We start from the raw sequence: 57,671 nt of genomic DNA, 5'->3' as shown, positions 1-57,671 counted from the left end.
CACCTAAAAAGTATAATGAATTCTCACCTGACCACCATTCTGTATAACTAACCGAGTAACTTTCTCCCAAACCATAATTTAAGTTCTTAAAATAATTCTCTCTCGTAACAATCTGCGTGTTTGTCTCTGGATTTGAGGTAAACAAAACACCATAACCGTTTGTAACTGCATTCATGAAAATGCTCGTTCTGAAAACCTCTTTATAGGAATGTGCCAATTCGAAATTATCACTAAACGAAGGCTTCAAAAACGGATTCCCTTCTGAATAACTGTTACTGTTGATATAAATTCGGAATGGATTCAGGAGATCAAAACGGGGCCTGTTGATTCTTTTGCCATAATTGAAGCTAAAAGTATTGTTTTCATTCTTTTTGTACGAAGCATAAAATGTAGGAAATAGTTTCGTATAATTATTTACATTTTCCTGATTGATCGTTTCTGAGAAACCTGTCGTTTGTGTGTTTTCAAGACGCAAACCCATTTGAAGATTCCATTTGTCGTTTATCTTTTTATCTCCGTTAATATAAGCTGCCTGATTATTTTCAGTGTACTCAAATTGGTTAGATTGTTTTGGGTCTAATTGCGGGGTTCCAGTTATCATATCGTAATAAAGAACATCACTGATGCTATTTGTAAAACTCACTTTTGCGCCATAAGACAAATTAAACATCTTAAAGGGATGTTCCATATCGGCTTTAAAACTCCAGTTGTTAATATCCTGCTTCGAAATGTTTCTTCCTGCCTGATTTACATCTACAAATAGCATTTCCGGAGAATAATTGTTAGCCATAAAACTTCGGTCAAACTTTGAATCGTAATTAAAATAATCTACGTCAAAAGATAATTTCCGGTTTAAAGAATCCAATTTGGTAATCAAATGTGCATTGAAAGTCTGATTTTTTGAACCTTTATCGGTGGAACTCTTATTTAGGGTTACATTTTGTAATTCATTTTGAAGATTATACTTTTTAATACTAATATCTGAACCAAAATCAGGATTGTTTCTGTCATTCAAAAACTGAAAACCAATAGTCGTGCGGGCAGAAAGGTCATAGTCTAAAGCCAGTTTTCCGGAAAGATTTTCAGCTTTTACTTTTGTTGTGCTTTTCATATACGAAAGTCCATCAGGGAAATACATTTTTAAGTCATCTGTAGCATTTACATTACCTGTCTTTCCATTGATACTGGCCGAAAACCGAAACTTATTTTTGTTATAAAATAAAGTATTTCTTAAAGTATAAATTCCATATTTATTCTGATCGTAAGAAACTGTCGTGGTATTTTTCCATGAATCACGAGTTCCTTTTTTCATAATAATATTAATCAGCCCACCAAATCCGTCAGCATCATACTTTGCTGGTGGATTGCTGATGATTTCAATATTTTTAATGTCAGCTGCTGAAATTGATTTTAAAAAATTATTCAATTCTTCACCAGCCAACTCAATCATTCTGCCATCGATCATTACTCTTGAAGTTCCTTTTCCTAACATTGTGATCACATCGTTTTTCACTACAACCCCTGGTGCAGTATTAATGGCACTCAAAGCGTTACCTCCGGCTGTTGTGATATTATTTTCAAAATTGTAAACCAAACGATCTGTTTTCTGTTCGATTGTTTTCTTTTTTGACTGAATCACAACCTCTGCCAATTGTGCTGTATTTGCTATTAAAATAATGGTTCCTAAATCTGTATCATTTTCTACAACTATTTCTTTTTCCATTTCTTTATATCCTAAAACAGTCACTTCTATTTTATAAGTTCCTTTTTTAAGATTTATTTCAAAAGAACCATCAACTTTGGTAGAAGTTCCGTTCATAATTTTGCCTTCTGAATTTGATATTGAAATATCTGCCCATTCTAAAGGCATCTTTTCGTCGGCTATTTTTCCTTTTAATGTAATTGATTGTGCAAAACAAAATAAAGGCAATACTAATAAAATAAGGAAATGTAATTTTTTCATGGTTTCTAATTTTAACTTGTTTAGATTAATTTGATGCAAAGTTGCCTTAGAAATTTTCGTAATTCGACCGACAAAAAAAAGTCGAACCAATTTCTGTTCAGGAAATCGGTTCGACTTTATCTGGCGAAGCGTTCGACTTTTTACAAACTATTCATTATAAAGAATTTCTGTAAGCTGTAGGCGTTAAACTGGTGTATTTTTTAAAAGAAGTATTGAAAGACGATTTTGAATTAAAACCTACTTCGTATAAAATTTCCAGAACAGTAAGTTCACTTTTAGATTTATCTTTTAAAATCTGCATGGCTTTCTGAATGCGATATTCATTCACAAAATCAAAAAAATGCTGATTCATTTCATGATTTATCAAAACAGACAAATCCCGAACCGGAATATCAATTTGATTGGCGAGTTCCTGAATCGTTAGAGACGGATCAAGAAACGGCTCTTTTTCGGTCATGTATTGTCTTAAACCTGAAATCTGGCTATTGATTACATCGTTTTTTACATTTACAAATTGTGTTTTTTCTTCGATTTCGGGCAGGATATCTTTGGCTAACTTTAATTTCGAATTTACGCCCCTAAAAAGTTCCGGATGATTCAGGGCTTTCATTACTAACCAACAGGTAATAAACAAAGCAAGAGTACCGACAACTACGTTTAACCAAAGAAATATTTGTCTGTAATCGCTATAACGTAACACATTTTTTAATGCTACGAGGCAGTGTGTAACCAGAAAAACAGTAGTCATTTGAAAAAGATACTTGTAAGTTAAAGAACTCGGATTGGCATAATTTTCCAGATAAATCTCTTTGTATTGCTTTAAAACTAAAAATGCGCTGACGATATAAAACACGTATTGAAATTCAATTAAAATCTGAATAAAGTATATTTCAGGCATTTGATCGATGGAATCCCAAAATTCCTTATTCATACCATCGGCAAGATAAAGTCTTGGAAGAAAAACTAAATTAACTACAATTATGGGAAGTAAATGCAATAAATGCTTCCTTTTTAATCTAAAATCAGAATAACAAACTGCCAGTACATAAAGGTAAAACAAAGGCATTGCCAACAAACAGATCGTCCATCTAAAAATAACTAAATTCAGATATTCCTGAATGTATTCGAAAACAAAAAAACCACTAAGATCAATAGCAGACACAATAAAAAACCATGCAAATAAACGGTTAGCCAATTTATTTTCAGTTTTAACAGTATATAAAAAAAATGCCATCAGTAAAGACACAAAAACCGAGATCTTGGCAATCCCCTGCAGTAAGCTTAATCTATCCATTTATCTTTTAATATTTAACAAATATAATATTTAGTTCTTTCAAAAAGCTTCTGAAAATTGCAATAAAAAACAGTAATTTTGGGCAAGACCAATTATACGAAAAATGACGTTTACAAAAACTACAGAACAAGCATCAAAATACGAACATTTAGAAAAAATGTCGGTTCAGGAACTGCTGGCTAATATAAATAATGAAGACAAAACCGTACCCAATGCGGTCGAAAAGGCCTTACCACAAATCGAAAGATTAGTCGAACAAGTTGTCACTAAATTGAGATTAGGCGGAAGGATTTTCTATATTGGAGCCGGAACATCAGGTCGTTTAGGTGTTGTTGACGCCTCTGAGTGCCCTCCTACTTTTGGAGTACCATTTGATTTGGTAAACGGAATTATTGCCGGAGGCGATACCGCTATTCGCCGTGCTGTAGAAAACGCCGAAGACAATGCGACACAAGCCTGGATTGACTTACAGGAAAATAATATTGGAGAAAATGATGTGGTAATTGGAATTGCGGCCTCAGGAACTACTCCTTACGTAATTGGAGGCTTAGAAACCTGTAATCAAAATAATATTGTTACAGGCTGTATTACCTGTAACGCCGGAAGCCCTTTAGCGTTAACAGCTAAATTCCCAATTGAAGTTGTTGTAGGCCCTGAGTTTGTTACCGGAAGTTCGAGAATGAAAGCCGGAACTGCACAAAAGCTGGTTTTGAATATGATTTCGACAACTTCGATGATTCAGCTTGGAAAAGTGAAAGGTAATAAAATGGTTGATATGCAACTGAGCAATATCAAACTAGTTGACAGAGGTGTAAAAATGATTATGGGAGAAATTCAGATTTCGTATGAAGAAGCATCTGAACTGCTAAAAAAATACGGCAGCGTTAGAAATGCTGTTGACAATTATTTAAAGTAAAAGTTTAATGTGAAAGGTAAGATATGGTTTAACTTCATAATTTTTACCGCAAAGATCGCAAACTTGAAACCTGAAACTTTTTAAACCTGAAATGACATTTAAAAATGGCAACAAACAAACAATTACTCGGAAAAGGAATTAAATATCTATCAGGTTCTCTGCCTCTTTTATTTATAGGTCCTTCATTGATTTATAATGCTTTTATGAATCAGCACACCAAATGGCATTATCTGGTTTTAGGAATTGGAATCGTGGCTTGTCTCAGTGCTATGTTTTTAATTTTTTACGGATTGAAAATTATTATGAAAGGTTTGTTTAATGACTGATGCAAGGCTATACGAACAAATCAGCCCAAACTCCTTTAATTCTTATATTCAATTACGATGGAAAACCTAATACATATTCAGAAGACCTTTGATAAGGTTCTTTATATTGACAAAAAAATAAACAATAGGGAGTTTGAAGATTGTGTTTTTAAAAACTGTGATTTCTCTAATAGTAATTTTGCCTACAATACTTTTTTGGACTGTGAATTTATTGACTGTAATCTCTCCATGACCAGTTTGGCGGGTACCAGTTTAAAAAATGTAACTTTTAAAAACTGTAAGCTTTTGGGAATTGCTTTTAACGAATGTGACGATTTTTTATTCCAGGTTTATTTTGAAGAAAGTACACTGGATTACGCTATATTTTCAAACAAAAAAATGCCAAAAACCAAGTTTATTAATTGTTCTGTCAGAGAAGTTACTTTTATAGGAACCAATTTAACCAGTTCGGTTTTTGACAATTGTGATTTAGATGGCTCGATTTTTAATGAAACCCAACTGGCTGCAGTAGATTTTAGAACGGCTTATAATTACAAAATCGATCCTGAATTTAACCCAATGCGAAAAGCACAGTTCTCAAATCAGGGAATCGTGGGACTTTTAGACAAATACGACATTAAAATTGTTTAATTATGAAAACAAATGAATCTTATCTGGAAAGCGTTAAAAAGCAGTTTTTGTATTATAAAATGCTGGGCGAAAAAGCCATAGATCAGTTAGAACCGGAACAACTTTTTGTTGCGGTAAACGATGATACCAACAGCATAGCAACCATCATCAAACATATTTCCGGGAACATGCTTTCGAGATGGACAGACTTTTTAACTTCTGACGGGGAAAAAGAATGGCGCAACCGTGATGCCGAGTTTGAAAATGATTTACAATCAAAACAATCCGTTTTAGAAACCTGGGACAAAGGCTGGAAATGTTTTATGGATGCTTTAAACAGTTTAAACCCCGAACAGCTTTCGGATATAATTTATATCAGGAACGAAGGTCACACGGTTATTGAAGCCATTAATCGTCAATTGGCACATTATCCCTATCATATCGGGCAAATTGTGTTTTATGCCAAACAATTAAAAAATACAAACTGGGAAAGTTTATCGATTCCGAAAAATAAATCCGGAAATTACAATGCCGAAAAATTTGCCAAAGAAAAAGAAATCAAGAACTTTACAGATGACGAATTAAAAAGGCTCAAATAGTTTTTGTTTGTCTAAATAAAGAACAAACCTCTTAAAAATAAAAGCCCTTCGAGTCCCGTTCTGGTGATATGAAAAACGATTGCCCTAGCCCTGATTGCAACGAAAATCCTTTTTATTTTTTCTTTAAAAATAAAAAGATTGCAGTGGAAAGCAGGAAACAGCTCCTTAAAAAACATTTAAAATGAAAAAAATCATATTCTTACTTCCTGTATTTGCTTTAGTATCATGTTATAACGCAGAACACCATTGCAAAGACTTCAAAAACGGAAAATTTAAATTTGAGTTTGAAGTAAACGGCTTAAAAAAAACTACGGTTTTTGAGCGCAGAGACAGTCTTGAAATTGAAACTTTTGAAGGTAAAACAGATACTTCGACAGTACGCTGGGTAAGCGATTGCGAATATGTATTGCAGAAAAAACACCCGAAAAACATGGCCGAGGAAAAAGCCATCAGCATGAAAATTTTAACGACAACTAAAGATTCATATACTTTTGAATTTGGCATGGTGGGCTCTGAAGAAAAACAACGCGGAACAGTAACCAAAATCAATTAAAAAGCTAATAAATCAATATTTTAAAAGTTCCCTTGGGGAGCTTTTTTTGTTTAACAAATAATCCTCAAATTTCACAAAAATATAGTTTGAATAAAAATTTAAAAGTGTTTCTTTTACAATTGCAATTTTAGAACTTAAACCAAGCGTATGAAAAATACCATTTCCCATAGAGTAGCCGATTTTTTAAAGCACTTCCCTCCTTTTAATCTCCTGCATCAAAAAGACCTCGAAAAATTATCAGAACAAATCTCTATTATTTACAAAGAAAAGGACTCTGTGATTTTTTCTGAGAATGAAAAAACGCATGAATCTTTTTATGTGGTTCACAAAGGAGCTATTGCCCTTAAAAAGAATCAAAAAACCCTTGATATGTGCGATGAAGGAGATATTTTTGGATTAAGGCCGCTTCTGGCTCAGGAAAATTATGTTATGGAAGCCAGTGCTTATGAAGAGAGTATTTTATACGCCATACCGATTTCCGTTTTTAAACCTTATGCTTTAGAGAACAAGGCGATTGGAAATTTCCTTATTGAAAGTTATGCATCGAATACTAAAAACCCGTATTCTGAAGTGCATAAAAACAATTTATACGGCGAAGTTATTGCGCAGCATGATCAGAGTAACGACAAAGAAGTATTTGATTTACAGCCCGTAAAATTTTCGAAAAAGATGGTTACCTGCGGACCTTCGACCACAGCGAAAGAAATTGCAAAAATCCTGACTAAGAAAAAAGTTGGAGCTATTTTAATAGTCGATGAAATGCTCCCAATCGGAATTATTACTGACAAAGATCTGCGCAACAAAATTGTTACCGGTGACTATCCTATTACTACTGCTGCTGAAACTATCATGACATCGCCCGTTATTACGTATTCTAAAAAAATGACGGTTACTGAGGCTCAAATGGCAATGATAAAAAGCAACATTAGTTATATATGTCTTACAAAAGACGGAACTGTCAATACAAAAGCTGTTGGTATTTTATCCAAACACGACCTTATGGTATCGCTGGGAAACAATCCTGCAGTTTTGATTAAAGCTCTAAAAAGAACCACAAAAGTTAAGGAAATAAAACCTATCAGAGCCAGAATCATGCAGCTATTGCAGGGATATTTAGACCAGAATATCCCGATGACCCTGATTACAAAAATCATAACCGAATTGAACGATGCCTGTGTAAATCGTGTTATTGATATTTCGCTGGAAAAAATGAACACTCCCCCTCCTGTAAAATTTACCTGGCTCGCACTTGGAAGTCAAGGACGTGACGAACAAATGTTGCATACGGATCAGGATAATGCAATTGTATACGAAAATGTATCGGAAGTTTTTAAGGATGAAACCAAAGCATATTTCTTAAAATTAGCGACTTATATCAACAAAGGCCTTTTTACAATTGGCTACGAATATTGCCCTGCCGAAATGATGGCATCCAACCCAAAATGGTGTATGAGCCTGGACGAATGGAAAAATCAGGTGGCCTACTGGATCAAAAATCCGGGTAAAAATGAAGTTTTATTATCGTTTATCTTTTTTGACTACAGTGTAAAATATGGTGATCGCGAAATTGTAGATCAATTATCAGATTCGATATTTGAAAATGTAAAGGCTAACCCTATTTTCTATGTTCATTTGGTGAGTGGTGCTTTGCAGAGCCCCTCTCCAACCGGTTTCTTCAGACAGTTTTTAGTTGAACAGGACGGAGCCAACAAAGATCAGTTTGATATTAAACGAAGGGCCTTGATGCCGCTTACAGATGCTGCTAGGGTTTTAATTTTATCACACTCTGTAAAGTCAATCAGTAATACGGCGGAGCGTTTTGAGAAACTGGCCGAAATGGAACCTCAAAACAGTGAACTTTACTTATCCTGCTCTTATTCTTTTAAGGCCTTATTAAAATTCAGGACCAAACAAGGTCTTTTACATCATGATTCGGGACAATTTATTGCCCTGGAATCCCTTTCGAAAATGGAAAAAATAAAACTGAAAAGAACTTTTAAAACCATCAAAGAACTTCAGGAATTAATTTCGGTACGTTTTAATGTTTCTAATATTGTATAAAAATGAGTTTATTTAATTTTTGGAAAAAAGAAGAAGAAGAAAAGCTTTTCGATGAAAATATTACGATCGAAGAGACTCGTTTTATAGTATTGGATACAGAAACGACAGGTTTTGATTTCGAAAATGACCGTATATTGTGCATTGGAGCCCTGGTATTGCAAAATGCTACCATTTCAGTTCAGAATAGTTTCGAAGTGTATATAGAACAAGATCATTATGACGAGTCAACTGCGCAGATTCATGGAATTTTGAAAGATTTTGTTGTAAAACGCCCATCTGAAGCTGAAGCATTAGAACAGTTCGTTAACTATTTAGGTGATTCTGTTATTATAGCTCATCATGCTTATTTTGATATCACGATGATCAACAAAGCTTTGGAAAGAAATGGCTTACCTGAATTAAAAAACAAGTCGCTGGATACCGGAATTTTGTATAAAAAAACATTGATAAAATCACATCTTTTTGAACGAAAAGACCATTATTCACTTGATGATCTGGCTGATAAATTTGATATTTCTAAAAAGGATCGCCATACCGCATTGGGGGACGCCTATATAACAGCCATTGCTTTTTTAAAAATTGTAAAAAAACTGAGAGAAAAGAAAGAAGTTACCTTAAATAAGCTTTTTAAATAATAATGAGGTAAGTCAAGTAATTTAGTGCCGAAAAGTCACTATTTAAAGATATAAATTACCTCTTACTTTTGAGGCCTGAATATTAACCTTAAAAGTGATTTCGGAACTTCAAAGACCTCTTTTTGAATCGCTACTGAATATTCTTTGGATCAGCTTCTTAAGACCTTTATCAGGCATAGCAGGCAAACCCCAGATACAATTTATGGAACTCTGAATCTCTGCAAAAACACCGGAAACCCTATCAATAAAATTACTACTCCAAATATTGTGGCAAAACATTACTATCTGATAGCTGTACCTTTTTTTTGGCCTCCTGAATCTGTTTGGCAGCATCATTACCTGCCGATTCATTTATTTGCCCGTACAATTGCCCTGTTATGGCTTCTTCCCCAAAAAAGAATCCACAAATGGTTATAATAATCAATAAAGGGCAAAGAAAAAATGGTATAATAAGATAAAGCAGCGCTTAATTTTATGGCGTTATCATCATTAAACTCTAAAAATGTAGTCTTCAATAAATACAATGACTTTGAAAAGATATTTCGATTTTTCATTTGCTATTTTTGATATTCCTTCAAATTTAAACGATAATCAAAAATCCTGAATTCCTGATTTTTAATAGAATTTTACATTTTTATCATGTAAAATTATTTTGAAATCCTTTTATATTCCTGATCAAAACCCAATTTTTTAATTTTTAAAATCTTTTTGAATTCGCTTCTTGTTGGTTTTATTAAATACGACATTGAATCTATCTTTTCAGCTTTAACAACAGTTACAGAATCAAGTTTTTTTAAGTCATCTGGCAAATAGATTTCTTTTATTTTAAGTGTTTTATTTTTCAGGCTAAAAAATTGCGTTTTCCAAAAAATAGAGTCTTTTATACTTAGCACCAATTGACCATCTATACGTTTAAGCTTTTGATAGTATGACAATCTAAAAATAGTATCTATATAAGGTTCTGTAAATTCTATTGAATCTCCCTTAGTGTGAATATACATTTTTTTCTCAGAGTTTTTTTCTGTCACTAAATTACCTTCGATTTTAAAGTCTTGCTTTATTGAATCGAATTCAATTTTATCCATCTTATATTTTCCAAAATATTTAGCTATAATTCTGTCTTCTTCAATTCGAATAAAAGTCGAATCATTGTTCCTGTACAATCCTCTATACTTATGAGGAAAATGATCTAACTCTGAATCATCATCCGGCTGCGGATTTTCAAAATAAAAGAAAAAACAATCAGGACATGGTAGCGTCCTAACTTTTTTACAAGCTCCAAAACAAATTACTAAAATCAATATTAAAATTGACTTTTTCATAGGAAAATCATTTATAGTGGCAAAAAATCCCTTTATCATAAACCGTCCACAAACTTGCTTTTTGGTTTGCTGCTTTTAATGCGTTATTTGCCCAGGTATTACACGTATAAAAAAGGCTGTAACTTCCCTTTGCTTCATAAAAAGCATCTTTTTTTCCGTAGCTGTGGCCTTCAATCCATTGCGGGTGAGCGGAATCACTAAAACTTTCAGAAATATAAGTCACCAAATTTTGGTAATTCTCTTTTGAAATCAGGATTCGTTTGCAGTCTTCGCCTTCTTTCAATTGCTTAAAAAATGTAGTATGCATAGCAGATGAACTTATTCCAAATGCTGCTTTGAGGGCTGTACTGGCTTTGAGGTCTGCCCATTCCGGTGTATCGAGATAAAAACCTTTATCACCCCATCCAAAAGCGATAAAATTGACCAATGAATCTTTTGATTGTGTCTGACTGAAACGGATTTCGTTTCGCCAGTCTTTAATTTCATTTTTTACAGGAACTACAATATCGGTGTGAACGCCGTTAGAGAGAATGTAAACTGGAATAGCATTTTGTTCTTCAACCTGATCAATATCAGAGTTGACCGTGATTTTTGAAATTAGAAGAACGGATGAAATGTATAACGCAAGGAAAGCGAAAATTCCGAAAAGTGTCCAGCCCAGAAATTTAAAAGATTTTTTTAGCATTTTGATTGGTTTTAGATTTAGTTATTGGTTGATTTTTCTGTAACCAATTTTTAAGCCAAAAATTTTCAAATATGAAATTTCACTAGAATTTTTTCCCGCAGATTTTTCAGATTATCATGGACTTGATGTTAGGCACACTGTTTTGTGCCTCTACACACAATCTTTGCGATAAAAACTAAAAAAAACCGCTGAATTTCTCCAGCGGTCAAATCTATTTTCTTTATTCTTTTTTCTATTTTTAAAAAAGGACTAAACATTAAAACGAAAATGCATTACATCACCATCTTTTACTACATATTCTTTTCCTTCTACTTTGAATTTTCCGGCTTCTTTTGCTTTTGCTTCTGAACCGTACTGAACGTAATCTTCATATGAAATAACCTCTGCACGAATAAAACCTTTTTCGAAATCAGTGTGGATAACTCCGGCTGCCTGAGGTGCAGTTGCCCCAATGTTAATTGTCCACGCACGAACTTCTTTTACACCAGCAGTAAAATAAGTTTGTTGCTTTAATAATTTATAAGCAGCACGAATTAAAACAGATGCTCCTGGCTCAGTCAATCCCATATCTTCAAGAAAAACCTGACGTTCTTCATAGCTTTCCAATTCTGTAATATCAGCCTCTGCCCCTACTGAAAGAATAATAACTTCAGCATCTTCATCTTTTACTAATTCACGAACCTGATCTACATATTTATTTCCGTTTACAGCAGAATTTTCGTCAACATTACAAACATATAAAACCGGTTTTGCTGTAATTAACTGAAAACCCTCCATCAAAACTTCTTCGTCATTATTTTGAGGAATAATTGTTCTTGCAGATTTTGCCTGTAATAATGCTTCTCTAATTCTGTTTAATAAAGCTTCTTCTGTCTGAGCTTCTTTATTTCCGGTTTTTGCAGCACGTTTTACTTTTTCAAGGCGTTTATCGATTGTTTCCAAATCTTTTAACTGCAATTCGATATCAATCGTTTCTTTGTCACGAATTGGGTTTACATTTCCGTCAACGTGTACAATATTATCATTATCAAAACAACGCAAAACGTGAATGATTGCATTACACTCTCTAATATTCCCTAAAAACTGGTTTCCAAGACCTTCACCCTTACTCGCTCCTTTTACCAAACCGGCAATATCTACAATATCTACGGTTGCCATTTGTACACGCTCTGGTTTTACCAACTCTTCTAATTTGTTGATTCTTGGATCCGGAACGTTTACAACACCAATATTTGGCTCGATTGTACAAAACGGAAAGTTAGCACTCTGCGCTTTTGCATTAGATAAACAATTAAATAATGTTGATTTTCCAACATTTGGTAATCCTACAATTCCTGCTTTCATCTGTTGTTTCTAGTTTATTTTTTATTGACACTGAATTAACCAGGTCTTTTGGCTTTCTGCCAATATGCTATTTTTTGGCTTTAAAATTTTGCAAATATAAGATTTAATAGCTCGTAAGTGAAGTAAAAATGTGCATTAATATAATTTTAAAAGACTTGTTTGAAATTTTTAAACTTTTAACCGGTATTTTGTTAAAAAAAATGTAATTTTATACAAAACAACAATAAAAAACAAACCAATAAACCAAAAACCATGAAAAAGATTGCATTATTTTTATTTCTGCTGAACACAGCTTTTCTTTTTGCTCAAAAAGAAGTCACGGGTGTCGTCAAAGACAAAACAGGTAATCCCCTGCCAGGTGTAAATATTCTTGAAAAAGGGACCTCAAACGGCGTTTCTACCGATTTTGAAGGAAAATATATCATCCAAGTAAAAGAAGGTACCGTTTTAGTTTTTAGCTATGTCGGATTTTCAACTGTAGAAAAAGTAGTTTCAGGAAATAACCTAAATATTGTTTTAGATGAAAGTGATGGTCAGATACTAAATGATGTTGTAGTTGTAGGTTCCAGAAACACTAAAAGGACTGTTGTAAATTCTGCCGTTCCTATTGATGTAATTAATGTAAAGGATGTTACGACACAAAGCGGAAAAATAGAAATTAATGAATTATTGCAATATGTCGCTCCGTCATTTAACGCTAATAAACAATCCGGCTCTGATGGTGCTGACCACGTCGATCCTGCCTCTTTACGAGGGATGGGACCAGATCAGACTTTGGTTTTAATTAACGGCAAAAGAAGACATCAGTCATCGCTTATCAATCTATTTGGAACTCGTGGACGTGGAAATACCGGAACGGATTTGAATGCAATTCCGGCCGCTTCTATCAAAAGAATTGAAATTTTAAGAGACGGTGCTGCAGCACAATATGGTTCTGATGCTATTGCCGGGGTCATCAATATTGTTTTAAATGACAATGTTGACACATTTACAGGATCAGTTACTTATGGCGCATTCAATACCAACGCAAAGGGTGATTTCCCTGAAGGAACTGCCAATACTGATGGCTATCGTTTAGATAAAAATGGTAATGGAAATACATTCGGAAAAGATCAGGCTTTTGACGGCGGATCAGTAAAAGTGGCAGCTAATTATGGGGTTGCAATTGGCGAAAAAGGTGGTTATGCTAATTTTTCTACAGAATATTTAAATAAAAACAAAACACTCCGTCCGGGCTTTGATTTTAGAAAAGGATTTGGAGAAGCAGAAATTCAGAGTTTTAACTTATTTGGAAATTTATCAATTCCTATATCTGAAAAAACAGAATTTTATGCTTTTGGTGGAAGAAATTTCAGAGATACTGATGCCTATGCTTTTACCCGAAATAGCGGTCCACGTGTTGTAGAAGAAATTTATCCCGGAGGTTATACACCAAGAATCACTTCAAATATTATCGACAATTCATTTGCTGCAGGATTTAGGACTCAAACCTCAGGAGGATGGAAAATTGACCTGAGTAATACCTTTGGAAAAAATTTATTTCATTATTATGTAAAAGGAACAATCAACGCTTCATTACTGACAGCTTCTCCAACGGAATTTGATGCGGGCGGACACAGCCTGACTCAAAATACAACTAATTTTGATATTTCTAAAAATTATGATTCTGTAATGAGTGGTCTAAATCTTGCGTTTGGGGCAGAATTCAGAACAGAAAAATTCAATATTTTCGCAGGCGAAGAAGGTTCTTACACTACTTATGATACAAATGGAAAACCCATTACCGATCCATTAACACAAAGTCCTCCAATGACTGATAATCCAGATTACGATCCTAACGAACCTACTTCATCCACAAACCCTTTAATGGTACCACGCCCCGGAGGTTCACAGGGATTCCCGGGATACAGCCCAAAAAATGCTATTGACAAAAGCCGTACGAATCTTTCTTTATATGCAGATGCAGAATTAGATATTAGTGAAGCATTTATGTTGAGTACTGCTGTACGTTTTGAAAATTACAGCGATTTTGGCAGTACTGTAAACGGAAAATTAGCATCAAGACTTAAACTTACTGACAATATCAACTTAAGAGGTTCTGTCAGTACAGGTTTTCGTGCCCCATCATTAGCACAAATTTATTATAATTTACGTTTTACCAACTTTAGTTCCGCAGGTGCAACAGAAGTATTACTCTCTCCAAACAACAGCCCCGTAACAAAAGCTTTTGGTATTAATAACTTAAACGAAGAAAAAGCTGTTAATGGTTCTTTAGGTTTAACTGCCAATTTTGGCGATTTTACAGCAACCGTTGACGGCTATTTGATTCATGTAAAAGACAGAATTGTGTTGACAGGCTATTTTGATGCAACTCAATTTAACCTTGGTGTTGACAAGGCACAGTTTTTCGTAAATGGTGTAGATACTAAAACAACCGGACTAGATGTAGTTTTAGCATGGAAAAAAACAATTAACGAAAACAGATTTGGCGCAACCTTAGTTGGAAACATCAATGATATGAAGATTGACAAAGTAAAAAATGGCAATTTAGAAGAAAAAACATTCTTTGGAGAGCGGGATAAAGCCTTTTTACTTGCTTCTGCACCACCTAATAAATTTGGACTGAACCTAAATTACGGCAGAAAATGGTTTGATGCCGGATTGGCATTTACCAGATTTAGCGAAGTAAAATTATTAGATTATCAAATGGATGAAGATCCCGAAGATTACAGAACAGACGCTTCTGAAACTGATGAGCAGGTATTTGCAAATCAAAAGAAAGCCGCAACAGATACTTATGGAGCCAAAATTGTAACCGACCTGACTTTAGGATTCCAACTTTCAAAATCAACAAAAATTAGTATAGGAGCCAATAACTTATTAAACATTTATCCTGACCAACAAGATGACTGGGTTGAGGCTGGTGGCTACTGGGATGCTGTACAAATGGGTTTCAATGGAGCCTATTACTATGCGAGACTTGGATTTAATTTTTAATTGATGATACACAAAAAAATCCTGAGTTTTTGCTCAGGATTTTTTGTATATTTTCAAAATTAAAGCTTGAATTCGAGTGCATCTATAAGTGCTTTTTCTTCATCTGTAGCTGTAAATCCGGAAATATCCCAATATTTAGTCAGGATTTTATTCTTTTTATTAAAAAGTGATTTTTCCTTAAAAACATCACTTTCTTTATACGTAAAATTTTGTCTGTTGAAATTCGTCGTTATAAAACTATTACGCACCTGAATATTTTTTATCTCCTCTTTCAAAACCAAATCATACCCTATCTCTTCATTTGCAGTCAATAAATAATAGTCCAGACCATCTATCCTGTAACTAACCCTTACAGATGAGCCTGTAATATTCTTAGAACCAATTTGTTCATTCTCCTGAATTTGAGCAAGATTGGCCGGTACTATGATAACACTAAATTCTACAATCAGTTTTTTTTCAGGATCATAAATTATTTCATAAGTATCCAAAGCCGTTTTTGAATTATCTAAGGGCGATACAGACATTATATAATAACCACTATTATTAGGATGTCCCTTGGTTGTAAAGCTATATTCTTTTTTTGTTTTTGAATCCAAAAGAACATCGAAATACTTTAAATTGGAATAATTTTCCATGATATTATTCAGATTATAACCCATCAAATCTGCACTAATATCGGCTTCCAATAAGCCATAGGACCTGTTTTGTTCTACAAGTAATGTGGTAGTTGCTTTTTTTTGACTAACAGAAAACTGAAAATTTACTAGTCCGTCATTATAATAAGAGTATTTGTTGTTTAACAAAAAAAACTCTCGCACATATACTTTTAAACGGTACGAAGCGGCTAATTTTTGCCTTGAATTAGCAACAATTTTTTGAAGTGTTTTTTGAGGATTTTCATTTGACACCACAATCTCATCAAGTTTATTATGGCTGTTTTTTAGATAGACTACAAATTGATCTTCCTTTAGAGCTGCCCAACGAAGCGTCAATTTTTCATAGTTTGTTTCAGACACCTGAACATTTGAAGCGCCATTTAATTCAAAAGTCACTTTACCCTCTTTGTTCGTTATCAAAGTCTGCCTGGTTTTCATGATATAAACCGTCGCATTTTCTATAGGTAAAAGTGTTTCTATATCTTTTATAACAATAGAATATTCGGTGCTTTGTGCAAAAACACCAAAGCTAAATAACAGAATAAATAAAAGTATTAATCTTTTCATGAGCCATTATTAAAATACAAAAATTATTGCCAAATTTAACAAAAATAAAACATTACAAACCAGCACAATATGCAATAAATTAAATGTTTTAAGTACAAAAAAAAAATCCTAAGTTCAACACTCAGGATTTCCGATATTATAATTTCAAATATTATTCACCGTGTAGAAACGCTTGTCTGTTTAACAAAGTTTCTTCATCTTCTACGTGGTTATCATCTGGTACACAGCAATCAACAGGACATACAGCGGCACATTGAGGCTCGTCATGGAAACCTTTACACTCTGTACATTTTCCGGGTACAATATAATATACCTCATCTGAAATTGGTGTCTGGGCATCATCTGCGTCAACTTCTGTTCCGTCTGGTAAAATTACTTTTCCTGAAAGTTTTGTTCCGTCTTTATATCTCCAGTCATCAGCTCCTTCATAAATTGCTGTATTTGGGCACTCTGGTTCACAAGCTCCACAATTAATGCATTCGTCAGTTATAATTATTGCCATTTTATTCTTGGTTATGAGTTAAAAATTATAAGATTTTACAAAAAATGTCAAACATTTTCATCTGCTTTGCCTTATAACTTAATATAGCTTATTTTTGTGCAAAATTACAATCAAAACCTTTCATAAACAAATTAGTTATGTTACAAAACAAAAAAAAACAATCTTTTATAGCGCTTGGACGGTTTTTGAGTCAGTTTTCAGAAGAAAAAAACACTCGAAATGAGTCGGTTTCAGGTAATGACTTGTTTTTTGATGATTTTATAAATCTTATACAACTTTCGCAATCACATAATGGCTGGTATACTCCTGAGCAGGTTTACTTTTCAGTAAAATCATGGGCAGATGCGTTGACAGAAGAGAATATTGACAAATGGCTTTCTCGCTATTCTACTGATTTTGCCCAAAACAATACAAACGAGAAAACAGTAGCTTTAATCTTAGCAGGAAATATTCCATTGGTAGGATTTCACGATTTTATATGTGTTTTAATTACGGGAAATAAGGCTTTAATAAAAACATCATCAAATGACCAGCATTTATTGCCGTTTTTGGCCAAATACTTAATTTTTATTGATGAAACACTAAAAGACAAAATAACTTTTGCGGAAGGCAAATTAGAAAATTTTGATGCTGTAATTGCCACCGGAAGTAACAATACTGCCCGTTATTTTGAATATTATTTTAAAGACAAGCCTTCGATTATTCGTAAAAACAGAAATTCAGTTGCGGTTTTAAATGGTCAGGAAACGAAAGAAGATTTAGAAGCTTTAGGCGAGGATATTTTTCGGTACTTTGGTTTAGGATGCCGAAATGTTTCAAAACTTTTCGTTCCAGCAGATTACAAATTTGATGCTTTTTTTGAAGCCATTTTTAAATATCAGGATGTGATTCATTATGAAAAATATGCTAATAATTACGATTACAACAAAGCCGTTTTTTTAATGAGTAATTTTAAATTGCTGGACAATGGATTCTTAACAATCAAAGAAGATTCCAGTTATGCTTCTCCTATTTCGAGTGTGTTTTATGAATTTTACGAAAAGATAGAAGATTTGCAAAACCGTCTCGAAGCTGAAGCTGAGCAGATTCAATGCATTGTAAGCAATAATCTGATTAAAAACAGTATTTCTTTCGGCAAAACACAGACTCCACAATTATGGGATTACGCAGACAACATCGATACTATATCGTTTTTGTTAATAACATAGGTTAAAAAATTATAATTATTGCGAATAATTTAACGCTTTTTCGGCTTGTATTCCCGAAATTTGCGTTTTTAAAATTTGGACTTTTAACTATACCATGAAAAAACACAACTACAGCGCAGGACCAAGTATTTTACCTCAGGAAGTTTTTGAAAAAGCATCAAAAGCAGTTTTAGATTTTAATAATTCAGGATTATCAATTCTTGAAATTTCGCACCGAAGCAAAGATTTCGTTGCAGTTATGGATGAAGCCCGTGCATTGGCTTTAGAGCTATTAGGCCTTACCGGCAAAGGTTATCAGGCTTTATTTTTACAAGGCGGAGCAAGCACCGCATTTTTAATGGCTCCATACAACCTGATGAAAGAAAACGGAAAAGCAGCTTATTTAGATTCAGGAACATGGGCGACAGCAGCCATCAAAGAAGCTAAACTTTTTGGAGAGACCGTTATCGTAGGATCTTCGAAAGATGACAATTACACTTATATTCCAAAAGGATATGAAATACCGGCTGATGCAGATTATTTTCACTGCACAAGCAACAATACCATTTTTGGAACTCAAATGAAAGAATTCCCGGCAACCAACATTCCTGTTGTATGTGATATGAGTTCTGATATTTTTTCACGTGAATTAGACTTCTCTAAATTTGACTTAATCTATGCCGGAGCTCAAAAAAATATGGGGCCTGCAGGAGCAACTTTAGTAGTTATAAAAGAAGATATTTTAGGTAAAAACGGAAGAGTAATTCCGAGTATGCTGGACTATACAAAACACATCAAAGCAGAAAGTATGTACAACACTCCTTCTGTATTTGCAGTATATGTTTCTCTGTTGACCTTACAATGGATTAAAGAAAAAGGCGGTGTTGCAGCTGTTGAAAAGTTAAATAATGCAAAAGCAGCGTTACTTTATAATGAGATAGACAGAAACCCATTATTTAAAGGGGCTGCAAATGTTGAAGATCGTTCTAACATGAATGTTACTTTCCTTCTTACAAACGCTGAACATACAGAAACATTTGATAAATTGTGGAAAGAAGCCGGAATTTCAGGTTTGCCTGGACACCGTTCTGTAGGAGGTTACAGAGCTTCAATTTACAATGCTATGCCAATCGAAAGTGTACAGGTTTTGGTAGATGTAATGAAAGCTTTGGAAACTAAAGTTTAGTTCCCGAAAAATATCAATTGAATACCGGAACCTTAGCCCCGATAGCAGTGAAAATCCTTTTGTGTTTTTTCTTTAAAAACATAAAAGATTGTAGCGGATAGCGGGATTAGCTTCTAAATAAAAAAGAAAAAATTAATATTGAGGACGAGATTGCTTCATCCTCGCAAAAGACATAAAATAAAATGAAAGTATTAGCCAATGACGGAATTTCTAAAAGTGGAATTCTAGCTTTAGAAAAAGGTGGATTTGAAGTTATCACTACAAAAGTAGCACAGGAACAAGTTGCTAACTTTATCAATGAAAATAATGTCGATGTAATTTTGGTTCGTAGCGCAACCAAAGTTCGCAAAGATATTATCGATGCCTGCCCTGGTATTAAAATTATCGGACGAGGTGGTGTTGGTATGGACAATATCGATGTTGATTATGCTAAAAGCAAAGGAATTCATGTAATCAACACTCCTGCTTCTTCTTCAGAATCAGTTGCTGAATTAGTATTTGGACACTTACTTTCTGGTGTTCGTTTTTTACATGACTCAAACAGAAATATGCCTTTGGAAGGTGATTCAAACTTCGACGGTTTGAAAAAAGCTTACGCAAACGGAACTGAATTAAGAGGAAAAACATTAGGTATCGTAGGTATTGGCCGTATTGGTCAGGCAACTGCTAAAATGGCTCTTGGTTTAGGTATGAAAGTTATTGCTGCTGATGGATTTATTCCGTCTGTAGATGTAAAAGTTGAGTTTTTTGATGGTCAGTCTATTACAACTACTATCGTCCCTCAGTCTTTAGAGTCTTTATTAAAAGAATCTGATTTTATTACTTTACACGTTCCTGCTCAGGATGGTTATATCATTGGTGAGAAAGAATTCGAAATCATGAAAGATGGTGTTGGAATCGTTAACTGTGCGCGTGGAGGAGTTATTGACGAAGTTGCTTTGATCAAAGCTTTGGATTCAGGAAAAGTTTCTTTTGCAGGATTAGACGTTTTTGAAAGCGAACCAAAACCTGAAATGGCAATCTTAATGCATTCTAAAATCTCTTTGACTCCCCATATCGGAGCTGCTACAGGTGAGGCTCAGGATAGAATTGGTACTGAATTGGCTTCACAAATTATTACTTTGCTGAGCTAATCTGTAATTAAAATACTTTAAAAGGGGATTTATTAATGTTGTTAATAAGTCCCCTTTTGTTTTTTGATTAAATTTGAGTTATAAATCTAACCTAATTCTTTAATATCATGTTTGAACAATTAACCCAATTAGTACAACAATTTGGAGACGATGCTGTTGTAAAAAACAGTGCCATTCCGAATGAGCATAATGAAGGCGTAATAAATGAAGCCGGGAATTCTATCTTTTCAGGACTTCAAAAAATTGCATCAGAAGATGGCGGTAAACAATTAACTACCTTATTTCAGGGAAAATCTATTGACAGTTCGAATCCTGTTGTACAACAGCTGACACAACAATTATCAGGGAGCCTTGGCGAAAAATTTGGTTTAAGTAATGATACCTCTTCAAGTGTTGCCGGAAGTATGATTCCTAAAATTTTAAATTCTTTAGTAAATAAAGCAAAAGACCCTAACGATAACAGCTTTCAGGTTTCAGATATTATAAATGCAGTGACAGGAAACAGCAGTCAGGCTTCAGGTATTATGGATACTATTTCAAAATACGGAATGCAATTTGGCTTAGATCAAAATGCAGATGGCAAGGTCGACACAGCAGATGTTCTTGAAGTTGCTAAAAGCAATGGCGGTATAGGTGGATTCATTGGTAAATTATTTAACCGCAAATAATAAAACTTAGATGTTTAAAAGAGCTGTTTATTGAAATACTGACAGCTCTTTTTTTATTGATTAAAAAAAGTAAGTGCTATTCCTGTAGTTGTAAAATGTTAAATAATAAAAGCCATCACTCCTTTTTTTGTAAATTTAAAGTTCAAATTTAAGTCATGAAAAATTTCGTTTGCCTATTAGGAATCTTATTTACGATTATTGCATGTTCGACATCTTCGAAGAATAGTACTGAAATAAACAATCCAAAATCAACAGCGGTAAATGATACAGTCCGGATTGCGAATGATTCTTTAGAATATGAAGTTATCATTATTGATAATGGATTTAGTTTCTGGCTTTCTTCTCAGGCATTGCCCAGAAATTATTATTCCTTAACGTATCTGGAAAATAAAAATCAGGTTTATGTAACAGAATGGAATAATCGTGTTCTGCAGCCCCAGCGGTACAATCCAAATTTATATGAAATGACCATAGACTATCAGTCCCACATTAGATATGGCTACGAAGTGAATTACCTGATTTATAATTATATGATTTATTTTCAAAATACTTACAAACAAAAGCTCGCCGGATATGTACCACAACGATAATGTTAGTATATTTGTAATCACTACAAATAAAAAATGAACAGATTAAAGCAACGTTGGGGCATTACCTCAAATTTTCAGCTTGTTATTATATTTATCGTTTTTGCGATCACCGGATCTGCATCTGCGTGGCTGTCCAGACCTTTTTGTGAATTTTTACATATCACCAAAGAAGACTTCGGCGGTTGGTTTACCCTTATACGATTAATAATTATTTTCCCAATCTACCAAGTTCTATTGGTTGCTATTGGAACCATTTTTGGACAGTTTCGTTTCTTTTGGAACTTCGAAAAGAAAATGCTAAAGGGTATGGGATTGGGATTTCTCTTCAAAAATTAATTATAATACCGATTATGTATTTAATATAGCGAATAAAAATAGCCTGTTTTTATATTTATACCGGAGTTTATACCAAAAAAATTCCAATCTTTTGAATATTATAATTGGGATAATACAGTTGGCATTTTCCCACAACCTTCACGTAGTTCTTTTCTTGCTTTTCATACAGAATGGATCATTTATTATAAACAACATTTCTCTTTTCAGTTTATTTTCTGCAAAGTATTATACTGTCAATAAGCATTTAAGTTTTATCATAAATTATATCACAACGTAAGGATTTTTATCAACAAAACATCAAACCAGAACAGGATGGAACAGGATAGTTTTTTTTAACATTTTGTAAAACTTTACAGTAATGATTACATTACTAAACTAACTAAAACCAACCAATCGATGTTAAAGAATACTTTTAAATTATTTTTTGCAATGGCAATAGTCTGCCTTACAATGTCTACTGCAAAGATCTCTGCCCAGAGTCCGGTAGTGAAAATTGATTTTGATCAGGCAAACAGACAAACAACAGAAGTGGGTGAACCCGACTATACTTCCTGGGTGGTAACTACAAATAGCGCCACCAAGACTGAAAACGGAGTTACATTTACAATAACGAGAGTGGGTGATAAAGGAGATATTTTAGGAACTAACTGGGAAAAAGCAGGTATCCAGGCTCCCTACTATGCCCGATTAGTCTGCGATGGTGTAACGGTAAAAGGGACAACTGCAAACGAGGGAGGAGAAATAGAACTTCGAATTACTGGGCTACCAACAGGAGCCCATACTTTAATGGCTTTTTTAAACGCAGTCGATAGCCCGGTTTATACTTTTAGCCCAATTGATATTTCTATAGATGGAAACCTGATCGTTGACAATTTGATTCCGACTATCAGGGCTCATAAAACAGCAGATGCAAAATCAGCATATTTAACATTTGAGGCGATTTCGGGAACTGATGTTGTTGTCCTTTTCGCAGCAGAAACATCAGGTACTGAAACTTTCAAAAATGTAATGCTAAACGGATTTGAATTAAACACTCCTAATATTTTTAATCAGGCCACAAATCCTGATCCTAAACATAATGATGAACACGTAGAATTAAGTTCAGGCAATAAAACATTAACATGGACATCTGCCATTAATGCTGTATCACATAATATCTATTTTGGCACTAATTTAGCAGCCTTGGAAGCTGCTAATACGTCTTCACCTGAATTTAAAGGTAATCAACTCAAAGCAAATACTTCTTTCCAGGCAAACGGATTATATACAGGTGAGACATACTATTGGAGGGTTGATGAAGTATTAGCAAATAACGAAATAGTAAAGGGCAATATTTGGCGTTTTCGCCCTGCCCAGCTTGCTTTTCCAGGTGCAGAAGGATATGGCCGCTTTGCCCGTGGCGGAAGAGGCGGAAAAGTAGTAGCCGTGACCAACCTTAATGACAGTGGTCCTGGAAGCTTACGTGAAGCGATTACTAATGATATAGGCCCAAGGACTATTGTTTTTAATACATCTGGAATCATTCAGCTTGAATCTCGTTTAGTATCAAATCAGCCTTACATAACAATTGCGGGGCAAACTGCTCCCGGAAAAGGAATCTGTATTCGTAAAGCTCCTCTGGGAATTACAGGAAATGATGCTATAGTTCAAAACATAAGAGTGAGATTAGGAGGCGGACAAACTTTTGATGGTATGGGACTAACTGGTGCCGATAATAGTATCATAGACCATTGCTCTATCAGCTGGACCATTGATGAAGCTTTTAGTTCCCGTTCAGGAAAGAATATTACATTACAAAAAACATTAATTTCTGAGGCCTTAAATGCTGCAGGACACGAAAATTATCCCGCTGGAACTGAACATGGTTATGCGGCGACAATAGGCGGTGATATTGGCAGTTTTCATCATAACTTATTAGTGCACAATTATGGTCGAAATTGGAGTTTAGGTGGCGGATTAGATGGCAGTGGAGCTTATGCTGGCAGAATGGATATCACCAATAACGTTGTTTATAACTGGGGTTCCAGAACAACGGATGGTGGTACCAAAGAAGTGAATTTTGTAAATAACTATTACAAACCAGGAGCAGGTTCTAAAATATTTGTTGCATTTAGTGCCGATAACGAAAATGCTGGAACAGGAATGCAGCGCTGTTATTTTAATGGAAATGTAATGCCGGGTTATTTTGACGAAAGTAATCAGGCTATCGGAAGAAGAGCTACTTATAAAAATGGGGCTACTAATACTTACGATAATTTTGTCAATACTCCATTTTTCCCTTCATACGTAACTACACAATCTGCAAAAACTGCCTATAAAATAGTACTTTCAGATGTTGGATGTATTCAACCGGACTTTGATAAACATGACCAAAGAATGATCTCAGAAACATTAAACGGAACTTATACGTACAAAGGAAGTGTCACCAATAAACCTGGATTTCCTGATAACGAATCGGATGTTGGCGGCTACGAAACATATCCTGAAATTGTCAGAAATGCCAATTGGGATACGGATCAGGATGGATTACCTGACTGGTGGGAAACGATCACAGGAACTAATTTAAATTCAGGTATCAGTGATTTCTCTGATTCTAATGCTGATAATGATTTAGATGGTTATACCAACTTAGATGCATATTTACAATGGATGTCCCTGCCTCATTACGATTCCCCTGACGGAAGTAAAGTCAGCATTAATATCCAGAAACTTTCAAGAGGTTTTACAAGTGGGGTCAGCTATTCTGTTTCGAATGTAGTAAATGGAAATGCTTCTCTTAACGCAGATATCGTAGATTTTACACCAACTGCAACAGGTTTATGCTCTTTTGATTTTACTGTTACGGATAATGAAGGAGCCAGTATGACCCGAAAAGTTAATATTGTTAGTGGATACAGTTCTACTTTATCAATAGAAAAAAACGTTAAAGAAGATAGTACTTTTAAAGTCTGGCCTGTTCCAAACAACGGTTCGTTTTCAGTTTTGATGGAGAATGACGGCAGCAATACAGAACTTAAAATCTTTGATATACTGGGCAAAGAAATAATCAAACGCAACATATCAGGAAGAGCTCAGGAAAATATCAGTTTGAAATCAAAAGGTCTTTTTATTCTGAAGGTTTCTGATCCCGTAACAAAAGAAGTATTGCATACAAGAAAGATTATTGTTCATTAAGTTAGTTTAGTTTGAGAAATGGCAGCCCGGGTAGCTGCCATTTTTTTTATAATTCTTTTTGTTTCTGAAAAAAATACGTATAAATCCAGGTAATCGTAAAGGATGGGATCACATCTGTAAACGGAATAATTTCTTCAACAAAAGTTAAAATACTTGCCGTTCTCCCAACTCTGCCTTTATACATTCTGGTCATAATAAAAGCTGCAACTGGTGCCCAAATCACATCCGAAAACTCACCTAAAACTGGAATACTTAATGAAATCATTCCAATTCCGTCAAACAGTAAACCTAGAAGCAGTTTTCTGACTTTCCCATCTTTAATAATTATTGTTTCTTGTCTGTCCATTTCATTTTTTTATTTTATTGTTACTGCAAATAGTACACCAAAATTTCCATCTGTTTGAATCCAATCGTCTTAAAGAAGATAAGCAGGAGAAACAAATCCGTCGAGATATAACGCATTCCAACATTCTAAAATTTTGAAATGTTCTCAAAATCATAAAAATTAACTTTTTTCGAGCACAAAAACAACTTTACCATTTGACAAAATACCAACTCCGTTTCTAATATCAAGATTTACAGACGCTTGTTTAAACTGAGAATGAATTTGACCATCTCTTCTATAGAAACGGATTTAGTCCAATATCTATAAGGACTATAACCGAACAGAAATCAGTTGTTATTCATTCAAACGACAAATACAAAAAACACAAGCTACTGTTTGTGTTTTTTTGTATTTGGTTCTGAATGAATTGTTGCCTATAGTAAGAACTTTTATTGCGGACTTTTATTGTTTGCTTTATACGTGTAATGAAGTCCGGAATATTTTACCCTAAAAAAAAACTGGCTGCCAATTTCTTGACAACCAGTTCTTAGTACAATGTAATCTTAACTATTTAATAATTAGTTTTCAATTCAACTCTACGGTTTTTGGCTTTGCCTAGTGCAGTGGTATTTACTGCAATAGGTTTGGTTTCTCCAAATCCAATGGCTGTTAATCTAGCCTCTTCAATTCCTTTACCTATCAAATACTGTTTTACAGAATCGGAACGTTTTTGAGATAAAGTCATATTAAAATCATCTGCACCCACGCTATCTGTATGTCCTTCAATGGTTAATTTGGCTCCTTGATTTCTGTTTAAGATTAGGGTTAGTTCATCCAATTGCGAAAGTGAAGCTACTTTTAATTTATCTGAATTGTTTTCGAAAAAGAGTTTACTTCCAATATAAGTTATTCTTACAATATCGGCTTTAGTAATTTCAGGACAACCACTATTTGCAGGAGTTCCTTTGGCATTCGGACATTTATCATCTATATCTACTACACCATCTCCGTCAGTATCAGGACAGCCTTTGAGTGCTACAACTCCAGCTACATCTGGACAACGGTCGATATCATCGGTTACACCATCTTTATCGCTGTCCATTGGGCAGCCTTTGCTATCCACTTTGGTACCAGATTTAGTGTTGACACATTGATCATCCTTATCGGCTACACCATCTCCATCAGCATCAGGACATCCATTGAGTGTAACTGTTCCTGCTTGGTCTGGACATTGGTCTTTTGAATCTTCAACTCCGTCATTGTCTTTGTCAGGACAGCCGTTGAGCATTTTTGAACCTGAAATATCGGGGCAATTGTCCAAATAATCTGGAACACCATCGGCATCTTTATCCAGTGGACAGCCCTTTTTGTCTACAGCAACTCCCGCTGGTGTATCTGGACAATTATCCTTCTTATCTGATACACCATCTTGATCGGTATCAACAGAATTACCCATATTGAAAGTCAACCCCGCCATATGAGTTACATACGAATCTTTTTTATTCATTTTACCATCGGCATTGTCAATTCCATCACGTCCGTCATGGTTTGAAAACAGGAATGTTTCCTGCAGATTCAGCATTATGACTGGAGTAAGCCTAATGTTGATACCCCCACCAGCTGATGGCAGCATAAAATCATACTTTTCTTGATGAAAATTAAGCTGGTTGTCAAATAGAATCGCTCCAACTCCAGCAAATACATAAGGTCTTATGACATATTCTGGTGCTACGATATTGAAACGTAAGTTAATAGAAGCTGCATTAAAATCAGATTTAAAACTTGCAGCTTCGTTATTATGATAACCAATAGTTCCTTTGGATAGCAATAAGTTTAGGTCGAATAATTTGCCTAAATATCTAGAAACAGATATACCCCCAAAACCGTACATGGAATTATCAGTTTTGTACCAGTCCCTGCCTAAATCACCATTATATTGAGTAACACCTGCATGCAGCCCAACATTCCATCTTTTATCTTCTGTCTGTGCCCTTGAAGTAAAGGTAAATGCGGTAACTGCACACAGAAATAATAATTTTTTCATAAAAATTTTTTATTAAAATTGTTAGGTATAAAGGTGAGATACAACAGACGAATTTTGTTATATAACTATTCTTAAAAGTTATATTATTCACTTACTAATTTAGAGTTAATGAATTGATCATTTTGCAGATTCTAACGTTATCTATTTATATAAATGTATTGACTCCTATAATTAAACAACATGATTTTTAGATCTAAACAGCTAAAAAAAGCACTTTAAACTATAATACTTTAAAAGAAACTGAAATAGATAACCGTTTTAGAGAATATTATAAAACTTTAGATTATGAAATTAGCAAAAGCTGTACCCTCCTAATGGAAACTAACTATATAACTCAAAAAATGTAAATAAAAAACGCAAAAATTCGTTACCAAATATTGTTCTTAAAATTCTGTTACACCCCATTTTAATATCGGCAGAATCTTTGTTTCTTTGTAAAAACAGTTTCTACATGATACACGCAAAAAGCATACATAAATTCTACGATCAGCTGGAAGTTTTAAAAGGAGTTGATTTACACATTCAAAAAGGAGAAATTGTTTCAATTGTAGGTGCTTCCGGTGCCGGAAAAACCACTTTACTGCACATTTTAGGAACTTTAGACAAACCTGAAAAAGGCTTCGGGACATCCCTGACTATAAACGGGCAAAACATCTTAGAACTCAACGACAAAAACTTATCCAGATTCAGGAACCTGAATTTAGGTTTTATCTTTCAGTTTCACCAGCTTCTTCCCGAATTCACTGCACTTGAAAATGTTTGCATTCCGGCTTACATTGCAGGGAAAAAGCCTTCTGAAACAGAAACTGAAGCAACAAAATTATTGGAATATTTAGGATTATCACACCGGATACATCATAAGCCCAATGAACTTTCCGGTGGCGAACAGCAGCGTGTTGCCGTAGCAAGGGCTTTAATCAATAAACCCGATGTGATATTTGCCGATGAACCTTCAGGAAATCTCGATACCCATTCTGCAGAGAATTTACATCAGTTGTTTTTTCAGCTTAGAGATGAATTTGGACAAACATTCGTGATAGTGACCCATAATGAAGAACTCGCTAATATGGCTGACAGGAAATTGGTAATGTCGGACGGGCAAATTATATCTTAAGATGTTTTTAATTCTTTTAAGCTGGATTTATATTGGTTTTACAACCATAAATATTGGTTTTTTTACAAATAAAATTTTAGGATTAAAGAATTCAAATTTTGTTATTTTCTCAATTCTTGGGCTTTTCACAACTACACTTTTCGCAGGATTTTGGGCGATTTTCGAAAGAATTAATATTGAATTTCATATTATTTTCTTAATTCTGAATATTGGGATTTATTTAAAATTTAAAAATAGTATCAAATCAATTTATAAATCTTTTTTTTATGAATTATTATGCTTACCTATTTCTTTAAAAACAGCATTATCCATTATCAGTATTTTAATATTAGCTCAATGCGCTTCAATTCCCTTCATCATTGATAATGAATCTTATTATATTCAGACCATAAAATGGATAAATAAATATGGCTTTGTAGAAGGTGTTGCGAACCTGCATTTTTTTCTAGCCCAAACCAGTGGATGGCACATTACGCAAAGTGTTTTTAACTTTTCCTTTTTATACAATAAATTTAATGATTTAAGTGGTTTTTGTCTTTTATTGGGAAATGTATATGCTTTTTTGCATCTTAACTCTTTTTTTAAAAGCAAAAAGATTAATCATCTGCTAATTGGTTTTTTACCTTTTGCTAATATTTTTTTCTTCTCATTTATTAGTACACCGTCGCCGGATTTGCCTGTTTATGTCCTATCCTTAATTATTTTCTATAAGTTTATAAACAATTATAAAAACCTAAGCCCAGAAACATTTAATCTTATTGCAGTACTGGTTTTCTTTGCTGTGTTTATAAAAACGACGGCGATTATCCTGATATTTATTCCTGTAGCACTATTTTCTGCACATTATCAGGCATTAGTTTCAAAACTCACAAAATCATTACTATTAGGGATAATGGTTTTATTCCTTTTTCTGATAAAAAATACTATAATTAGCGGATACCCTTTATTTCCTTTAACATTCCATCTGTTTTCTTTTGATTTTCAAATTCCGGCTTCAATGGTTCACACTTATTATGGCCTGACCAAAAGAGCTGCTTATGAATTAACAGAAAATCAGTTTAATAGTCTAAACGTATTCGAAATCTCTAAAATATGGCTTTCCAGACGTGGTTTACACGGCTTTTTCAATAAAACAATTTTATTGCTTTTGCTGTCAATCCCAGTTTTTGTCTTTAAATATTTTAATAAAAAGTCATTTTGGATTTTATATATAATCCTTTTTTTACAATTGCTATTTTTATTTTTTACTTCTCCTCAGTATCGGTTTTTTATAAATGCCATATTATTTTTCAGTTTTCTAATCGCTGCCTCTTACATTAATACTGAAAAAAAAATTGTATTTTCAATGTATTTCTCCTTAATAATTTTAACGCTGCCTACTATATTTACTTTTGACCTGAGCTTTTTTACAAAGAATACCCATCTGAAAAACAATAGCACATTTTCTGTAAATCAAATCATTTTCCCTTACAAGAACAGTAAATTTGAAGATCGTTTTGAAATGATAAAAAATGGTAATTTAAAATACAGTTCTCCAATCAATATTCCTTTTTTTTGGGGAACGGGAGACGGCGAAATACCTTGTGTGAACAAAGATCAAATAAAATATTTTGAGACCTATTACAACGTTAAACCTCAAATGCGTACCAACAATTTAAAAGACGGATTTTTCTCCAAAAAACTTTCAAAGAATGAATAAATCAGAACTCAAAGAATTTCTTGACGAAAAAGTTATTCAGTATAATAATCTTGATTTTATCGAAAGCGATCCCGTACAGATTCCGCATCTTTTTACAAAAAAAGAAGACGTTGAAATTGCTGGATTTCTAAGCGCAACAATTGCGTGGGGAAACCGCAAAATGATTATTAAAAACGCACATCAGATGATGAATTTGATGGGCAATTCGCCTTATGATTTTGTAATGTCGCATTCTGACTCACATTTAGAAGCATTAGAAAATTTCGTACATCGTACATTCAACGGAAAGGATTTTGCCGGATTTATAAAAGGATTACAGCATGTTTACAAAAATCATGAAGGTTTAGAAGCTGTTTTTGCTAAAAATCAGGAAGCAGACAGTCTACAAAAAAGCATTTCAGAGTTCAAAAAAACATTTTTTGAAACCGATCATCTACCCAGAACCGAAAAACATATTTCTGACCCTTTAAATAATTCTGCAGCAAAACGCATCAACATGTATCTGCGATGGATGGTCCGCCAGGACTCAAAAGGTGTCGATCTTGGTATTTGGAAAACCATTTCTCCCGCTGCCCTATCCTGTCCTCTTGATGTACATTCTGGTAATGTTGCCCGAAAATTAGGTTTGCTGACAAGAAAACAAAATGACGGAAAGGCTTTAGCCGAGTTAGACATAAAACTACGGAAACTAGACCCTAATGATCCTGTGAAATACGACTTTGCATTATTCGGATTAGGAGTTTTTGAAGGATTTTAACCTTTAATACAAAAAAACTAACAATTCCAATCTCTAAAAACTAAGGGGCAGAATTTTACAAAAAACTGGAATGAACTTGGGATTTTCGAACTTAATGAAGTGGCATAAGTCCTAAAGAATACCTTACCCAATAGGAATATATTGTCCGGAATAATATGGCAGACTATTTGGGCAAAAACTTAAAACATGGATTTGAACCCAACCAGCAACTAATTATAACACCTAAACACATCATATATCAAAGGGATAGTACTATTTCTCTGTTATAAGGGGATTTAATGCTATCTTTGCAAAAAAATTAAGGCAAATGAGTACGTTCGAAAAATTCAATCTTCCAAAATCATTACAAAAAGCAATCGATGAATTAGGATTTGTAACCCCTACTCCTATTCAGGAAAAATCTTTTTCTGTGATCATGTCAGGCCGCGATATGATGGGAATTGCGCAAACCGGTACCGGTAAAACATTTGCTTATTTATTACCTCTTTTAAAATTATACAAATTTACCCCCACCAATACACCAAAAATTGTAATTCTGGTTCCAACACGTGAATTAGTGGTTCAGGTTGTGGAAGAAGTTGAAAAACTAACCAAATACATGTCGGTGAGTACACTTGGGATTTTTGGGGGAGTAAATATCAATACACAAAAAAAAGCCGTTTACGAAGGAGTCGATATTTTAGTGGGAACACCCGGAAGAACAATGGATTTGGCTCTTGACGCTGTAGTCCGTTTTGATGAAACTCAAAAATTGGTTATCGACGAATTTGATGAAATGCTGAACTTAGGTTTCCGTACACAATTGACGGCTCTTCTGGCCATGATGAAAACCAAACGTCAGAATATTTTATTCTCAGCAACCATGACAGATGAAGTCGATGCTGTTTTGAATGACTTTTTTGATTTTCCTGAAGAAGTTACCCTTGCAGCTTCAGGAACCCCACTTGAAAATATTACCCAAATTACATACAATGTTCCGAATTTCAATACGAAAGTAAATCTTTTGAAACATTTATTGGAAACTAACGAAAGTATGGAACGGGTTTTAGTTTTTGTGAATAATAAGAAAATTTCAGACATGCTTCATACCCGAATCGAAGAAGATTTTGAAGGGCAGTTTGGTGTTATTCACTCCAATAAATCTCAAAATTATCGTTTGAGTACAATGGCAGAATTTCAGGAAGGAAACCTTCGAGGACTAATCACAACTGATATTATGGCGAGAGGTTTGGATATTTCTAATATCTCACATGTTATCAATTTCGAGCTTCCGGAAGAACCTGAATTGTATATGCACAGGATTGGTCGTACAGGACGTGCAGATGCAACAGGGACTGCTATAAGTTTTGTAACACCCCGTGAGGAAGAATTTAAAATTGAAGCAGAAGTTTTAATGAATACTGAACTTGAAATAGCTGATTTTCCTGAAGAAGTGGAAATTTCAACCAAACTGATAGAACCTGAAAAAGACAAACAACCCATTAAGTTTTTAATGAAAAAAGTAAAACTTGATGGCGATGGTGCTTTTCATGAAAAAGCTAAAAAGAACAAAAAAGTCAATCTTGGAGGACCATCCAAAACCAAAAAGAAAACCCATGGCTCTGTTAACCGGAACATGTTGAAAACGAGAGACAAAAAGAGAAAAGACAGTAATAAATAATCTCAGTTTTCGGTCACAGTTTTCAGTGTCTGTTAGAAACTGAAAACTGTGACCGAGACTGAAAACTTCCTAAATCGTCGTAAAAACCAATCCAACCGGAGAACATAATTCTATTTTCTTTCCTGTTGCAGTAAGTTTTCCGGTAGTTTTATCTCTTTTAAATATAATAATTTCATTGGTATACTGATGTCCTACTAAAAGATAATTACCCGTTGGATCAATTGCAAAATCCCTTGGCCCTTTTCCCTGAGTACTCACTTGTTCTATTTTGTTGATACTTCCATCTTTTAAAACAGTATAAACCGTAATCGAATTTAAATCTCCACGATCTGAAACGTATAAAAATTTACCGTCAGGCGAGATTTTAATTGCTGCAGAACTGTTTGTTCCTTTAAAATCTTTCGGAATAATGTTGGTTTCTTTTAGCAAAAGCTTCAGTCCCCTAGTTTTATCGTATGCAAAGGTAGTCAGTGTTCCATCCAATTCCTGTATTAAATACACATACTTTCCATCTTTACTAAAAGTCAAATGTCTTGGTCCACTTCCTTTTTTAACATCAACCGAACCTTTTAATTTTAAAATTTCATGTGCCGCCCCCGGATTGTATTGGTAAATAAAAACTTTATCTAAACCTAAATCATTAGCTAAAACAAATTTTTTATCCGGAGAAAAGGCAACCATATGTACATGTGCTTTTTCCTGACGCGCTTCATTTGTTCCTTTACCTTCATGCTGAATTAATTGCTGTCCTTCAGTAATACTTTCGTCAGCATTTTTTTTGAAAACAGCTATATTTCCTCCAGAATAATTAGCAATAATTACATTTTTACTATCATTGATCAAATGACAGGGATCTGCACCTAAAGCATCATTTTTATTTATTAATTTTATTTTACCACTTTTAGAATCGTAACTAAAAGCACTTACAGTACTTTGATTACCATTCTCATTTACGGCATAAACAAATTTATTATCGGCAGAAACTGATAAATAACTTGGACTTACTACATTCTCCGTAGCGTTTTTTAATTTAAAATCCCCAGAATTAACATCAAATTCATAAACATAAATCCCTTTGCTCTCGCACGTATTGGTATAGGTACCTACCAATAAATTAAATTTATTCTGAGCTTTTGAAGTAGTAACTGCCAAAGCTGAGAATACTATCAGATACATTCTTTTCATATTTTAAAGTGGTTTTTGAATTAGCTAAAATAGGCAATAATATCTTTTACTACAGATCTTTCACTTATAAATGAATTTTAAAAAGTTATATTATTCAATTTTTTTTTGAATAAAAAATCCAGCTTTGAAAGGCTTTAACTCTCAACAAATTTGTATTTTTGGCAGGCACATTTGCAAAAATATAATGTAGTGAAATAAATCAAAGCCTGAATGCATTTTAAACACCCCGAAATTCTATACTTTCTGTTCTTATTGATTGTTCCAATTTTGGTTCATTTATTTCAATTACGACGTTTTAAAACTTCTTATTTTACAAACGTGCGCTTTTTAAAAGAACTTGCTGTACAGACCCGCAAGAGCTCTAAAATCAAAAAAAGATTATTATTAGCTACACGATTATTATTATTGACTTGTGCTATTTTAGCTTTTGCCCAGCCTTTTTTCGAAGCAAAAGACCGTAAAAATGCATCAAACGAAATGTATATTGTTCTGGACAATTCTTTCAGCATGCAGGCCAAAGGAAAAAAAGGCGAATTATTAAAACGTGCTGTTCAGGAACTCTTAGAAAACACACCCGAAAATACTCAGTTTTCATTGTTGACCAATACCGAAAACTTTTGGAATACGGACATCAAATCTTCTAAAAGTTCACTTCAAAATCTAAAATACAGTGCAGCTCCATTTGAACTTTCAACGATAATGGCAAAGATAAAAGCGCATAAATCGGCACATAAAAAGGATATTGTCATTATTACCGATGCTATTGGCTTAGCCGAAAAAGATGTGAAAAATATTGATTCTGAAGAAAAACCTTATTTTATAATTTCCGAAGCAGAACAAAAAAACAACATTTCTATTGACAGTGTTTTTATTCATCAGACCTTAGAAAATTTCTACGAAATAGGAATTAATTTATCTGCATACGGAGATGATTTCAAACCAGTTTCAACCGCTTTATACAATCAAAACAAGCTGATTGCAAAAACGATTGTTAATTTCGATGCTAAGAAAAAAAAGAAAATCACCTTTACAATTCCAAAAGAAGCTTTTCACGGTTATGTGACAATTGAAGATAACGGTCTCGCTTATGATAACAAACTTTTTTTCAGTATTGCAAAAGCTAAAAAAACAAATGCTATCAGTATCGGGGAAACTGAAAAAAGTAATTTTTTATCCAGAATTTATACCTCCTCAGAATTCAATTATAACAATTATTCGATCAGCAGTTTAGACTATAATAGTATTGAAAAACAAAACACGATTATTCTGAATGAATTAATTGAAGTTCCTCAGGCCTTACAAACCACTTTAAAGGCGTTTGTTTCTAAAGGCGGGAATCTGGTTATGATTCCTTCTGAAAAATCTTCTGTTTCAAATCTAAACTCCTTCTTAAATAATTTTGGAAAAATTCAATTCAATAATCTAAAGACAGAAAGCAGACTGATTACAAAGATTAATTTTGACCATCCGCTGTTTTCAGGAGTTTTTGAAAATAAAATTACCAATTTTCAGTATCCAAAAACAAATTCTTATTTTGCTGTTTCAAGCCCATACCCTACCGTTTTATCTTATGAAGACCAAAGTGCTTTTGTAACCATGATTCCGAATTCTGTGGGTGGAATTAGCGTCTTTTCGGCACCAATAAATACAACAAATTCAAACTTTCAACAATCGCCTTTAATCGTTCCTCTTTTTTATAAAATGGCACAAAACAATCAAAAAACAGGTGTAAATGCCTTGGCAATTGGTACTAATCAGCCTTATTTTGTGGATGTTTTATTGAGCAAAGATGCCATTTTAGAAATAAAAGGAAATGATAACTCTTTTATTCCGATTCAGCAGATATTAAATAATAAAGTAAAACTAACCTTCAATGATTTCCCTGAAACAGCTGGAAATTACGGTGTTTTTGATAAAAAAGAATCCGTCGAAAACCTGAGTTTCAATTACAAACGAAGCGAAAGCGATTTGAGTCAGGTAAATACAAATGTGGTTTCAGATTTTAAAACCGCCGATACTATTTCGACCATATTTAACACCTTACAAACTGAACGTATAGACAGCAAGATTTGGAAATGGTTTGTTATCTTTGCACTGTTATTTTTAGCATTAGAAATGGCCATTATTAAGTTTGTAAAATAGATTTCACTATAATTTTGAATGTCTTACATTTTACAAAAATCATTTTACGACAAAAAAAATCTACATTATGAAAATAATCATCAGAAGCGCCAAAATTATCGATTCAACAAGTCCGTTTCATAACCAGACTGTTGATCTTTTAATAGCAGATGGTTTTATAGAAAAAATAGGGGTTTCAATTCTTGAAAGTGATGATACAACCGAAGTGAAATTTGACAGTCTGCATCTGTCGCAAGGGTGGTTTGATAGCAGTGTTTCTTTTGGAGAGCCCGGCTACGAAGACAGGGAAACGATTGCAAACGGATTGAATGTTGCAGCAAAAAGCGGATTTACAGCCATTGCTTTACAGCCTAATTCCTTTCCTGTAATCGATAATCAGTCTCAGGTAAATTTCGTAAAAACCAAAGCGAATGGTTTTGCTACAGAACTTTTTCCTATTGGTGCTTTAACAAAAGCCAGCGAAGGAAAAGATATGGCCGAATTGTTTGATATGAAAAAATCAGGTGCCATCGCTTTTGGAGATTACAACAAGAGTCTTGACAATGCCAACTTATTAAAAATCGCTTTGCAATATGTTCAGGATTTTGATGGTCTGGTAATTGCTTATTCACAAGATGCCAACATTAAAGGAAACGGAGTAGCAAATGAAGGAATTGTTTCGACACGATTAGGCTTAAAAGGAATCCCGAATTTAGCTGAAGAATTACAAATTACCCGAAACTTATTTTTACTGGAATATACGGGAGGCAAACTTCACATTCCAACGATTTCTACAGCAAAATCAGTTGAACTAATTAAAGAAGCAAAAGCAAAAGGTTTACAAGTAACTTGCAGCGTTTCTGTACATCATTTAGTTTTGACGGATGAAAAATTAGAAAGCTTCGATACACGTTTTAAAGTGACACCGCCATTACGAACTGAAGACGATAGAAAAGCACTTATCAACGCTGTTTTAGACGGAACAATTGATATGATTACTTCAGACCATAACCCCATTGATATTGAATTCAAAAAAATGGAATTTGATACCGCCAAAAACGGAACTATTGGCCTAGAAAGTGCTTTTGGAGCTTTACTGACCGTTTTGCCTTTAGAAACGGTAATCGAAAAATTAACTTCAGGAAAAGCTGTTTTCGGAATTGAAAACAATTCAATTGCGGAAGGTACAAAAGCAAATTTTACTTTCTTTACACCAAAGGGAAAATCAACTTTTACTACAGCAAATATTCTTTCAAAATCTAAAAATTCTGCTTTTTTAGGAACAGAAAGTGAAGGAGCTGTATATGGAATCTTAAATCAAAACCAACTTGTTATCACAAAATAATTAAAATGAATAATTCAATCGAAGAAGGAAAATCAATCGCTATTACCAGCTATATTTTAATCATTGGAGTATTAATTGCGATGTCAATGAACGCCGAAAATAAAAATAGTTTTGCTTCTTTTCATATCCGTCAGGCATTAGGTTTGTCTTTGGCTTTTATTTCTTTTGGAGCCATAATTAGTAATTTTGACAGCTTTTTTATTACTTTCCCAATGTGGATTTGTATTTCAATATTATGGACTTACGGGATCTTTAGTGCTATTCAGGGACAAACAAGGCCAATTCCGTTAGTTGGAGAATTATTTCAAAAATGGTTTAAATCGATTGGGTAAAATTCCAAAAGTAAAATTCCAAATTCCAATACCTTTGACAAAAAGTGGGCTTCACAAGGAACTCATAACCCATAACTCAAAACTTCCAAAAGAAATGAATCTATCTTTAGAATATAAAATACAAGAACCAAAAATAATTTTAGACAAAAATCCATTATTACTTTTATTACACGGATACGGCAGCAACGAAGCCGATTTGTTTTCGTTTGCTACTGAACTTCCGGATAATTATTATATCATTTCGGCAAGAGCTCCTTATGATTTACAATATGGCGCTTATGCCTGGTATGCCATTAATTTCGATGCTGATCAAAATAAATTTTCAGATAATGAACAAGCTAAAATTTCACGCGATTTAATCGGTAAATTTATTGATGAATTAACAGCCAATTATCCAATTGACGAAGAGCATGTAACCTTGGTCGGTTTTAGTCAGGGATCTATTTTGAGTTATGCTGTTGCACTTTCTTACCCTGAAAAAATCCAGAGAGTAGTCGCTATGAGTGGTTATTTTAATGAAGAAATCATCAAGGAAGGTTACGAGAAAAACGACTTCAAAAACCTGAAAATATTTGCTTCACACGGAACTGTAGATCAGGTAATTCCTGTGGATTGGGCGAGAAAAACCCCTGCTGTTTTGGAAAAATTAAATATTCCGGTTACTTATAAAGAATATCCTGTTGGTCATGGAGTTGCGCCACAAAATTTCTTTGATTTTAAGAGTTGGCTGCTTAATTAGTATTTGGTTTTCAGTCTCAGTTTTCAGTTTTTTTTGCGACTGAAAACTGAGACTGAGACTAAATTACTTCTGATACAACAAGGACTGATTCACCTCAAAATCAATCGATTCATTATCATTGACAAAATACTTCAATAAAACCTCACCCCAAATTTCTCCATTGCTAAAATCGGCAATAATCCAACGGTGATTTAAAACTTTTACTTTATTGATGATAAATTTGTTCGGACCTATTTTATCCTGTCCTGTATAAGGATTTCCGTTTGGATTTGTATTTAAATCTAATAATTTCTCCGTCACAATTGGAATCAGTTTTTCATATAAAATTACTTTTCCTCCTGAAGCACTTTTATCAAAATAATTTTGTGCATTTTCATTATTTTCTAACGTGAAATAATTTGATTCTGCCAGTTTCGATGAAACCAAACCTATACTATCTCTCAGTCTTTTAGTAGTTTTTTCATATCGTTCTTTTTCAAATTTCACTTCTCTGCTATAAAACATATAAGTAAAAATGTTCATTAAAATTGCTAATAAAAAAAGATAAAGCATTAAGGATTTCTTCATTTGTAAGTATAATTAAATGGTGATTTCTAAATTATCATAAGCCAGGAAAACATTTTCAGGAAGTTGCTTCTGCACTTCTTCATGAAATCCTAAGACATGGCTGATATGGGTTAAATAAGCTTTTTCAGGTTTTACTAAATTGATAAAATCCAGTGCCTCCTGCAGATTAAAATGGGTATCATGAGGTTCTACCCGCAAGGCATTTACAACCAAAACCTTAAGGTTTTTTAATTTTTCAATTTCAGATTTTTCGATGGTTTTCACATCTGTTAAATACGCAAAATCATCGATTCTATATCCAAAAACCTGCAAATCACCGTGCATTACATTTATCGGGATAGCCATTTTATCTCCAATAGCAAAAGGTTTATCATTGATTACTTCAATCGTTTTTACACTTGGTGCACCCGGATATTTATTTACTGTTTCAAAAACATAGTCAAAACGATGTTTAAGATTATCAATAACGCGTTGATGAGCATAAACCGGAATTTCGCCTTGTCTGAAATTAAATGGACGAATATCATCTAAACCTGCCGTATGATCGGCATGTTCATGTGTAAATAAAATTGCATCGAGTTTTCGACAGCCACAGGAAAGCATTTGCTGCCTGAAATCAGGTCCACAATCTACAACATACGAATGCTCGTCCCATGTGATCCAAATCGACACACGAAGCCTTTTGTCTTTAGCATCTGTGCTCTTACAAACAGGGTGATCAATTCCAATAATGGGAATACCCTGAGAAGTACCGGTACCTAAAAAATAGATCTTCAATTGAACTTGTTTTTTTTACAAAAATAGGGATTATTTCTCTTTCATTAGAACGCTAATTTACTAACTTTGTAACAAATCTATTTAAAATAAAATGGGTACAGAAATAAAACTCAAAGGTGACAAGGTCATCGCTCAGATTCCTTCTATAAAAGACAAAGCACTACGCATTAATTTAAACGAGAATATTTACGGAACTTTTGCAGAAATTGGCGCTGGACAAGAAACAGTGAGGCATTTTTTCAGATCCGGCGGTTCATCAGGAACAATTGCAAAAGCAATGTCTGCCTACGATAAGGATTTTAGTGATGCTGTTTACGGAACTGAAAGCGATGGGCGCTATGTGACAGAAAATCGACTCAAAAAAATGTTAACCTTTGAAGGAGAACTGATTGAAGAACGTTTGAGCAGAGAAAAACACCCAAACAAGCTCTTTTTTAGTTATGCTAATACTGTGGCCACTATAGATTTTGCCAAACAATTTAAAGGACATGGCTGGGTTGGAATCCGATACCAGATTGAACCAGACGAAGCTTATAACGAAATTATCCTGCACATTCGTTTTAAAGAAACTGATGCTAGATTACAACAGGAAACATTAGGAATCTTAGGTGTTAACCTGATTTACGGTGCTTTCTACAAATACAATGATCCAAAACGATTGCTTCGTTATCTATACGATCACCTTGATAAAGATCAGCTCGAAATAGACACCATTAATTTCTCAGGGCCGCGTTTTGCAGATGTTGACAACCGTTTAATGAGTTTACAATTGGTAAAAAACGGCATGACCGATGCTGTAATGTTTAATCCGGAAGGAAAAAACATTTTGCCGGCAGCTATTTTATACAAAAAGAACCTTCTTGCCTTTAGAGGAAGTTTTCGCCCGGTTACAAATGTAAATCTGGATATGTATGAAAAAGCATTAAAAATGTTTCTTGATGAAAGTAAGGTAGAAAAAGAAAATACACTTGTTATTTTTGAAATCACACTTTCTAATTTACGCTCTGATGGTGAAATTGATGAACGTGATTTTATGGACAGAGCCGAATTGCTTTGCTCATTAGGACAAACTGTTATGATTTCTAATTTTCAGGAATATTATAAAGTGGTGGAATATTTTGCTAATTATACCAAAGCCCGTATGGGACTTGCAATGGGTGTCAATAATTTAGTTGATATTTTTGATGAGAAATATTACCGCCATTTAAGCGGAGGAATCCTTGAAGCCTTCGGAAAATTATTCTACCGCGACATGAAAGTATTTTTATACCCAATGCTTGGTGAAGATGGCGAAATTATTACTTCTGAAAACCTAAAAGTACATCCTAGAACGAAAGAATTGTATAAATTCTTTAAATTCAACGGAAAAGTAGTTGATATTGTAGACTATAATCCTGATATTTTAAATGTATTCTCCCGGGAGGTATTAAAAATGATTAGTCAGGGAATATCAGGATGGGAACCTATGCTTCCATCGGGAGTCGCTGAAATCATAAAAGAACATCATCTTTTTGGGTATCATCCACAAAAGGCATTAGAAAAGAATTAAATCAAATTTTATTAATTCGAATTATTAAGTCCAGAAAAGAATCGATCTTTTTTGGACTTTCTTTTTCACTAAAATTTATTTCAATTTTCTGCGTTTTAAATTATCATTCAATTTTTAGTACTTTTAATAAAAAATAAAACCATGAAAATTATAGCCTTTGCAGGAAGTAACAGCCAACAATCTATCAATAAGCGCTTAGCAACTTATGCAGCAAAACAATTTGAAAATGCCGAAATAGAAATTTTAGATTTGAATGATTTTGCCATGCCTTTATTCAGCGTTGATTTAGAAAAAGAGATTGGCCAGCACGAACTTGCAAAATCATTTCTAAAAAAAATAGAAAGTGCCGATATTCTTGTTGTTTCGCTAGCTGAAAATAATGGAAATTATTCTGTTGCTTTTAAAAATGTATTCGATTGGAGTTCCAGAATCCTTAAAGATGTTTTCCAGCAAAAACCAATGCTTTTGATGGCAACTTCGCCCGGAGCAAGAGGTGGCGCTTCGGTTTTGGAAATTGCAAAAACTGCTTTCCCAAGATATGGTGCTCAGGTAAAAGGATTGTTTTCATTACCCTCTTTTAATACTAATTTTGATTTGGAAAAAAATAAAATCTCAAATCCCGAATTCGATAATGAACTAAAAACAATTGTGAAAAACAGTTTTAATTAATGAAAATTAAAGAATTCATTTTTGCATTTATTTTTTTTAATGTCATTTGCCTGCATACATCCTACTCTCAAAGATATAATGCTGTTGATAATATCGTTTTGAAATACCCCAACTTTGATAGTACTAAAGAGTTAGCAAAAAGAATTGAAAAAGATTTTAAATCTGATTATGACAAAGCAAGAGCTATTTATAGCTGGATAGCTTTTAATATAGAATATGATTTTAATGCGTATTTAAATCCGTCAAAAACACAGGGTTTTTCTTATCGGACGGAAGATGAAAAACAACGAAAAATACAAGAATTTAATACCCAAATACTTCAAAAGGCTTTCAAATCTGAAAAAGCAGTTTGTGAAGGGTTTACCCTTTTATTTCAGCATTTAAGTTCATTAGTTGGAATTAAATCGGAAGTTGTCAAAGGTGATTCAAAGACAAGACTGATCGATATTGGCCGAAAAAATACCAGTTCAAATCACGCATGGAACATCGCTTTAATTGATAAAAAATGGCGTTTAATCGATGTGACCTGGGGACAAGGCTATTATGACAACAACAAAGGCAAAATGGTAAAAGATTTTGACCCTCTGTATTTTGACACAGAACCAGATTACTTTTTTGCCAAACATTTTCCTGATTCAGGTACTTTTCTTGGTAAAAAATTAAATAAGAACGAATTTCTAAATGGCCCTTTAATTTACAACAAAGCAATTTCAGGTGACTATAAAATCATAACTCCTGAATCCGGAATACTTGAGGCCAATAAAGGTGATAAGATAACTTTTGTGATTAAAAACATTTCAAAATCCGATCCGTTTTATTACGTGAATAAAAAAAATCAGCCTGTTCGAATTGTGAACTCAAAAGAAAAAAGAGGCGGTTTGGAATTTCAGGTTGTTTTTGATAATACTATTGGGGATTATCTCACATTTTATCTGGATACGTATAGCATTGTTTCTTTTAAAGTAATTTCTAAGTAGTTATTAATCGCTAACTATATCTCTTTCTTATTTTACGTAATTAGCGTAACTTAGCAATTACTGATAAAACATTAACAGCCTGAATTATGGAAACAATTTTTCTAAAATCGATCTTAGATAATGATTTCTATAAATTTACAATGCAGCATGCCGTAATCAAGCTTTTTCCAAAAGCAAAAGTTCGTTATGCTTTTATCAATCGTGGCAAACACATTTTTCCGCAAGGCTTTGCAGATTTACTTCGAAAATCAGTGGACGTGATGGCAGATCTGAAACTCACCAAAGATGAAAAGAATTATTTATCACACTACTGTCATTATCTTGATCCTACTTATTTAGATTTTCTGCAGGGCTATAGTTACGATCCGTCAGAAGTTCAAATTACCCAGGAAGGCTCAGAAATCAAAGTGATAATCGAAGGATATTGGTATCGTACTATTTTATGGGAAGTGCCCTTGATGGCTTTAATTTCAGAGCTTTTCTATAAATCCAATCATTTAATCCGTCTGAATGATGAAGCTATAAAAGAACGAACCAAAAGCAAAATTGATAATTATAATAAACTGGGAGTTTCTATTTTAGAATTTGGCACCAGACGCCGTCATTCTTACGATGTTCATGATTTGGCAATAGAAACTTTACAAACTTTTGGCAGACAGAGTTTTTTAGGAACCAGCAATGTACATCTTGCGATGATCAATAACAGAAGACCTTTAGGGACACATGCACACGAATGGTTTATGTTTCATGCCGCCCAATACGGTTTTAAAATGGCCAATTCGATGAGTCTGGAACATTGGACACAAGTTTACGGAGGCGATCTAGGAATTGCGCTTACAGACACATATACTGCAAATATATTTTTTAGCCAGTTTGATAAAAAATACTCCAAACTCTTTGATGGTGTTCGGCACGACAGCGGTGATCCGATAGAGTTCGCGCAAAAAGTAATTTCACATTACACCAAAATGGGAATTGATCCAAAATCAAAAGCGATTGTTTTCTCTGATTCCCTCAATTATGATAAAGTTAAAATCATAGCCGATTTCTGTAAAGACAAAATCAAAATGTCTTTCGGAATTGGAACAAATTTCACAAACGATGTAGGCCTCCCTGCAATGAATATGGTGATTAAATTAACTGATACAAAACTCGATAACACCCATTGGCAGGGTGTTGTGAAACTTTCTGACGAAAAAAACAAAAACACAGGAACTCCCGAAATGATTGCTCTGGCGAAACAAGTGCTCGGAATTAAATCTTAATTTTTTGTAAAATAACTGATTTTTTATATTTTTAGCCGTCGTATTATTTTAAAATCAATTTAAATCGCTTTTAAACTGTTATTATTCATAACAAAAAAAGAATACGCTTTCATTTTTTACCCAGAAATGGTACATTAGCCAAAAATCCTTAATTCATTTATGCTAGAGCAAAATCAATACAACGAAGATAACATTCGTTCACTCGATTGGAAGGAACATATTCGTATGCGTCCGGGTATGTACATCGGAAAATTAGGGGACGGATCATCACCGGATGATGGTATTTATATTCTTTTAAAAGAAGTTCTGGACAACTGTATCGATGAATTCGTTATGGGTGCCGGAAAAACTATTGAAGTAACAATCAAGGACAAAACAGTTTCAGTACGTGACTACGGACGTGGAATTCCGTTAGGAAAAGTAGTTGACGTAGTTTCCAAAATGAATACAGGCGGAAAGTACGATTCTAAAGCTTTCCAGAAATCGGTTGGTTTAAACGGAGTCGGAACAAAAGCTGTAAATGCTTTGTCAGACTATTTCCGTGTAGAATCTGTTCGTGACGACAAACAAAAAGCAGCTGAATTCTCTGCCGGAAATCTGGTTCAGGAAGAAGATGTTATTGACACTACCAAACGAAAAGGGACGAAAGTTACATTTACTCCAGACGAAACTATTTTCAAAAATTATAAATTCCGTTTAGAATATGTCATCAAAATGGTCAAAAACTATTGTTATCTAAACAATGGTCTGACGATTATTTTTAACGGCGAAAAATATATTTCTGAGAATGGCCTTAGAGATTTATTAGAAGAAACCATTAACGAAGAAGATTTAGAATATCCAATCATTCATTTGAAAGATCATGATATCGAAATTGCTTTAACGCACAGTAAAACACAATACAGCGAAGAATACCACTCTTTTGTAAACGGTCAGAACACCACACAAGGAGGAACGCACTTAGCCGCTTACAGAGAAGCAATTGTAAAAACCATTCGGGAATTTTACAACAAAAACTTTGAAGCATCTGATGTACGTAAATCAATCGTAAGTGCGATTAGTATTAAGGTGATGGAACCGGTTTTTGAGTCTCAGACCAAAACCAAATTAGGTTCAACCGACATGGGTTCTGATGACGGAACACAACCGGTTTCTGTTCGTACTTTTGTAAACGATTTTATCAAAACCAAATTAGACAATTATTTACATAAAAATCCGCCGACTGCCGAAGCCTTGTTACGTAAAATATTGCAAGCCGAAAGAGAGCGTAAAGAATTATCCGGAATTAGAAAATTGGCTACAGATCGTGCTAAGAAAGCCAATCTTCACAATAAAAAACTAAGAGACTGCCGCGCACATCTTCCGGATACAAAAAACCCAAGAAACTTAGAAAGTACGCTTTTTATTACTGAGGGAGACTCCGCTTCCGGATCAATCACAAAATCGCGTGACGTAAATACTCAAGCCGTTTTTAGTTTGCGTGGTAAACCTTTGAATTCCTACGGAATGACAAAAAAAATTGTGTATGAAAACGAAGAATTCAATTTACTGCAAGCTGCATTAGATATCGAAGACGGATTAGAAAAATTGAGATACAACAATATCGTAATCGCAACCGATGCCGATGTCGACGGTATGCACATTCGTTTGTTATTGATTACATTTTTCCTTCAGTTTTTTCCGGAATTGATCAAAGAAGGACATTTGTATATTTTACAAACACCGCTTTTCAGGGTTCGAAACAAGAAAGAAACCATTTACTGTTATTCGGAAGAAGAAAGAAAAGATGCCATCGAAAAGCTAAAGCCAAAGCCGGAAATCACGCGATTTAAAGGTTTAGGAGAAATTTCTCCGGATGAGTTTAAAAATTTCATTGGAGATACCATTCGCCTTGACCCCATTATGATGGATAAAAATACCTCGATTGAGCAATTGTTGTCTTTTTATATGGGGAAAAATACACCAGACAGACAAGATTTTATTATCAAGAATCTGAAGGTGGAAATTGACGAACTGGAAGAAATATAAAAAATGGAAAAGAAGAAATTAATTTATGCAGCATTAGTGTTTATTGTAAGTTTTGCAATCACTTATGTCTTAATTAAAAATTATAAAAAAAGTCAGAATACAATTGAAAACATTTAGGTTAAATAAAAATTTAAGTAATAAATGCGGCTTTTGATATTTGAATTTCGTTAACAGTGTTGACGAAATTTAAAATTTAATTATATAAGCTAGTTTTAATTATATGTGATATATAATCTAACCGGCTTTAATAAAAAACAAACAAAATGATAAATAAAATATCGTTTAAAAATTATAAGCTTTTTAAAGAAGAGCAAACGCTAGAATTAAAACCAATTACGATTTTGATTGGGAAGAATAATAGTGGAAAAAGTGCTGTTGCAAAGTTACCAACTTTGATATCAGGAAGTTTAAGTGGAGAATTTGATGAACCTGTTCGTTGGGAAAATGAAGGAATTGAATTAGGAACTGAAATTCGAGATTTAATTTATGAAAAATCAGCAAGTGGCGATTTAATATTTAGAATAGATAATAATACTAAATTTTTAAAATTCAGTTTAACATTAATAAAAGAAGAAAATGATACTTTTTCTTCGATGATTAGTTATTGGAATTATAATGATGAACTAGAATTAAAATTTAATTTTTCTAAAAGAATTTATGAAGATGTTAAAAGCTCTATTGAGTTAGATTGTATTTTTAAAGGAATTTTGCTAATAGAAATTATTAATAATCTAGATATTAATATCCCAAAATTAGATGATTTTAATTTTAATTTTGATTACATAGGTGCCTATAGAATAATTCCTGATAACAAGGGGTATGAAAAACCAAAAGATAAAATTATTGAAAAAGTTGGCATTAGAGGAGAACAATCCTATTCAATACTTGTTAATGATTTTTTGAATGACGATAAATTATTGCTTTCTAAAATTACAAACTGGTATAAAAACAATTTTGAGGGCTGGGGAATAAATATTGATAGTAGTGATTCTAAGAGGAATTTGTATTATTTTGATTTAGAGAGAAAAATACCACGAAAAACAAGTGTAAGTTTGAAATTTGTTGGACAAGGGATGGGACAAATTTTGCCATTAGTTACAAGAGCTTTTATGAATGTAGAAAAGCCAATGTTAACAATTATTGAAGAGCCAGAATTGCACTTACATCCTTCTGCACATGGACATTTAGCAGAATTATTTGTAAGTTCCTTAGAGAACAATAATAAAAACTATTTGATTGAAACTCATTCTGAAAATTTTATTTTAAGATTGCGAAGGTTAATTGCTGAAGGAAAGTATGCTTTTTTTACAGAGGAAAAAATTAAAATTTATTACATAAATTATGATGAACAAAATAATGAAAGTGTTTTAGAAGAAGTTTTTGTTGATCGTAATGGGAATGTTAAAAATTGGCCGAAAAAGATTTTTAGTGAATCTTTAGACGAGTTAATTGCTATTAAAAATGCTCAAAAACAATCATGATGTGGGTAGAAATTAAGAGTGATATTTTTACTTTAGATAATTATAAAAAAATCATATTTCTTTTAGGAATTATATCTGAAAGACCTTTTATGTCTAATAATACTAAAGCAAAGGTTTACGTAGAATATGACTTAATTTCCAATACAGATCTTTTTGAAAAATTGGATTCAATAGATAAAGAATTTTTAGAAGATTCATTTAAACAATATTTTTACGAAGATAATCCAGAGATAAAATATATGGTATCAAATCAAATAAGAAAAGATATTTTTAATTTAGATGAAGCAATTGTATTGCTGAAGGAACCATTTTGGATTATATTAGAAAACAATAAAAATGATGAGAATTTTATTAAGTCAATAATATTTCATTTTGATAATACTGAAGATAAATACCTTACTGATTGCGTAAAAAATCGATGGATTCAATTTGATAATGCTGGTGGGTGTGGGAATGTTAAAAATTTAATTAAAGGTAGATTAAATTCATTTGAGAATTTAGCTGCTCAAAATAATGCCGAGCTAAAAAAATATTATCAAGCTTTTGTAATTTTAGATAGTGATAAAGATTATGAAAATCAAAATATTAAACAAGATTATATTAATCTCATTGAATATTTAGAAACTATTGATGTCAATTTTCATATTCTGGAAAAAAGAGCAATGGAAAATTACATGCCTAACGAAGTTTTATCAGAAATAAAAAATGCGAAGTCAGCAAGTTCTGATCAAAATGATATTCAATGTGTAAAATGGATTGATGTATATTTCAATTTATCTGAGTCTCAAAGAAATTTTTTAAAATATTCAGGACATGATTCATTTGATGACTTACCAAATGATGCACAAGAACTATATAGAAATCAGCTTACGGTCAATTATGAGTTTTTGCAAAATGGAATGAAATATAGAGATACTAGACAAAATATTGAGAGTGAAGAAAGACGTTTCAAAAATGCTTTTCCTAAGTTATTTTTAGAATCTTCTGTTATAAATAAAAAAACATTAAACGATAGGTGTGGTTCTAATGAGTTGCAAACTATCTTTGACTCAATAAATAGTTTGTTATGAGTACCATATTAAGTTTAGAAACTACAATCAAGGGTTTTGATTATTATATTAGGAAAATTTCCAATGGAGAGATACAAATACCTGAATTTCAAAGAGATTTTATTTGGGAATTAGATAATGTTATTAACTTATTAGAAAGTATAAAAAAAAATTATCCAATTGGTTCTTTCTTATTTTGGAAACCAATTGAAAAGTTTGGAATCACTAAAGATATTGGGCCTTATGAATTAGATGAAACTCAAAAAGTAGCATTCGAAAAAATAAATTGTCAATACGTGCTAGATGGGTATCAAAGAATTTCTACACTTTTCGGTTGTTTAATAAATCCATCAAAAAATTCAAATTTTATTTTAAATAAAAAGGTTTACGATAATACTTTTAAGATTTTTTATAATCTTGATTCTGAAGAATTCGAAACTTTTAGAGGTGTTGATAAAGACCGAGAAAGTTTTATAGTTCCAATATATATAATCTTGGATAATTTTGATGTTATTACACAAAGTGAAAAAATTTATAAGGAAGTTGAAAATAATGAAATTGCAGAAATATTCATTAATAGATTAAAAAGATTAAATACTTCTTTTACAGATTATAAATTACCATCTATTGAAATAGAAGGAGGTGAATTACAAGAAGCTATTGATATATTTACTCTTTTGAATAAAGAAGGAAAACCAATTTCGCCAGATTGGATATTATCTGCAAAAACATATACCAATAGTTTTAGATTAGGGACTCTTATTGATGAGGTACTTGAAGAATTAGAACAGTTTAATTTTTATGATAAAAAACCAAGAGAAACTGCAACAAGAGAACTAGTTTTTAGAAGTATTCAAAGTTCTTTCGGGACTCTATATTTAGACAATAAAAAAACAGATGTAATTACTTTGTCAAAAAAACCTGAATTTGTTGAAGTAGTTCAAAAAACAGCAAAAAGTATCATAAAGGCAACTAAATTTTTATTTGAAGAATTATTAGTTGTTGATGGTAAACTGCTTCCGGCAGGAATGCAATTTATATTCTTAGTAGAATTTTTTAATTATGTTGATGAACCAAGTCCTACACAAATAGAAAAATTGAAAGAATGGTTTTGGATTACTTCATTTTCAAATTATTTTACAATATATAATCCTGCTAAAAGAAAAGAAGCTTTTAGGGTTTTTCAAGAATTTGCAAAAGGGAAAATCGATAATCCATTATTTAATGATAAACCTAGTGTTAAATTTGTAGTTCCTGACTTACCTAATAAAATAACATTAGGCTCTGTAAGAGCAAAAACATATATTTTATTTTTGTTAAATTACTCAAACAATTTTAATAAAATTAATTTCGAGGAAGTAGAAGGTTATAAAATATCAAAATTATTATCCCATACATTTGAATTTTCACCTTTTTTTAACTTGGATAATTATAATATTATTGTAAAACTAGATAAAATTGATAATGATTCTGAAAAAAGAAGATTTAAATCACTAATTAAAAAGAAAACAAAGGATTTATCATACTTATTGGATGTAACATTTGTAAATGAATTAGATAATTTATTTATAGATGAAAAGATGATAAATGAATATAAAGAGAAAAATGTAGAAAATGTTTTATCTGAAAGAGAAAGTTTGATTACTGCAGCTGAAAAAAGCTTTGTAGAAAAATTAAATTTAGATCATAACTATTTTCCGTTTTAAGCATTTAATTATATGAAAGACGAAGAAGACGATAACATAATTCCAAACGACGACGAAAATAATTCTGATGAAAATCCGCTTGATGAAAATCAAGAAGGAGATGACGAAATTATCGATGTAGATGCCAAGCATTTTGAAGGACAGCATTTTTACGAAAATCAGGAAGAAGAAGGAGAAGACGTGATTACGAAAGTAACCGGTATGTACAAAGACTGGTTTCTGGATTATGCTTCATACGTAATTCTGGAACGTGCAGTTCCAGCTATTGAGGACGGTTTTAAACCTGTTCAGCGTCGTATTATGCACTCTTTAAAAGAACTGGATGACGGTCGTTATAATAAAGTTGCGAATGTCGTTGGTCACACCATGCAGTATCACCCTCACGGAGATGCGAGTATTGGTGATGCCATGGTGCAAATTGGTCAAAAAGATTTACTGATTGACTGCCAGGGAAACTGGGGAAATATCCTAACGGGAGACGGAGCAGCAGCTTCTCGTTACATTGAAGCACGTTTGTCTAAATTTGCTTTGGAGGTTTTATATTCTCCAAAAATTACCGATTGGGGTGTTTCGTATGATGGCCGTCGTGCAGAACCAAACAATCTTCCTGTAAAATTTCCATTGCTTTTGGCACAGGGAGCAGAAGGGATTGCGGTTGGTTTATCAACAAAAGTTTTACCACATAACTTTAATGAATTAATTGATTCGTCGATTAAAATCTTAAAAGGAAAACCGTTTACGCTCTATCCAGATTTTATGACTGCTGGTATTGCAGACGTTTCGAATTACAATGATGGAATGCGTGGCGGGCGTGTACGCGTGCGTGCTAAAATTTCGCAGTTAGATAAAAATACACTGGTGATAACGCAGATTCCGTTTTCTACTAATACCTCGAGTTTAATTGACAGTATTTTGAAAGCCAATGAAAAAGGCAAAATCAAAATCAAGAAAATTGAAGACAACACTGCAGCTGAAGTCGAGATTCTGATTCATCTTTTTCCGGGTGTTTCTCCTGATAAAACGATTGATGCGTTGTTTGCCTTTACAGCCTGCGAAACTTCTGTAGCACCTTTAGGCTGTGTGATTGAAGACAACAAACCGTTGTTTATCGGAGTTTCGGAAATGTTGAAAATATCAACCCACAGAACGGTTGATCTGCTTCGTCAGGAATTAGAAATCCAGTTAGAAGAATTAAAAAATAAATGGCATTTTTCTACTTTAGAAAAAATCTTCATCCGCGAAGAAATGTACATTGACTTCAAACTATACGGAGACAGAGAATCTCTTTACAAATATTTGTATGACCGATTTGAGCCTTTCAAAAAATCATTTGTCAGAGAAATAAACGACGATGATTTGCAAAGACTGACTCAGATTCCGATGATTCGAATTACCCGTTTCGACTCTGACAAAGCAGATGATTTGATTGCGAGATTAGAAGATGAAATGAAAGAGGTAGAACACAATCTGGAACATCTTACCGATTTTGCTATTGCTTACTTCACCAAACTAAAAGAAAAATACGGAAAAGGCCGCGAACGCCAGACAGAACTTCGTGTTTTTGATAATGTGGAAGCCACAAAAGTAGTTTTAAGAAATACTAAATTATACGTTAACCGTGAAGAAGGATTCGTAGGAACAAGCTTAAAGAAAGACGAATACGTAGCCGATTGTTCTGATATTGATGATGTAATTGTCTTTTTACGTGACGGTAAAATGATGATCACAAAAGTTGATTCTAAAACCTTTATCGGAAAAGATATTATACATGTTGCCGTATTTGATAAGAGTGATAAACGTACGATTTATAATATGATGTATCGTGATGGAAAATCAGGTCCTTCATATATAAAACGTTTTAATGTTACGGGAGTTACACGTGATAAACCTTACGATTTGACAAATGGCACAAATGGTTCGCAGGTGGTTTATTTTTCACATAATCCGAATGGTGAAGCTGAAGTTGTAACTATTTTGCTACGCCAGATTGGAACGATTAAAAAACTGAAATTTGATATTGATTTTGCCAAGTTAGCTATTAAAGGACGTGCTTCAAAAGGAAATCTGGTCACTAAATATCCAATTAAGAAAATCGAGCTAAAAGAAAAAGGAATTTCGACTTTACTGCCAAGAAAAGTATGGTTTGATGATACTGTAAAACGTTTAAATGTTGACGGCAGAGGCGAATTGCTTGGCGAATTCAAACCTACAGACAAAATTCTGGTAATCAGTCAGTCCGGAAAACTAAAAGTGATTATTCCGGAACTTTCTACTCATTTTGAAGAAGATATGATTATTCTGGAAAAATGGAAACCTAAGAAACCAATTTCCGCAATTTATTATGATGGTGAAAAAGAGCGATATTTCTTAAAACGTTTCCTTGTTGAAAATGAAGGTAAAGAAGAAAGTTTTATTACCGACCATCCAAATTCGCAGTTAGAAATCGTTTCGACAGATTACCGTCCTGTGGCACAATTGGTTTTTGCTAAAGTAAAAGGAGTTCAGAAAGAAGATCTACATATTGATGTTGAAGATTTTATAGCCGTAAAAGGGTTTAAAGCTTTAGGAAATCAGTTGACAACTGACAAATTAAGACAAGTTAATTTGTTAGATCCGCTGCCTTACGAGGAACCCGTTGAAGAAGTCCCGGAAAAACCAGAGATCTCAGAAGATAATCCGGTCGAAACAGAACTGGATGATGATGGCCAGATTGGTTTGGTTTTAGAATAATAAAATGATACATAGAGGCTGTCGGAAAAGTAAAAGAAATTATTATATTTCTTTATTTCAATGATAATTTATTGAAAAAATATCTTCTAAAAGAGTTTTTACTGATATATAGTCAATAAAAAAAACCTGAAAAATATTAATAATTTTCAGGTTTTTACTTTTCGGACAGCCTCTTTAACTAAAACCTATTTCAGGATTTGTGCTGCATGTTCTTTTGTTTTGACCTGAGAAATAACCTCATCGATAATTCCGTTTTCATCAATTATAAAGGTTGTTCTGTGGATGCCGTCATATTCTTTCCCCATGAACTTTTTAGGCCCCCAAACACCAAACGCATTAATTACCGATTTGTCTTCATCTGCCAATAACGGAAAAGGGAATTCATATTTGTCTTTGAATTTTAATTGTGCTTTCTGGCTATCAGCACTTACACCTAGAATTTCGTAATTATTAGCTTTAAAACGCTCAAAATTATCCCTTAAATCACAGGCTTCTGCCGTGCAGCCTGGCGTACTGGCTTTTGGATAAAAGAAAACTACCAATTTTTTTCCGGCATAATCTGCCAATGCATGTGTTTTTCCGTCCTGATCGATTCCTGAAAAATCTGGAGCTTTATCGCCTTTTTGTAATGTTGTCATCTCTTAAATTGTTAATTATCAATTGTTAATTATTTTTTTTTATGCCCCGGGTTGCAGTAAAAACCCCAGAGTTGTGGCAGTTTACATTTTTTGTATTGGCAAAGCGACCAGCGGAAGCTCTTGCAAATACTTAAAAATGGTACTGACACAATGAGGAGTTGGAACGGAAAACCGGATTAGGCACAACATAAAAATTATACTATTTTTACAGCTCTAAAAATACGGAAATGAATAAAGAAGCCCGAGTACAATTTGTTATAAATACGTTAAAAGAACTCTACCCTACTATACCTGTTCCACTTGACCATAAAGATCCTTATACTTTATTAATTGCCGTTTTGCTTTCAGCACAATGCACAGATGTTCGGGTGAACCAAATTACTCCTTTATTATTTGATAAGGCTGATAATCCGTATGATATGATTAAAATGTCTGTTGAGGAAATTAAGGAAATTATTCGCCCCTGCGGGCTATCACCTATGAAATCGAAAGGAATTCATGGTTTGTCGCATATTTTGATTGATAAACACAATGGAGAGGTTCCTCAGAGTTTTGAGGCTCTCGAAGCTTTGCCGGCAGTTGGACACAAAACAGCAAGTGTTGTCATGTCTCAGGCTTTTGGTGTTCCTGCTTTTCCTGTTGACACTCATATTCACCGATTGATGTACAGATGGAATCTTTCGAACGGTAAAAATGTGGCTCAGACGGAAAAAGATGCAAAAAGATTATTTCCCAGAGAATTATGGAATGACCTTCATCTACAAATTATCTGGTATGGCCGTGAATATTCACCTGCAAGAGGCTGGAGTCTGGAAAAAGATATCATTACGAGAACTATTGGCAAAAAATCTATTATTAAAGAGATGAGTAAAAGTTTCATTCAACACCGTTCCATTGACAGAATTAAAAACGAATAAAAACACAACGCTTTTATTTATTTTAAAACCTTTGTGTTTTTTATTTCCTATTTTTAGTTACTGGCCGCTTTTAGCGCATCATACTCTTTTGTCATATCAAGAGAACGGTAAATCCCTAAGAGTGTTTTTATTACTTCCTGATTTTTTGGTTCAATTGACAATGCCTTTTGAAGATACGGAATTGCACTCCTTATTATATCATCTTTTTTTGCCGTTAGCTTATCATATTCCAGCATTTCTTTTTTAGAATTACCTAAAGCATCTATCTTATCTGTTAATTCTTTTTTCGACTGAAGTTTTAAATATGCCAGATTAATATAAGAATCAATAAAATTAGGATTTAGCTCTATAAGGTAATTATAGACAGCTTCAGCTTTTATAAAATCTTTTTTCTCTAAGTAAGCATATGCTAAGTTTCTGTTGACATCGAATTTTCTGGAAGGTATCGCTTCGTTTCTCGGTTTCTCGTAAAGCCCTTCCTGGATATAGGATTCACGTGCTTTTGGAGAGATAAAAGCATCTTCTTCTTTTGTTTTTTTGTTAGTGGCATAATAGATAATGCCGTTTCCTGAAAAATTAATTTTTTTTAACTGCTCATAATGCTGAATTGCCAGATTATATTCTTTTGCATTTAAATAAGCAGCAGCAGCATTATACAAATTTAATGTATCTTTTTTATCAAATAAATATACTTTATAACTCTTTTCAGCACTTTCTTTGAAATTACCTGCTTTAAAATCTTCTGTGGCACCATTCACCAATTTTGATTTCATATCCTTTAATGCCAAATTTGCTTTTACTGAAAATTTGTATTTTCCAGATTCATTTTCGTATAAAATTACATCCTGATAGGACTGTGATGCATCAGAAAAATTAGTGGCAGCATCTATGTTCCTGATGGCCAAATCTTTTAATACATTCCCTTTTAAAAAATAAAATTCAGATTTTTCTTCATCTGGTGCATTCAGAATGAGATATTCGTTTTTCTTTAAAATTACAATTGCCTCTTCTGATTTTCCTTTTTCAAACAAGGACTGAGCATCTTTTATTTGAGACTTTTGAGAATATACTCCAACATTTATCAATACTATTGATAACATTATAAATTTTAATTTCATGTTTTGGATTAGTTTGATTGTTAAAATAGATTTTTGATAAGCATCTCGTTGCTAAAATGGTATTAACTGGAATCGTAGAGAGATTCGCATGGTTATCAAACTAAATGAAATAACTAGGGTAGTTTTTTATCATATCAACTTATTTTAGAGGGTTAAACATTTTTTTTAAATGATTAAAAACAAATTTTTAACAATATTTAAATTATAAATGTTTTTTAAATTAACTTTTTTTATACAAAAAAATTAATTTTTATCTAAAATAGAATTAAAAAACGAATACACAAATAAAATACAAACTATTTTTTTAAACAAATCATTAAAACAAATATTAACTTATAATAATGTCCATTTTACTGCATTGCGGATTAAACGTCAAATAATAGTTCATTATGAATAAAAGTAATTCAAAAAAAAACTCACTATTTGTATTTGTATACAGATAGTGAGCTTTCAACAAAAACGACCAATTTGGTTTTTTTCGAATAAACATCCGACAAAGTAGTGGGCTGCTTAATTAGCTATGATCTCAAAACTTTTATTATCGATTTTCACAACTTTTAATGCTTGTGAATAACTTAGCAAAAAAGAAATGACCTCCTTTTTGGGTTTTAAGTCTTTAGAAGCTAATGCTTTCTTAGAGTAAATTTTCGCCATACTATGAAAATGTTTTATAGTAATATAACGAGCCATTACTCAAAATAGTATTAGTTGGTTAAAATAATTTGATGCTTTTCAATAATTTTTCTTAAATTCATTAATGCATAGCGCATCCTTCCTAATGCTGTATTTATACTTACTCCAGTCAGTTCAGAGATTTCCTTGAAACTCATATCCTGATACATTCGCATCATTAATACTTCTTTTTGATCTTCTGGAAGCTCCAGAATTAGTTTTTTTAGATCTAATTCTACCTGATCTAAAATCATTTTTCCTTCAATCGTTAAAGAATCATCAGACATAACAGAAAAAATAGAAAACTCTTCAGTTTCTCTATACATTGGCATTTTTTTGGTTTTACGAAAGTGATCCACAATTAAATTATGTGAAATCCGCATTACCCATGGTAAAAATTTACCTTCCTCGTTATATGAATTGGATTTTAAAGTTTTAATAACTTTAATGAAAGTGTCCTGAAAAATATCATTTGAAATGTCTCTATCAGCAATCTTTGAATATATGAATCCATAAATTTTGGATTCATGCCTTTTTATTAATGTTGCTAAAGCATTTTCATTGCCTTCAACATAATTTTTAACCAATAGAGCGTCAGGAATATGCAGATCAGCCATAATACTACTTTTTTAGTTTAGTTTAAAATTTGGAGTAATTTTCTAAAAAGTAGTTTTATTGTATAGGCCTGTTTTTTTGAGTTTGTTAATAATCAGTCCAAATTTAACAAATTTTTATTTTAAAAAGCAAATGAATAAGATAATAATTAATAATAAAATTCATTGTTGTCCGATAAATAATTTCGTTTTGTTAAATATTGTATATTTTTAGATACTTAACGAGGTTCTATCTTGCTTTAGCTTGTTTTTTAGTATTGTCATTAGAATTCAATAAATGGAAAATATAA

The 57,671-nt window shown here is 33.1% G+C and carries 49 protein-coding genes (1 of these 49 running past the window's edge); 33 read left to right on the top strand and 16 right to left on the bottom strand.

The annotated features are described in order from the left end of the window. Positions 1 to 1,963: the 5' portion of an outer membrane beta-barrel family protein gene (locus DMB65_RS10785; RefSeq protein ID WP_110306662.1), read on the bottom strand. 422 nt of this gene lie to the left of the window's left edge; 1,963 of the gene's 2,385 nt are visible here — the first part of the coding sequence; its start codon is at positions 1,961 to 1,963; its stop codon lies off the left edge, out of view. A 154-nt stretch (positions 1,964 to 2,117) separates the two neighbouring features. Continuing rightward, positions 2,118 to 3,257 carry a helix-turn-helix domain-containing protein gene (locus DMB65_RS10780; protein ID WP_110306661.1) on the bottom strand — a complete coding sequence of 380 codons (1,140 nt, stop codon included), beginning with the start codon at positions 3,255 to 3,257 and terminating at the stop codon, positions 2,118 to 2,120. A 103-nt stretch (positions 3,258 to 3,360) separates the two neighbouring features. Here DMB65_RS10780 and murQ point away from each other — a divergent pair, with 103 nt between their 5' ends. The 7 genes from murQ to DMB65_RS10745 all read left to right on the top strand — a co-directional run bounded on the left by murQ (position 3,361) and on the right by DMB65_RS10745 (position 8,956). Beyond that, a complete protein-coding gene (murQ, locus tag DMB65_RS10775) occupies positions 3,361 to 4,173 on the top strand; it encodes an N-acetylmuramic acid 6-phosphate etherase (RefSeq protein ID WP_110306660.1) in 813 nt (270 codons plus the stop codon). Positions 4,174 to 4,277: 104 nt separating this feature from the next. Then, on the top strand, positions 4,278 to 4,499 hold the full coding sequence (locus tag DMB65_RS10770) for a DUF6095 family protein (protein WP_110306659.1): 222 nt from the start codon (positions 4,278 to 4,280) through the stop codon (positions 4,497 to 4,499). Positions 4,500 to 4,556: 57 nt separating this feature from the next. Beyond that, positions 4,557 to 5,129 (top strand): pentapeptide repeat-containing protein, encoded by a 573-nt coding sequence (locus tag DMB65_RS10765; protein ID WP_110306658.1) that lies wholly within the window; start codon positions 4,557 to 4,559, stop codon positions 5,127 to 5,129. Positions 5,130 to 5,131: 2 nt separating this feature from the next. After that, positions 5,132 to 5,707 (top strand): DUF1572 family protein, encoded by a 576-nt coding sequence (locus tag DMB65_RS10760; RefSeq protein WP_110306657.1) that lies wholly within the window; start codon positions 5,132 to 5,134, stop codon positions 5,705 to 5,707. Positions 5,708 to 5,888: 181 nt separating this feature from the next. Then, positions 5,889 to 6,260, top strand: coding sequence for a DNA topoisomerase IV (locus DMB65_RS10755; RefSeq protein ID WP_110306656.1), 372 nt, complete (start codon positions 5,889 to 5,891; stop codon positions 6,258 to 6,260). A gap of 147 nt (positions 6,261 to 6,407) precedes the next feature. Then, entirely contained in the window at positions 6,408 to 8,321 is a 1,914-nt protein-coding gene (locus DMB65_RS10750) for a DUF294 nucleotidyltransferase-like domain-containing protein (RefSeq protein ID WP_110306655.1), read from the top strand. A 2-nt stretch (positions 8,322 to 8,323) separates the two neighbouring features. After that, positions 8,324 to 8,956 (top strand): 3'-5' exonuclease, encoded by a 633-nt coding sequence (locus DMB65_RS10745; protein WP_110306654.1) that lies wholly within the window; start codon positions 8,324 to 8,326, stop codon positions 8,954 to 8,956. Between the two features lie 347 nt (positions 8,957 to 9,303). Here the strand turns inward: DMB65_RS10745 and DMB65_RS22400 are convergent, their stop codons facing one another. From DMB65_RS22400 to ychF, 4 genes are all read right to left on the bottom strand, one after another. After that, positions 9,304 to 9,510, bottom strand: coding sequence for a hypothetical protein (locus DMB65_RS22400; RefSeq protein WP_230470649.1), 207 nt, complete (start codon positions 9,508 to 9,510; stop codon positions 9,304 to 9,306). A 93-nt stretch (positions 9,511 to 9,603) separates the two neighbouring features. Beyond that, positions 9,604 to 10,257: a hypothetical protein gene (locus DMB65_RS10735; RefSeq protein ID WP_123955323.1), complete on the bottom strand. Its 654-nt coding sequence runs from the start codon at positions 10,255 to 10,257 to the stop codon at positions 9,604 to 9,606. Positions 10,258 to 10,285: 28 nt separating this feature from the next. Beyond that, positions 10,286 to 10,963, bottom strand: a complete 678-nt coding sequence (locus DMB65_RS10730; RefSeq protein ID WP_110306652.1) for a TIGR02117 family protein — start codon at positions 10,961 to 10,963, stop codon at positions 10,286 to 10,288. Positions 10,964 to 11,212: 249 nt separating this feature from the next. Next, positions 11,213 to 12,307 carry a redox-regulated ATPase YchF gene (gene ychF / locus DMB65_RS10725; protein WP_110306651.1) on the bottom strand — a complete coding sequence of 365 codons (1,095 nt, stop codon included), beginning with the start codon at positions 12,305 to 12,307 and terminating at the stop codon, positions 11,213 to 11,215. A 252-nt stretch (positions 12,308 to 12,559) separates the two neighbouring features. Here ychF and DMB65_RS10720 point away from each other — a divergent pair, with 252 nt between their 5' ends. Beyond that, positions 12,560 to 15,304 (top strand): TonB-dependent receptor, encoded by a 2,745-nt coding sequence (locus tag DMB65_RS10720; protein WP_110306650.1) that lies wholly within the window; start codon positions 12,560 to 12,562, stop codon positions 15,302 to 15,304. Between the two features lie 59 nt (positions 15,305 to 15,363). On the opposite strand, the gene DMB65_RS10715 is transcribed toward DMB65_RS10720, so the two are convergent. Together DMB65_RS10715 and DMB65_RS10710 are read right to left on the bottom strand one after the other, a co-directional pair. Beyond that, on the bottom strand, positions 15,364 to 16,527 hold the full coding sequence (locus tag DMB65_RS10715) for a hypothetical protein (RefSeq protein WP_110306649.1): 1,164 nt from the start codon (positions 16,525 to 16,527) through the stop codon (positions 15,364 to 15,366). 151 nt (positions 16,528 to 16,678) lie between these two features. Further along, complete coding sequence (locus tag DMB65_RS10710) at positions 16,679 to 17,029, bottom strand: 4Fe-4S dicluster domain-containing protein (protein WP_110306648.1); 351 nt, start codon at positions 17,027 to 17,029, stop codon at positions 16,679 to 16,681. Between the two features lie 137 nt (positions 17,030 to 17,166). On the opposite strand from DMB65_RS10710, the gene DMB65_RS10705 reads away from it, so the two are divergent. From DMB65_RS10705 to DMB65_RS10675, 7 genes are all read left to right on the top strand, one after another. Further along, positions 17,167 to 18,237, top strand: a complete 1,071-nt coding sequence (locus DMB65_RS10705; protein ID WP_110306647.1) for an acyl-CoA reductase — start codon at positions 17,167 to 17,169, stop codon at positions 18,235 to 18,237. A 94-nt stretch (positions 18,238 to 18,331) separates the two neighbouring features. Continuing rightward, positions 18,332 to 19,402, top strand: coding sequence for a 3-phosphoserine/phosphohydroxythreonine transaminase (gene serC / locus DMB65_RS10700; protein WP_110306646.1), 1,071 nt, complete (start codon positions 18,332 to 18,334; stop codon positions 19,400 to 19,402). Positions 19,403 to 19,584: 182 nt separating this feature from the next. Continuing rightward, complete coding sequence (locus tag DMB65_RS10695) at positions 19,585 to 20,535, top strand: D-2-hydroxyacid dehydrogenase (RefSeq protein ID WP_110306645.1); 951 nt, start codon at positions 19,585 to 19,587, stop codon at positions 20,533 to 20,535. A gap of 107 nt (positions 20,536 to 20,642) precedes the next feature. Continuing rightward, on the top strand, positions 20,643 to 21,203 hold the full coding sequence (locus tag DMB65_RS10690) for a DUF937 domain-containing protein (protein ID WP_110306644.1): 561 nt from the start codon (positions 20,643 to 20,645) through the stop codon (positions 21,201 to 21,203). A gap of 155 nt (positions 21,204 to 21,358) precedes the next feature. Continuing rightward, entirely contained in the window at positions 21,359 to 21,793 is a 435-nt protein-coding gene (locus tag DMB65_RS10685; protein WP_110306643.1) for a DUF6146 family protein, read from the top strand. A gap of 33 nt (positions 21,794 to 21,826) precedes the next feature. Next, complete coding sequence (locus DMB65_RS10680; RefSeq protein ID WP_110306642.1) at positions 21,827 to 22,129, top strand: DUF6787 family protein; 303 nt, start codon at positions 21,827 to 21,829, stop codon at positions 22,127 to 22,129. Positions 22,130 to 22,558: 429 nt separating this feature from the next. Next, a complete protein-coding gene (locus DMB65_RS10675) occupies positions 22,559 to 25,303 on the top strand; it encodes a T9SS type A sorting domain-containing protein (RefSeq protein ID WP_230470648.1) in 2,745 nt (914 codons plus the stop codon). A 46-nt stretch (positions 25,304 to 25,349) separates the two neighbouring features. Here the strand turns inward: DMB65_RS10675 and DMB65_RS10670 are convergent, their stop codons facing one another. Together DMB65_RS10670 and DMB65_RS10665 are read right to left on the bottom strand one after the other, a co-directional pair. Then, entirely contained in the window at positions 25,350 to 25,649 is a 300-nt protein-coding gene (locus tag DMB65_RS10670) for a hypothetical protein (RefSeq protein ID WP_110306640.1), read from the bottom strand. Between the two features lie 550 nt (positions 25,650 to 26,199). Further along, entirely contained in the window at positions 26,200 to 27,672 is a 1,473-nt protein-coding gene (locus tag DMB65_RS10665; RefSeq protein ID WP_110306639.1) for an OmpA family protein, read from the bottom strand. Between the two features lie 451 nt (positions 27,673 to 28,123). On the opposite strand from DMB65_RS10665, the gene DMB65_RS10660 reads away from it, so the two are divergent. The 4 genes from DMB65_RS10660 to DMB65_RS10645 all read left to right on the top strand — a co-directional run bounded on the left by DMB65_RS10660 (position 28,124) and on the right by DMB65_RS10645 (position 32,902). After that, positions 28,124 to 28,786 (top strand): ABC transporter ATP-binding protein, encoded by a 663-nt coding sequence (locus tag DMB65_RS10660; protein ID WP_110306638.1) that lies wholly within the window; start codon positions 28,124 to 28,126, stop codon positions 28,784 to 28,786. A 1-nt stretch (position 28,787) separates the two neighbouring features. Further along, complete coding sequence (locus tag DMB65_RS10655; protein ID WP_110306637.1) at positions 28,788 to 30,485, top strand: LIC_10190 family membrane protein; 1,698 nt, start codon at positions 28,788 to 28,790, stop codon at positions 30,483 to 30,485. After that, positions 30,478 to 31,242 (top strand): TIGR02757 family protein, encoded by a 765-nt coding sequence (locus DMB65_RS10650; RefSeq protein ID WP_110306636.1) that lies wholly within the window; start codon positions 30,478 to 30,480, stop codon positions 31,240 to 31,242. Before DMB65_RS10655 ends, DMB65_RS10650 begins: the two co-directional genes overlap by 8 nt. A gap of 307 nt (positions 31,243 to 31,549) precedes the next feature. Then, positions 31,550 to 32,902, top strand: coding sequence for a DEAD/DEAH box helicase (locus DMB65_RS10645; protein WP_110306635.1), 1,353 nt, complete (start codon positions 31,550 to 31,552; stop codon positions 32,900 to 32,902). 69 nt (positions 32,903 to 32,971) lie between these two features. Here DMB65_RS10645 and DMB65_RS10640 read toward each other — a convergent pair whose 3' ends face one another. Next, complete coding sequence (locus DMB65_RS10640) at positions 32,972 to 34,087, bottom strand: lactonase family protein (RefSeq protein ID WP_110306634.1); 1,116 nt, start codon at positions 34,085 to 34,087, stop codon at positions 32,972 to 32,974. 210 nt (positions 34,088 to 34,297) lie between these two features. On the opposite strand from DMB65_RS10640, the gene DMB65_RS10635 reads away from it, so the two are divergent. The 4 genes from DMB65_RS10635 (at position 34,298) to DMB65_RS10620 (ending at position 38,624) form a co-directional block, all read left to right on the top strand. Next, entirely contained in the window at positions 34,298 to 36,229 is a 1,932-nt protein-coding gene (locus tag DMB65_RS10635) for a vWA domain-containing protein (protein WP_110306633.1), read from the top strand. 67 nt (positions 36,230 to 36,296) lie between these two features. Then, positions 36,297 to 37,553, top strand: a complete 1,257-nt coding sequence (locus DMB65_RS10630; protein ID WP_110306632.1) for a dihydroorotase — start codon at positions 36,297 to 36,299, stop codon at positions 37,551 to 37,553. A gap of 5 nt (positions 37,554 to 37,558) precedes the next feature. Next, positions 37,559 to 37,885, top strand: coding sequence for a hypothetical protein (locus DMB65_RS10625; RefSeq protein ID WP_110306631.1), 327 nt, complete (start codon positions 37,559 to 37,561; stop codon positions 37,883 to 37,885). Between the two features lie 94 nt (positions 37,886 to 37,979). Continuing rightward, positions 37,980 to 38,624, top strand: coding sequence for an alpha/beta hydrolase (locus tag DMB65_RS10620; protein ID WP_110306773.1), 645 nt, complete (start codon positions 37,980 to 37,982; stop codon positions 38,622 to 38,624). Between the two features lie 63 nt (positions 38,625 to 38,687). Here DMB65_RS10620 and DMB65_RS10615 read toward each other — a convergent pair whose 3' ends face one another. Then, positions 38,688 to 39,191, bottom strand: coding sequence for a hypothetical protein (locus DMB65_RS10615; protein WP_110306630.1), 504 nt, complete (start codon positions 39,189 to 39,191; stop codon positions 38,688 to 38,690). A 12-nt stretch (positions 39,192 to 39,203) separates the two neighbouring features. Beyond that, positions 39,204 to 39,968, bottom strand: coding sequence for an MBL fold metallo-hydrolase (locus DMB65_RS10610; protein WP_110306629.1), 765 nt, complete (start codon positions 39,966 to 39,968; stop codon positions 39,204 to 39,206). Between the two features lie 91 nt (positions 39,969 to 40,059). On the opposite strand from DMB65_RS10610, the gene DMB65_RS10605 reads away from it, so the two are divergent. The 9 genes from DMB65_RS10605 (at position 40,060) to DMB65_RS10565 (ending at position 53,422) form a co-directional block, all read left to right on the top strand. Further along, the gene (locus DMB65_RS10605; protein ID WP_110306628.1) at positions 40,060 to 41,517 is read left to right on the top strand and encodes a TonB-dependent receptor; all 1,458 of its coding nucleotides are present in this window, start codon (positions 40,060 to 40,062) and stop codon (positions 41,515 to 41,517) included. 141 nt (positions 41,518 to 41,658) lie between these two features. After that, positions 41,659 to 42,186 (top strand): NADPH-dependent FMN reductase, encoded by a 528-nt coding sequence (locus DMB65_RS10600; RefSeq protein ID WP_110306627.1) that lies wholly within the window; start codon positions 41,659 to 41,661, stop codon positions 42,184 to 42,186. Beyond that, positions 42,186 to 43,163: a transglutaminase domain-containing protein gene (locus DMB65_RS10595; RefSeq protein ID WP_110306626.1), complete on the top strand. Its 978-nt coding sequence runs from the start codon at positions 42,186 to 42,188 to the stop codon at positions 43,161 to 43,163. The genes DMB65_RS10600 and DMB65_RS10595 overlap by 1 nt, the downstream gene beginning before the upstream one ends. Before the next feature lie 86 nt (positions 43,164 to 43,249). Next, positions 43,250 to 44,428: a nicotinate phosphoribosyltransferase gene (gene pncB / locus DMB65_RS10590; protein WP_110306625.1), complete on the top strand. Its 1,179-nt coding sequence runs from the start codon at positions 43,250 to 43,252 to the stop codon at positions 44,426 to 44,428. A gap of 159 nt (positions 44,429 to 44,587) precedes the next feature. Continuing rightward, positions 44,588 to 46,456 (top strand): DNA topoisomerase IV subunit B, encoded by a 1,869-nt coding sequence (locus DMB65_RS10585; RefSeq protein ID WP_110306624.1) that lies wholly within the window; start codon positions 44,588 to 44,590, stop codon positions 46,454 to 46,456. A gap of 263 nt (positions 46,457 to 46,719) precedes the next feature. Beyond that, positions 46,720 to 47,937: an AAA family ATPase gene (locus tag DMB65_RS10580; protein ID WP_110306623.1), complete on the top strand. Its 1,218-nt coding sequence runs from the start codon at positions 46,720 to 46,722 to the stop codon at positions 47,935 to 47,937. Next, entirely contained in the window at positions 47,934 to 49,007 is a 1,074-nt protein-coding gene (locus tag DMB65_RS10575; RefSeq protein ID WP_123955321.1) for a hypothetical protein, read from the top strand. Before DMB65_RS10580 ends, DMB65_RS10575 begins: the two co-directional genes overlap by 4 nt. Then, on the top strand, positions 49,004 to 50,692 hold the full coding sequence (locus DMB65_RS10570) for a DUF262 domain-containing protein (protein ID WP_110306621.1): 1,689 nt from the start codon (positions 49,004 to 49,006) through the stop codon (positions 50,690 to 50,692). The genes DMB65_RS10575 and DMB65_RS10570 overlap by 4 nt, the downstream gene beginning before the upstream one ends. A 12-nt stretch (positions 50,693 to 50,704) precedes the next feature. Beyond that, complete coding sequence (locus DMB65_RS10565; RefSeq protein WP_110306620.1) at positions 50,705 to 53,422, top strand: DNA gyrase/topoisomerase IV subunit A; 2,718 nt, start codon at positions 50,705 to 50,707, stop codon at positions 53,420 to 53,422. Positions 53,423 to 53,607: 185 nt separating this feature from the next. Here the strand turns inward: DMB65_RS10565 and bcp are convergent, their stop codons facing one another. Beyond that, entirely contained in the window at positions 53,608 to 54,060 is a 453-nt protein-coding gene (gene bcp, locus DMB65_RS10560; protein ID WP_110306619.1) for a thioredoxin-dependent thiol peroxidase, read from the bottom strand. A gap of 227 nt (positions 54,061 to 54,287) precedes the next feature. On the opposite strand from bcp, the gene DMB65_RS10555 reads away from it, so the two are divergent. Then, positions 54,288 to 54,977 carry an endonuclease III domain-containing protein gene (locus tag DMB65_RS10555; RefSeq protein ID WP_110306618.1) on the top strand — a complete coding sequence of 230 codons (690 nt, stop codon included), beginning with the start codon at positions 54,288 to 54,290 and terminating at the stop codon, positions 54,975 to 54,977. A 53-nt stretch (positions 54,978 to 55,030) separates the two neighbouring features. Here the strand turns inward: DMB65_RS10555 and DMB65_RS10550 are convergent, their stop codons facing one another. Both DMB65_RS10550 and DMB65_RS10540 read right to left on the bottom strand, forming a co-directional pair. Next, entirely contained in the window at positions 55,031 to 56,095 is a 1,065-nt protein-coding gene (locus tag DMB65_RS10550) for a tetratricopeptide repeat protein (RefSeq protein WP_230470647.1), read from the bottom strand. Positions 56,096 to 56,799: 704 nt separating this feature from the next. Beyond that, positions 56,800 to 57,384 (bottom strand): RNA polymerase sigma factor, encoded by a 585-nt coding sequence (locus tag DMB65_RS10540; protein WP_110306616.1) that lies wholly within the window; start codon positions 57,382 to 57,384, stop codon positions 56,800 to 56,802. Between the last annotated feature and the right edge of the window lie 287 nt (positions 57,385 to 57,671).

The sequence above is a fragment of the Flavobacterium cheongpyeongense genome, from assembly GCF_003202435.1.
In the GTDB taxonomy this organism is placed as follows: domain Bacteria; phylum Bacteroidota; class Bacteroidia; order Flavobacteriales; family Flavobacteriaceae; genus Flavobacterium; species Flavobacterium cheongpyeongense.
Note: the sequence above shows the minus strand (reverse complement) of the source record. Positions and strands in the feature narration are given on the sequence as shown.

Excerpts from the sequence above, each read along its gene's own strand:
- DMB65_RS10780 (WP_110306661.1), bottom strand. The coding sequence starts at position 3,257 with ATGGATAGATTAAGCTTACTGCAGGGGATTGCCAAGATCTCGGTTTTT.
- murQ (WP_110306660.1), top strand. The coding sequence starts at position 3,361 with ATGACGTTTACAAAAACTACAGAACAAGCATCAAAATACGAACATTTA.
- DMB65_RS10770 (WP_110306659.1), top strand. The coding sequence starts at position 4,278 with ATGGCAACAAACAAACAATTACTCGGAAAAGGAATTAAATATCTATCA.
- DMB65_RS10765 (WP_110306658.1), top strand. The coding sequence starts at position 4,557 with ATGGAAAACCTAATACATATTCAGAAGACCTTTGATAAGGTTCTTTAT.
- DMB65_RS10760 (WP_110306657.1), top strand. The coding sequence starts at position 5,132 with ATGAAAACAAATGAATCTTATCTGGAAAGCGTTAAAAAGCAGTTTTTG.
- DMB65_RS10755 (WP_110306656.1), top strand. The coding sequence starts at position 5,889 with ATGAAAAAAATCATATTCTTACTTCCTGTATTTGCTTTAGTATCATGT.
- DMB65_RS10750 (WP_110306655.1), top strand. The coding sequence starts at position 6,408 with ATGAAAAATACCATTTCCCATAGAGTAGCCGATTTTTTAAAGCACTTC.
- DMB65_RS10745 (WP_110306654.1), top strand. The coding sequence starts at position 8,324 with ATGAGTTTATTTAATTTTTGGAAAAAAGAAGAAGAAGAAAAGCTTTTC.
- DMB65_RS22400 (WP_230470649.1), bottom strand. The coding sequence starts at position 9,510 with ATGAAAAATCGAAATATCTTTTCAAAGTCATTGTATTTATTGAAGACT.
- DMB65_RS10730 (WP_110306652.1), bottom strand. The coding sequence starts at position 10,963 with ATGCTAAAAAAATCTTTTAAATTTCTGGGCTGGACACTTTTCGGAATT.
- ychF (WP_110306651.1), bottom strand. The coding sequence starts at position 12,307 with ATGAAAGCAGGAATTGTAGGATTACCAAATGTTGGAAAATCAACATTA.
- DMB65_RS10720 (WP_110306650.1), top strand. The coding sequence starts at position 12,560 with ATGAAAAAGATTGCATTATTTTTATTTCTGCTGAACACAGCTTTTCTT.
- DMB65_RS10715 (WP_110306649.1), bottom strand. The coding sequence starts at position 16,527 with ATGAAAAGATTAATACTTTTATTTATTCTGTTATTTAGCTTTGGTGTT.
- DMB65_RS10710 (WP_110306648.1), bottom strand. The coding sequence starts at position 17,029 with ATGGCAATAATTATAACTGACGAATGCATTAATTGTGGAGCTTGTGAA.
- DMB65_RS10705 (WP_110306647.1), top strand. The coding sequence starts at position 17,167 with ATGTTACAAAACAAAAAAAAACAATCTTTTATAGCGCTTGGACGGTTT.
- serC (WP_110306646.1), top strand. The coding sequence starts at position 18,332 with ATGAAAAAACACAACTACAGCGCAGGACCAAGTATTTTACCTCAGGAA.
- DMB65_RS10695 (WP_110306645.1), top strand. The coding sequence starts at position 19,585 with ATGAAAGTATTAGCCAATGACGGAATTTCTAAAAGTGGAATTCTAGCT.
- DMB65_RS10690 (WP_110306644.1), top strand. The coding sequence starts at position 20,643 with ATGTTTGAACAATTAACCCAATTAGTACAACAATTTGGAGACGATGCT.
- DMB65_RS10685 (WP_110306643.1), top strand. The coding sequence starts at position 21,359 with ATGAAAAATTTCGTTTGCCTATTAGGAATCTTATTTACGATTATTGCA.
- DMB65_RS10680 (WP_110306642.1), top strand. The coding sequence starts at position 21,827 with ATGAACAGATTAAAGCAACGTTGGGGCATTACCTCAAATTTTCAGCTT.
- DMB65_RS10675 (WP_230470648.1), top strand. The coding sequence starts at position 22,559 with ATGGCAATAGTCTGCCTTACAATGTCTACTGCAAAGATCTCTGCCCAG.
- DMB65_RS10670 (WP_110306640.1), bottom strand. The coding sequence starts at position 25,649 with ATGGACAGACAAGAAACAATAATTATTAAAGATGGGAAAGTCAGAAAA.
- DMB65_RS10665 (WP_110306639.1), bottom strand. The coding sequence starts at position 27,672 with ATGAAAAAATTATTATTTCTGTGTGCAGTTACCGCATTTACCTTTACT.
- DMB65_RS10660 (WP_110306638.1), top strand. The coding sequence starts at position 28,124 with ATGATACACGCAAAAAGCATACATAAATTCTACGATCAGCTGGAAGTT.
- DMB65_RS10655 (WP_110306637.1), top strand. The coding sequence starts at position 28,788 with ATGTTTTTAATTCTTTTAAGCTGGATTTATATTGGTTTTACAACCATA.
- DMB65_RS10650 (WP_110306636.1), top strand. The coding sequence starts at position 30,478 with ATGAATAAATCAGAACTCAAAGAATTTCTTGACGAAAAAGTTATTCAG.
- DMB65_RS10645 (WP_110306635.1), top strand. The coding sequence starts at position 31,550 with ATGAGTACGTTCGAAAAATTCAATCTTCCAAAATCATTACAAAAAGCA.
- DMB65_RS10640 (WP_110306634.1), bottom strand. The coding sequence starts at position 34,087 with ATGAAAAGAATGTATCTGATAGTATTCTCAGCTTTGGCAGTTACTACT.
- DMB65_RS10635 (WP_110306633.1), top strand. The coding sequence starts at position 34,298 with ATGCATTTTAAACACCCCGAAATTCTATACTTTCTGTTCTTATTGATT.
- DMB65_RS10630 (WP_110306632.1), top strand. The coding sequence starts at position 36,297 with ATGAAAATAATCATCAGAAGCGCCAAAATTATCGATTCAACAAGTCCG.
- DMB65_RS10625 (WP_110306631.1), top strand. The coding sequence starts at position 37,559 with ATGAATAATTCAATCGAAGAAGGAAAATCAATCGCTATTACCAGCTAT.
- DMB65_RS10620 (WP_110306773.1), top strand. The coding sequence starts at position 37,980 with ATGAATCTATCTTTAGAATATAAAATACAAGAACCAAAAATAATTTTA.
- DMB65_RS10615 (WP_110306630.1), bottom strand. The coding sequence starts at position 39,191 with ATGAAGAAATCCTTAATGCTTTATCTTTTTTTATTAGCAATTTTAATG.
- DMB65_RS10605 (WP_110306628.1), top strand. The coding sequence starts at position 40,060 with ATGGGTACAGAAATAAAACTCAAAGGTGACAAGGTCATCGCTCAGATT.
- DMB65_RS10600 (WP_110306627.1), top strand. The coding sequence starts at position 41,659 with ATGAAAATTATAGCCTTTGCAGGAAGTAACAGCCAACAATCTATCAAT.
- DMB65_RS10595 (WP_110306626.1), top strand. The coding sequence starts at position 42,186 with ATGAAAATTAAAGAATTCATTTTTGCATTTATTTTTTTTAATGTCATT.
- pncB (WP_110306625.1), top strand. The coding sequence starts at position 43,250 with ATGGAAACAATTTTTCTAAAATCGATCTTAGATAATGATTTCTATAAA.
- DMB65_RS10585 (WP_110306624.1), top strand. The coding sequence starts at position 44,588 with ATGCTAGAGCAAAATCAATACAACGAAGATAACATTCGTTCACTCGAT.
- DMB65_RS10580 (WP_110306623.1), top strand. The coding sequence starts at position 46,720 with ATGATAAATAAAATATCGTTTAAAAATTATAAGCTTTTTAAAGAAGAG.
- DMB65_RS10575 (WP_123955321.1), top strand. The coding sequence starts at position 47,934 with ATGATGTGGGTAGAAATTAAGAGTGATATTTTTACTTTAGATAATTAT.
- DMB65_RS10570 (WP_110306621.1), top strand. The coding sequence starts at position 49,004 with ATGAGTACCATATTAAGTTTAGAAACTACAATCAAGGGTTTTGATTAT.
- DMB65_RS10565 (WP_110306620.1), top strand. The coding sequence starts at position 50,705 with ATGAAAGACGAAGAAGACGATAACATAATTCCAAACGACGACGAAAAT.
- bcp (WP_110306619.1), bottom strand. The coding sequence starts at position 54,060 with ATGACAACATTACAAAAAGGCGATAAAGCTCCAGATTTTTCAGGAATC.
- DMB65_RS10555 (WP_110306618.1), top strand. The coding sequence starts at position 54,288 with ATGAATAAAGAAGCCCGAGTACAATTTGTTATAAATACGTTAAAAGAA.
- DMB65_RS10550 (WP_230470647.1), bottom strand. The coding sequence starts at position 56,095 with ATGAAATTAAAATTTATAATGTTATCAATAGTATTGATAAATGTTGGA.
- DMB65_RS10540 (WP_110306616.1), bottom strand. The coding sequence starts at position 57,384 with ATGGCTGATCTGCATATTCCTGACGCTCTATTGGTTAAAAATTATGTT.